This window comes from Pseudarthrobacter quantipunctorum, assembly GCF_045291495.1.
In the GTDB taxonomy this organism is placed as follows: domain Bacteria; phylum Actinomycetota; class Actinomycetes; order Actinomycetales; family Micrococcaceae; genus Arthrobacter; species Arthrobacter quantipunctorum.
This window is the reverse complement of the sequence record NZ_CP148033.1, coordinates 1654428-1711731: the sequence shown is the minus strand read 5'-3', so window position 1 is coordinate 1711731 and position 57304 is coordinate 1654428. Positions and strand designations below refer to the sequence as shown.

The window sequence follows — 57304 nt, the reverse complement described above, 5'->3', positions numbered from 1 at the left end:
CCGCCCGCGGTCATCACCCACACGAGCGTGAAAACGGCGAGGGTCTGCAGGGTGATCAGCATCAGGTTGGTGGTGATGCTCCCCCGGATCATCGGCAGCGTAATGAACACAAACCGCTGCCAGCCGTGGGCGCCATCCATCTGTGCCGCCTCGGTCACCTCGGCCGGAACCTCATTCAATGCCGCCCGGTACACCAGCATGGAAAAGGCCGTCCCCCGCCACACGTTGGCGAGCATCACGGCCACCATGGGAAAGGCGTACAGCCAGTCCTGCCGGACAAGTCCCAGGCTCCCCAGCAGCTGGTTCAGGGTCCCGTCCCCGCTGAAGTAGGCGTAGGCAGCGAAGGCGGCCACGATCTCCGGCAGCACCCAGGCGGCCACCACGGCGGTGCCCACGACGGCGGACACCAGCGGCCGTGCCCTGCGCATCAGCACGGCCAGGGCCAGGCCCAGCAGGTTCTGGCCCAGCACCGCCGAACCCACAACGAACACCACCGTGAGGAGGACGGACAGCGGAAACACCGGGTCCGCCAGCAGCCGCTGGTAGTTCTCCAGCCCCACCCACGAAGGATTCCGGGCACTGCGGCCGGTGAGGCCCGCGTCCGTGAGCGATGCATGGAAGGCCCAGAGCACAGGGCCGGCAAGGAAGACGAGCAGGAGCAGGACAGCGGGAAGGACCGGAAGGTAACGGAGCAGTTGCCGTGCCGCCGCGGGAGAGCCCACCCGCTACTTCCGGACGGTCTTGTCGGTACCCACGATGTCCGCCACTGCGGCATCGTAGTCCGCCGCTGCCTCCTGGGGTGACCTGGTCCCGGTGATGACGGCCTCGGTGGCTTCCTGGACCGCGGCCGAAATGCGGGGGTATTCGGCAGTTGCCGGGCGGTACCGGGTGACCGACACGAGCGCGGAAACATCCCTGACGAACGGGTTGGCGTCCAGGTAGCCGGGGTCCGCGGCCACGTCTTTCCGGACGGCAATCTGGGAGCTTTCCACGGTGAAGGCGAGGGAGTTCTTTTCGTTGAGCGCCGTGGTCAGGAAGCTGAACGCCAGGTCCGGCTCCTTGGTCTGCGCCCCAAGTGCCAGCGTCCATCCTCCGGACATGCTCACAGCTCCCGGAGCCTGGCCGTCCTGGGTGGGGAAGGGGGCAACACCGATGTCCTGTTCGTAGCCCGGCCACTCATAGCTTCCGCCGTCCTGCCAGAAGGACGGAGCGTAGGAGCCTTCCACGGTGGCGCCCATCTTTCCGTTGGGCAGCCATTCGCCGAACACTTTCTTCCACACGTTGGCGTCGAGGGCCTCGGCAGGAGAAACGGCCAGCTGTTCGCCATAAAGGGTTTTGAGGAAGTCCAGCGAGTCCTGAAAGCCGGCCGAGCCCACCACCCATTTCCCCGCCTCTTCGTCATAGAGCGAGGATCCCGTGCCGTACAGCAGCTCGTAGAAGCTTTGCATGACCGTCCCTTCGCCGGTTCCCTTGCCGGCGTACATGTTGAACGGGATGACCGTGGGGTCGCTGGCCTTGATTTTCCTAGCCGTGTCCAGGATGTCCTGCCAGCTGCGCGGCTCCCAGGGAAGGGCGACCCCGGCAGCTTCCAGGACCTTCCGGTTGTACCAGATGGCGCGGGTGTCGGTGCCCAGGGGCACGGCGTACGTCCCGCCGTCGTCCGCCCGCCCTGCGGCCTTGGCGCCGTCGTCGAACGTGTCCCATTCCTCCCAGCCCTCAAGGTGGCTGTCCAGCTTCAGGAGGTAGCCGGCGTCCACATCGGAGCGGACTTTGAAGGTGTCCTCGTAGAACACGTCCGGCGCGGTGGACGGCGAGCGCAGGGCAAGGGCCAGTTTGGTGCCGTAGTCGTCATCGTTGGCCTGGATGGGCTGCAGCTCAACGGTCACCCCCTGGTTCGCCGCCTCAAACTCCTGTTTGGCGGCCTGGAGCATGGTGTCCAGGGCGGTGAAGGAGTCCGTCTTCTGGTAGGCCACTTTCAGAGTTTTGGACGAACCGCCCGGATCGCCGGGGCTGCAGGCCGCCAGGGCTACCGTTGCCGCGGCAATCAGGGACATGGTCTTCAGGGCCCGGCGACGCATGGCGCTCCATTCGGTCGATGGCGGCGGCCCTGGTGTTGGCGGGCCCCAAACCGCACAGTATGCACATGCTAGATGGACGTCCTGCGGCAGGCAAGGTGCTGCGCGCTGCCGGTCCGGTCAGCTTTCGAGGAGCAGCCGCTGGGCCCGCGGCGCCAGCGTGTGTTCCAGGACCAGGGACGCTGCCCCGATCGCGCCGACGTCCTCCCCCACGCCCGTGCCCACAACCTCGATGGGATGGATGAGGCGGGTGTCGCTGTGGGCATCCAGCAGCGCCGGGACCTTCTCAAGGTACCGGTCCGCCAGGCGGCTCCAGAACGGCCCGCCGAACACCACCCGTTCAACGTCCAGCGTGTTGGTCACCACGGCCACGGCACGGGCCACCCGCACCGCCGACCTGTCGATGATGGCAAGGGCCTGTTCGTTACCCTGGTCCGCGAGGTCGCACAGCCGGGAGAAGCTCTGCTGGATTTCCGCCCCGCTGTTCCCTGAACGGGAGCCGTCCAGGATGCCGGCATCTTCCGCTTCCGCCACCAGCACCTGCGGGATACACGTGGATTTCACGCAGCCGCGCAGGCCGCAGTCGCAGGGTGCGCCGTCCGGGTCCACCACGATATGGCCGATCTCACCGGCATTTCCGGAGGTTCCCCGGACCACCTCATCATTGAGGACAATGCCGCAGCCTATGCCGGTGCCCATGTACATAAAGATGAAGCTGCCGGAACCGCTGGGGCCACCGGCCCAGGTTTCCGCCACGGCAGCGCTGGTGACGTCCTTGTCCACCAGGACCGAGTATCCGGTGGCCTCGGAAAGGGCGCTGCGCAATTCCACCCTGTCCCAGCCGGGAAGCAGCGGAGGATCCACCACCGTGCCGTTGTCCAGGTCGATGGGACCGGGCGCGGCGACTCCCAGGCCGGCAATCCTCTCCCGGTCCACGCCGGAAGCCTCCACCAACTGGTCGATCTCGTCCGCGATGGTGGTGATGACCGCAGAGGGGTCGTTGCCGCCGGGGGTCTTGATCCGCGAATGCCGCACCACCGAGCCCACGAGGTCCAGGACCACGAACGTGGTCACCGCAGGATCGAGATGGACTCCGAGGGCGAACACGCCGCCGGGGTTGAGCCGGAGGATGGTGCGCGGCTTACCCGGGCCGCTGCCTTCCTTGCCCGCCTCCACGATCAGGTTCTGGTCCAGGAGGCGCCGTGAAATGTTGGAGATGGTCTGCGGTGAGAGGCCCACAATCTGGGCAAGTTCCACCCGGCTCAGGCCGCCGGAGGACCTGCGGATCGCATCCAGGATCACCGTGAGGTTGAAGTCCCCCATCTTGGGCAGGTTGGTTCCGCGCCTCGGTGAGGATTGGCGGATCTCAGTCACAGCGTCCCCTAAACGTCTTCGGCCACGTACATATGGTGATGCTTGAATCGTACGTTACGCGTGGTCAGAGACCCATAGGACGGTACGACGGCGCGGCGCGGCGGCAGTGCAGCGGGCAGGCCGCGGGCGGGCCAGGGCCTACGCCCCTGCCGGGCCCGTGCTGCGGCGCGTGCTCAAGGTCACCGTGAACTTGGGGTTCCGGCCCTTCACCACGGTTGGCCCCACGTGCCGCTCCAGGGCCGGCAGGTAGGGCAGGTGGCGGTTGTAGACCGTCCACAGTTCCCCGTTGGGTGCGAGCACCCTGCCCGCGGCTTCAATCATTTTCAGTCCTGCTCCTGCATGGACGCCGGCCCCCACGTGGAAGGGCGGGTTGAGCAGCACCAGGTCCACGCTGCCGTCCGGCATTGTGCTCAGGGCGTCGTCCTGCAGGACGGTGATGCGCCCGGCCAGGCCGTTGGCCTGCGCCGTGGCCTGGGCGGAGGCCACGGCGGCGGCGGACTGGTCCGTGGCGGTCACCTGCGAACCGGGGTGCTGCCGCGCGTACATGGCCGCCAGGATTCCGGTGCCGCAGCCGAGGTCCACGGCGTGCCGCGCAGCTTTTATGTTGGGCAAGAACGTCAGTAGGAACCTGGTGCCGATGTCCAGTTTGGTGCCGGCGAAAACGGCACCGTGGGCGGCGACCCTGAGGTCCAGTTCGGTGAGGTGTTCGACGACGGGAAAGCGTTCCGGCTCCCCCGATCCTTGCGGCCCGTCCGCCAGGATGACCCGCGACTTCTGCTTGGCGAGCTGGGGCCGGACCGAGCGGAAGTGCCGTTCCAGCACAGCGTTCATGCTGAGCGACATGTGCTTGACCCGCCCGCCCGCGAGCAGCGTGGCGTCCGGGGCGGCATAGCGGGCCACAGCGGCAGCGATTTCGTCCAGTTCCGCCAGGGTCTTGGGCAGCTGCAGGAGCACTGCACCGGCGCCTGCCAGGAGCTCTGGGCCGAGCGGCACCTGCGTGAAGCCGGGCTCTTTCCCGGCGCCGCCGTCGGGCATTCCTGCTGTGGTGTCCGGCAGGAGGCCGGCGCTGCGGAGTGCGGCCGCGTTGAGCCGCAGGGCGCGTTCTCCGGTGACCAGGTCCTGGTGCACGCGCACCGCGCCCGGGCCGAGGGTGGCCAGGGCGCCGAGGGTCAGGGCGCCGTACCGGTCCCCGATAACGGCGATGGTGCTTCCGCCCGGCACGAGTTCCGCAGCTGTCTCCAGGAGGAGCCGGTCCGTGGCGTCCCACGCCTGGAGGTTGGGCGCTTCCACATCCGGCCTGCGCCGGAGTGCGCTGAAGACGTCCTCAAGAGTGTGTGGTGCCAATTGTTCCTGCCGCTTCCATTGTGGGCTTACTGTGTGCTTCTGCTTCCGGGCGTGGACCGGGGACGGGGCAATGGCCCCAGCCGTCAGCCCCAACTTACTGGTGTTGCCGCCGGACTGATCCCGGGGAGTTTCAGGATGGCCGCCACGGCGGCGCGTCCCGCCCGGTTGGCCCCGATAGTGGACGACGACGGTCCGTAACCTACCAGGTGGACGCGGGGTTCCGAGGCTACCTGGGTTCCTTCCATCACGATCCCGCCGCCGGATCCCCTCAGGTGCAGCGGCGCGAGATGCTCCAGCTCCGCACGGAAACCGGTGGCCCACAGGATCGCGTCTGCCGGCTGGAAACCTCCGTCAGCGAGCCTGACGCCGCCAGGCTCTATGGAGGAGAACATCGGCTGCCGGTCCAGGACGCCCCTGGCCGCTGCCGCTTTGAGTGCCGGCGTCCAGATCAGGCCGGTCACCGACACCACGCTCTGCGGGGGCAGGCCCCTGCGGACCCGTTCCTCCACCAGGGCCACCGCGTCGTGTCCTGCCTGGGCGTCGAACTCCTCGTTCCGCCACACAGGTTCCCGGCGGGTGAACCAGCTGGTGGTGGTGACGCGCGAGATCTCGTCAAGGAGGCCCACGGCCGAGATGCCGCCGCCCACCACTATCACGTGCTGCCCGATGAACTCGTCTGCGGAAACGTAGTCCGCCACGTGGAGCTGGCGTCCGCGGAAGGTGGACTGCCCGGGGTAGATGGGCCAGAACGGGCGGGTCCAGGTGCCGGTGGCGTTGATGACTGCCCTGGCTGTCCAGTCGCCGCCTGATGTGGAGATCCCCAGCAAGCCGGCGGGGTCTGCGTCCACCCGGCTGACCGACCGGACCTTCACGGGCCGCCGGACGGACAGCCCCAGCTCCTCTTCGTAGCCGCGGAAGTAGCGCGCCAGGAATACCGAGCTGGGTTCCCGCGGATCAACCGCAGGCTTGGCTATTCCGGGAAGATCACTGATGCCGTTGACCGTTTCCATCCGCAGGCTCTTCCACCGGTGCCGCCACGCACCTCCGGGACCGTCCTCGGCGTCGAGGATTATGTGGTCCACGCCGCGGCGTTGAAGGTGGTACGCGGCCGAAAGCCCCGCCTGGCCTGCGCCAATGACCACGACGTCGGCTCGGGCGGAATTCACTCCCCCATGATAGTCGCGGGGCCTGTCCCGGCCTTAGTCTTGGCCCATGGAGACGGGAGGACCACCATGACCACAAGCAAAGGACACGCAGCGCGCCTGGCCCAGGCCCTGTCAGTTGTGCTGGGTACCGAAGAGATACCGTTGCGCCTGCGGGCCTGGGACGGATCAGAGGCAGGGCCGGAGGGTGCACCTGTGCTGGAGTTCCATTCCCGCCGCGCCCTCCGCCGGATCCTGTGGTCCCCGGGCCAGCTTGGCTTGAGCCGGGCCTACGTGGCGGGAGATATCGACTCCCCCGGGGACATCTTCGCTGCCTTCACTGCCTTGAGTTCAGCGGGTAAGTTCGCGGAGCCCGGCCCATTCCGGCGGCCCACGGCCGGGGAAATGTGGACACTGCTGCGCGCGGCCGTCCGGCTGGGTGCGATAGGCCCCCAGCCGGCGCCGCCGCCCGAGGAGGCAAAGGTGGGGAAAGGCAGGCTCCATTCGCGCCCGCGCGACTCAGCAGCCATCTCCCACCACTACGATGTGGGCAACGATTTCTACGCCCTGGTGCTGGGGCAGTCCATGGTCTACTCATGCGCGGTCTGGCCGGACGGCACCAGCGGCGCGGAATCCGCGCAAACCGGCAACCGGCTCGCCGCCGGCCTCGACGAAGCCCAGCAGGAGAAACTCGACCTGGTATGCCGGAAGCTGGGACTGCGGCCGGGAATGCGGGTGCTGGACGTCGGCTGCGGCTGGGGAAGCTTCGCGCTCCATGCGGCCGGAAAATACGGCGCAACAGTTGTGGGCATCACCCTTTCCACCGAGCAGGCGAACCTTGCCCGCAAGCGGGCCGCCGAGGCCGGCCTCACGGAACGGGTGGACATCCGGGTCCAGGATTACCGCGATGTCGGGGACGGTCCTTTCGATGCCATCAGCTCAATCGGGATGTCCGAACATGTGGGCAGGGAGCAGACGCCGGCCTACACGGCCGCGCTGTTCGGCCTGCTCCGGCCTGGCGGACGGCTTTTGAACCATGCGATTTCATGGAACGCCGGGCCTACCAAGCCTGATCCCGATTCCTTCCTCCCCCGGTACGTGTTTCCGGACGGGGAGATGATCAGCCTTGGCGAGATGGTGACCGCCCTGGAAGGCACGGGATTCGAGGTCCTCGATGTGGAGGCCCTGCGGCGGCACTATGCGCTGACCCTGCGTGCCTGGGTCAGCAGGCTGGAGGCCAACTGGGACCACGCCGTGAAGCTGACAAGCATGGGCCGGGCACGGGTCTGGCGGCTGTACATGGCTTCGAGCGCCCTTGGCTTTGAAAACGGCCTGACGGGCGTCAACCAGGTCCTGGTCCAGCGGCCCGGCGGTAATGAACCCCCGCTGCGGCGGACAGCCTGGGTCTGATAAGCGGACGGATTAACGCGGAAGAGACGGTCCCGATTGGGGACCGTCCCTTCCGATGCTCCTGCGCCTTCCGGCTTGTTGCAGGATGTGTGCCGGTGGAGCTGAGGGGACTCGAACCCCTGACCCCCTGCATGCCATGCAGGTGCGCTACCAGCTGCGCCACAGCCCCGGACGTGCCGCTCCCGGAGTAATTCCGCGAAGCAACCTGATCAGCTTAATGCACTTTCGCCCCGCACGCCAATCGTGGTGGAGTGCCGTTTGGCCAGGGTGGCGTTCGGGTCCTCAGCGGCGGCCCAACCAAAAAAATCCGCCGGAATCATGTGATTCCGGCGGATCATTCGGTGGAGCTGAGGGGACTCGAACCCCTGACCCCCTGCATGCCATGCAGGTGCGCTACCAGCTGCGCCACAGCCCCGAACTATTGCTGCCCTTGCGAGCTTTTTCGGCTTTCCCCGAAGCAACTCAAATATCTTAGAACAGCAATTCCGAAAATTCCAAATCGGGCATATTCCGCCCGATTCCGCCGATTTATTCGGTCTCGGACCCTGCCGCGGCTTTGGCGGATGCGTCGTCCCCGAGCTGGAGATCCACCACAGGGCAGTCCTTCCAGAGGCGTTCCAGGGCGTAGAACACCCGGTCTTCCTCGTGCTGGACATGGATGACGATGTCCGAGTAGTCGAGCAGCACCCAGCGGCCACCGGAACGGCCCTCACGGCGGACGGGCCTGAGGTCCTGCTTGGCGAGCTCTTCCTCAATCCCGTCAACAATGGCGTTGACCTGGCGTTCGCTGGGTGCCGAGGCAATGAGGAAAACGTCGGCCAGGGCGAGCCGCTCGCTGACGTCCAGGGCAACAATATCCTGGGCAATCTTGTCCGCGGCTGCCTTGGCGGCAGCGCGGGCTATGGTGATGGACGATTCTGATGCAGTCACGTGACTCCTTGTTGGGTTAAAGATGCGGGGGCCGGACCTTGCCGGCGGGCTGTTGGTGATCAGCGGGACATGCCATTGATGATCAAGATGATGCCTGAGACCAGGGCCACGATGCCGAATGCCAGGATCAGGAACTGCAGGACCCTGGTCCTGTTCGCCCGGGCAAGTCCCGCCGTGGCCGCGTCCAGGGGATCCAGGCCATGTGCGGACGAGGCCGGGATCCGGGGCAGGTCTTCGAAGAGGTCGTCTCCGTGGTGCTCTTCAGCCACCGCCTGCTGCGGGCGCGCAGCGGCCCGGGCAGCAGCTTCGGCCCTCGCGATCACCTGCGAGCGGCCAGGGCCGGCATCCGCAGGGGCGGTGCGCTGGGATCCTTGGGAGCGCCGCTTCTTGGTGCCGGCCGGCGTCACCTTTGTTCCCGGACGTGTGGTGACCGGGACATGGGAGGTGGCGGGCGGTTTCATGACCGGCCGGTCGATGCCGGGCACCTGCACAAACTCCAGCGGCGTGACCATGGCCAGGTTGCTGGCAGTGGAGGGTGCCGGACGCTGGCCGGGACCCGCCGGCTTCACGGCCTTGTCCTTCTTGCCTGCGTCCCCTGCAGGTTTTGCGGGGTCCCGCGGAGCTCCTTGGACGGCATTCTTTGGCGGGGCTGCGGGAGCCGCCGGGGCCCCGGCCTGCTCGGCAAGCTTCTGCTTGGCCATGGCGCGGCGGTTCATGACAGCCGCGCGTTCCGCCAGGGCGATCTGCTCCGCCAGGATTTCCGGGTCAACCGCCTCAGGGTCCAAGGAGGCGATGTGCTCCATTTTGGCGATCTGGTTCTTGGCCTGCTCCGCAAGCAGGGCCCGGGCCGCCAGCGCCTGTTCCACGGTCATGCCCTGCGGGGCCGGGGAGCCGGGTGTCACGCCAGGATTGGATTTCCCGCCCTCAACGGACTGCTCCCCCGCACCTGCGTTTTTAACGCCGGCAGACGGACCGCTGCCCTGGCTGATACCGCTTTGGCTCTTGTCCTGTTTGCTTCCGACGTCCTTTTGGATGCCAACGTTCCGGGAACCCTCCGTTGGGCCCTGCGGAGCGCGGGCAGGCGGCACGATGGGGTTGGCCGCCGTCAGCGCCTGTTCCTTGAGCTGCTGGAGGCGGAGCTGGCGCCGGGTGGGAGGACCACCGGCGGCGAGCTGGCCTTCTTTTTCCTCCAGCTCCTTGATGGCACGCAGGGTTGCACGGTCCCGCGCCCGGATCTGGGATGACCTCTGGGCAGGTGCGTGCCCAGCTGCAGTTTCGGCGGCATCGGGTCCCGAGGGGGCAGCAGCACCCTTCTCTGGGGCAGGCGGGAGCTGCTCCGTGCCCTTTGAAGCAGCTTGCTGCTGGGCGTCCCTGGCCTTCCGGAGTTCCCGGCGGCTGCGAATGGGGGGCTGTTCCTGACTCATTGAGAACTCATTCAGTACTGGCTGGTTCACGTGCTAGGGACGGTGGGGCATCGGCTTCCGCGGCTTCTTCGTACAGGCCGTACTTGGCGATGTACTGGACCACGCCGTCGGGCACCAGGTACCAGACCGGATGGTTCGCAGCCACGCGCGCGCGGCAGTCCGTCGAGGAGATGGCCATAGCCGGCACCTCAAGGAGGCTGACGTCGTCGCGTCCCATGCCGTCCAGGACATGCCCAGGCCTGGTGACCCCGACGAAATGGGCCAGTGACCACAGTTCGTCGATGTCCTTCCAGGAGAGGATCTGCGCCAGCGCGTCCGCGCCGGTGATGAAGAAGAGGTCGGCGTCGGGCCGCTGGGCCCGGAGGTCGCGGAGGGTGTCGATGGTGTAGGTGGGACCTGGCCGGTCGACGTCCACCCTGCTGACCGTAAAGCGCGGGTTCGATGCCGTGGCAATCACGGTCATGAGGTAGCGGTGCTCGGGTTCGCTGACGTGCTTGTGCGATTTTTGCCAGGGCTGGCCGGTGGGGACGAAAACCACCTCGTCCAAATCGAATTCCGCCGCCACCTCGCTGGCAGCCACCAGGTGGCCGTGGTGGATGGGATCGAATGTCCCGCCCATCACGCCCAGCCGCAGCCTGCCGCTGGCACCCGAGCGGTGCAAAACGCGGGAAATGTTAGTGGCCCTGCCCGTGATCGTGCTTGTTCGGGTGCTGGCGGTGGGGATCCGCGTGCTCCTCCGTGGCTGTGTGGCGGTTGCCCAGGTTGGAGTAGGACAGCGTGATGAACATCATGACCAGCAGGATGGCGAAGATCACCACACCGAAGACCCACGGCTCAGCCCACAGCGGCGCGAGTTCGTGTTCTTCGCCTTCGGCGATGGACGTGGCAATCTGCTGGTACAGCATGTTCTCCCCTTGGGCTCAAACGATTGTGGCAGCGGAAAGATCCGCCGTTTCTGGCTTCTGGTCTATGTTACCGTGCGCTACCCGCGGACCTGGCCCTCGCCCTGCACGATCCATTTCGTGGTGGTGAGTTCGGTCAGCCCCATGGGCCCGCGCGCGTGGAGTTTCTGCGTGGAAATGCCCACCTCGGCACCAAGCCCGAGCTCGCCGCCGTCGGTAAACCGGGTGGAGGCGTTGACAATGACAGCCGCGGAATCCACTTCGGCGATGAAACGCTCGGCGTTGGAAAGGTCGTTGGTGAGGATCGCCTCGGTGTGGCCGGTGGACCAGGTGCGGATGTGCTGGACGGCTTCGTCGAGGCTGTCCACCGTGGCAACGGCAAGGTCGAGGTCCATGTACTCGGTTCCCCAGTCCTCGTCCGTAGCCGGTTCCGACTCGATGGAGTCAGGCAGGGCGGCGCGGGTGCGCGCATCAGTGTGCAGCCGGACGCCGGCCTTGCGCAGGGCGGCCGCCACGGCCGGGAGCACGCTTGAGCCGGAGTGGACCAGGAGGGTCTCCACCGTGTTGCAGACGCTGGGCCGCTGCGTCTTGGCGTTCAGGAGGATCTCCACCGCCATGTCCTCGCTGGCGGACTCGTCGATGAAGATGTGCACGTTCCCTTCACCGGTTTCGATGACGGGAACGGCCGAGTTGGTGACTACGGTCTGGATCAGCTCGCGGCCGCCGCGGGGAATCAGCACGTCCACCCTGCCGCGCGCCTTCATCAGGACGTTGGCGCCGGCGCGGCCGTACTGGTCCACCGTTTGGACGGCGTCAGCGGGCAGGCCCACGGATTCGAGAGCTTCGCGCAGAACCCGCACCAGCACCTCGTTGGTTGCCTGGGCGGCGCTGCCGCCGCGCAGGATCACGGCGTTGCCGCTCTTGAGGGCCAGCCCGGCGATGTCCACAGTGACATTGGGCCGGGCCTCGTAGATGGCCGCCACCACACCCATGGGAACGTTGACCTGGCGGAGACGCAGGCCGTTGGGGAGCGTCTGTCCGCGCACAACGTTGCCTACGGGATCGGGCAGGTTGGCCAGGTTTTCCAGCGCCGCCACGAGGCCCGCGATGCGGGTTTCCGTGAGGGTAAGGCGATCCAGCATGGCAGCGGATGTGCCGTTGGCCCTTCCTGCTGCCACGTCCATGGCGTTGGCGGTGAGGATGGACTCCGTGTTTTCCTGCAGGGCGGTGCCTACTGCGCGGAGGGCACGGTCCTTCCAGGCACGGTTGGCCATGGCCATCCGCCGCGCCGCGTGGCGGGAACGGTCGGCGATGGCGTGCACTGCTGCCTCAACATCGCCGGAAGACAGGGGGACGTCAGCCGGGACCGGTGCTGTCGATGAACCAAGGGGCTGCGTGGCAGCAGCAGTGTCTTCGGAATATGCAGCAGTCGTGTGGGTCAGGGCCTCAGTCATGTTCCAAGTTTAGGCGAGCCGGGAGCTCAGACCAGCACCAGGTCGTCAACATGAACAACTTCACGGTCATAGCCGGTTCCCAATGCTTCGCCCAGGTCCCTGGTGGACCGGCCCAGCATCTGGGGCAGTTCCGCGGACGAGTAGTTGACCAGTCCCCGTGCGACCACCGTTCCGTCCGCACCTGCTATTTCCACGGCGTCGCCCGCTTCAAAATCGCCCTGGACGGCGGAGATACCGGCCGGCAGGAGTGACGTGCGGTGGTGGCGGACAGCCTTCACGGCGCCGTCGTCCAGCACGAGCCGGCCCTGCACGGAAGCGACGTGCGCCAGCCACAGGAGGCGGACAGGCTTCCGGGCACCGTTGACCGTGAACCAGGTGCCCACGTCCTCGCCGTTAAGGGCAGCGGCGGCGTTGGGGGTGGACGTGACCAGGGCATGGATGCCGGACCCGGCCGCCATGGACGCTGCCTCCACTTTGGTGAGCATCCCGCCGGTGCCGACGCCGGCCTTGCCGGTCTTGCCGATGGAGACCCCGTCGAGGTCGTGTGGCCCCTCCACAAGAGGGATCCGCTTCGCGCCAAGCGACGGCGGGCCGTCGTAAAGGGAGTCGACGTCGGACAGCAGGACCAGCGCATCGGCGCGGACCAGGTGGGCCACCAGGGCAGCGAGCCGGTCGTTGTCGCCGAAGCGGATTTCGTGGGTGGCCACGGTGTCGTTTTCGTTGACGACGGGAACCACGCCAAGGCTGAGCAGCCGGTTGAGGGCACGGAACGCGTTGGTGTGCTGGCTGCGGCGCATCAGGTCTTCAGCGGTGAGCAGCACCTGGCTGACCGTTACGCCGTGGGCCCCGAAGGCCTGCGTGTACCGGGCCATCAGCAGGCCCTGCCCCACGCTGGCTGCCGCCTGCTGGGTGGCCAGGTCGCGTGGGCGCTTGGCCAGGCCCAGCGGTGCGAGGCCCGCAGCGATGGCGCCGGAGGACACGAGGATAATCTCGGCCCCGCTGTTGCGCTTGGCGGCCAGCGCGTCGGCAAGGGCGGTCAGCGCCTCTTCGGAAATCCCGCCCTTGATGCTGGTGAGGGAGGACGAGCCCACCTTCACCACGATCCGGTGGGCGTTCGCCAGCACGCTCCTGTCCACGGACCCGGCCAGCGGCTCCGCGGATGCAGCCTTAGAAGTCATCGTCTGCGCCCAGTCCACTCTCCTTGAGAGGCTTGGCAATCCTGCGGCTGCTCACGGATTCGGTCCAGATGCCTGCCTTGCGCTCCGCTTCCAGTTCGGCGCGGGCAGCGGCCTTGGCGTCCTTGCGTTCCTGCTGCTCCTCGCGTTTCTGTCCACGGGTGGGGCGGTCGCCGATGTCCGCAAAACGGACGTCGGTGCCGCGCGGCGAGGCCAGCAGCTCGGCGCCCGCCATCATGGTGGGCTCCCAGTCGAAGACGACGCCGTCATCCTCGCCGATAACAACGGTGTCGCCGGGCTTGGCGCCCTGCTTGAACAGTTCCGTTTCCACCCCGAGCTTGGCCAGGCGGTCGGCCAGGTAGCCGATGGCTTCCTCGTTGGTGAAGTCGGTCTGCTTGACCCAGCGCACCGGCTTTTCGCCGAGCACGCGGAACAGCGGCTCAAGGCCCTTTTCCTCGCGGCGGATCCGGAAGCCGGTTTCGTTGACAGCACGGGGCTTGATGACAACCGGCTGGACCTTGGGCGGTGCGGCGGCCACTGCGTCCCGGGCCGCCTGGACAATTTCGGCCATCGCGAAGCCCAGCTGGCGCAGGCCCTCGTGGCTGGTTGCGGAGATTTCGAACACCCGGTAGCCGCGGGACTCGAGTTCCGGGCGGACGAATTCGGCCATGTCCTTGCCGTCGGGCAGGTCCACCTTGTTCAGGGCAACCAGGCGGGGACGGTGGTTCAGCGGAACCACCTCGCCGTCCTGGCCGGCGTAGCTCATGTCCACGGCGTACTTTTCCAGCTCGGCCTCGATGACGGCCAGGTCCGAAAGCGGATCGCGGTCGGCCTCGAGGGTGCCGCAGTCCAGGACGTGAACCAGGGCCGCGCAGCGCTCCACGTGGCGCAGGAAGTGGTGGCCCAGGCCCTTGCCTTCGCTGGCGCCTTCAATCAGCCCGGGCACATCGGCGATGGTGAAGCGGACGTCGCCGGCCTGGACCACGCCGAGGTTGGGAACCAGCGTGGTGAACGGGTAGTCGGCGATCTTGGGCCGGGCTGCGGACATGGCAGCGATGAGGCTCGATTTTCCGGCGGACGGGAAGCCGACCAGGGCGATGTCTGCGATGGACTTCAGTTCCAGGACGATGTCGCTGGATTCGCCTTCGATGCCGAGCAGGGCAAAACCGGGCGCGCGGCGCTTCTGTGAGGAAAGCGCGGCGTTGCCCAGGCCGCCAATGCCGCCGGCCGCGGCCACGTATTCGGTGCCTTCGCCGACGAGGTCCGCCAGGACAGTGCCGTCCTTGGACTTGACCACGGTGCCGTCCGGGACGGGGAGGATGAGGGTCTCGCCGTTCTTGCCGCCGCGCCAGTCGCCCATGCCGGGGCCGCCGTTGGTGGCATGGCGGTGGGGTGCGTGGTGGTAGTCCAGGAGCGTGGTGGTCTGGTGGTCCACGCGAAGGATCACGTCGCCGCCGTTGCCGCCGTTGCCGCCGTCGGGCCCTCCCAGCGGCTTGAATTTCTCGCGGTGGACGGAGACGCACCCGTGGCCGCCGGTACCGCCGGATACGTGCAGTACTACCCGGTCTACAAAGCTGGCCACGTGGATCTCCTCAGTGCTGTTTCCTGGACGCCCAAAAGCGCCAAGACGATTGTAATGCGGTTAAAAGAACAGTGGAGCGGACCATATGGCCCGCTCCACCGCTTCAGAACTGGTTGTTACTCTGCAGCTGCAGCAGCAACGATGTTGACGACGCGACGACCGCGGCGGGTACCGAATTCAACGGCGCCCGGGGTCAGTGCGAACAGGGTGTCGTCGCCGCCACGGCCAACGCCGGCGCCCGGGTGGAAGTGGGTGCCACGCTGGCGGACGATGATCTCGCCGGCGGAAACTACCTGGCCGCCGAAGCGCTTGACGCCGAGGTACTGTGCGTTGGAGTCACGACCGTTGCGAGTGGAGCTCGCGCCCTTTTTATGTGCCATCTGAAATGCCTGCCTCTAAATTCTGGGGAATCTGCTGAAAAACCTGAACAGTAACGGAAGGTTACTTGATACCAGTGATCTTGACCTTGGTCAGTTCCTGGCGGTGACCCTGGCGCTTCTTGTAACCGGTCTTGTTCTTGAACTTCTGGATCACAATCTTAGGACCACGGAGGTCCTGGAGGATCTCAGCCGTAACAGTTACCTTGGCCAGGTCAGCAGCGGCAGAGGTGACCTTGTCACCGTCAACCAGGAGCAGTGCGGGCAGCTGAATGGTGCTGCCAGCTCCACCGGCGACGCGGTTCAGGGTAACGAAGTCTCCAACGGAAACCTTCTCTTGGCGGCCGCCTGCGCGGACAATCGCGTACACCACTTGGGAACTCACTTCTCTCGACGTTTATTACAAATTTGCGTGCGGAACCCGGTTCCGTAATTGGGTGGGCTCTCGCTGTGCCTCAACGCCGTGGGGTCATAACCCAAGTGTTGGCGTAAGCACCGAAGATCTAGAATACGCTAGTTTTGGCTTCGGCCGCAAATGAGGCTGGTTCCGGCGCGTTGTCTGTGATAGGAACCACAGCCCAGTCCGCACCCTTACCCGTGCCCCACCATAGTACCGGCGGGACGCCCCGTCCTGCGTCAGGAATGGAGGCGCGGCGCGTCGAAAAAGTCCACTTCGAGGCGGCAGGACTGCCTGAACGCCGTCACCATGGCGTCCCGGTCCGCCGCCGAAGCGCTGCGGCCGGCTCCGTCCACAATGGCGACCGCCCTGCGGGTGGCCGCCGCGAAGTCCTCGTCAGCGTACGTGCGCAGCCACTCGGCGTAGGGGTGGCCTGCGGGTTCCCCGGCGGCCAAGAATTCGGCGTGCAGCGTTGCGCCCACCTCGGCGTACAGCCAGAAGCAGGGCAGGACGGCTGCGGCCAGGACGGCGTAACTGCCGGAGGCCGACGCAGCGGCCAGATGGTCCACGTAGGACTTGGTGACAGGTCCCAGCTGCGGCTCAACGGTCCGCGTACTGAGCCATGACCGGTGCAGCTCAGACTCGACCTCCAGGCATTGCGCCGCGGAACGTGCCCAGAAGAGCTGCTCTGCCTCGGTGGGTGCCAGGGCACTGGTCCGCGCGAGCACCCGCGAGTAGCCGTTGAGGTAGATGGCATCCTGGGCGAGGTAGTAGGCAAAATCCTTCTCCGGCAGGCTGCCCGAAACCAGTCCGCGGATGAAGTCCAGCGCGTAGATGTCCGCCAGGTCCTTCCTGGCGTCCGCCCACAGCTGTGCAGCGAAGCTGCCCTCCCCGCGCACCGCCGGCACGTGGTGGAAGTGGTGCACAGGTCCGTTGCCCGTCCCCACCTCCAGGGTTTCCGAGGCCTCCAGCGCCCCGGCCAGCCAGGGCTTGACCTCGCGGAGGGTGGCCTCCCAGTCGCCCAGCCGTGCCTGGACTGTGGCCATCGCTGCCGAGAGTGAACAGCCGGTGCCGTGGCTGTTGCGCGTTGCCACGCGCTGTCCCGGAACCACCACCACGTCCTGGTTCAGCCTGCCGCCGGCATCGACCAGCGCATCGGGGCACTGATCCCCCGCCAGGTGCCCTCCCTTAACGAGCACCGTTGCCCCGGTGGCTGCCGAGAGCCGGTGTCCCTGCTCCAGGGCACCTTCCCAGGTCTCCTGCACCTCGCCGCCTACCAGCATGGCGAGTTCAGCCAGGTTGGGCGTGATGAGGTCCGCCAGCGGCAGCAGGCCGCGAAGCGCGGCCTCGGCGGATTCCTGGAGCAGCCGGTCACCGCTGGTGGCCACCATGACCGGGTCCAGCACCACGACGCCGGGACGCACCTTTTCGAGCCAGGCCCGGACAGCTTCGATCACCGCGGCGTCGCCCAGCATCCCGATTTTTACGGCGTCGATGCTGATGTCGTCACTGACGGCATCGAGCTGCTGGGTGAGGAAGGCTGCGGGGGGAACATGGACGCCGCGCACGCCGCGGGTGTTCTGCGCTGTGAGTGCGGTGATGGCGGCCATTCCGTAGCCGCCGTGGGCTGCGATGCTTTTCAGGTCCGCCTGGATGCCGGCCCCGCCGGAGGGGTCGGAACCGGCGATGGCCAGGACCCGGGGCACGTCGCGGTACTGGCCGGCCTGCGCTCCAGGGGCAGAAGCAGCAGCAAATGGAGAAGAAAGCGCAGGTGTGCCCTGGAAGAAGGCAGTGGGCATTGCGAGAGTGGAAGACAAGAGACATCCCTTCGCCGGTGCTAGCCGGACAGGTTCAACGGGTCTGGATCTCAGCCGGCTCTCTGCGCGGCACCCCGTGTCGGTTCCCTAGCGTAGCTTTTTTGCGGTCCGCGGGCTGAAGGTGACACAGTGCGACCGGCGCTGGGTGGAACGCGCAGTTTGAACGGCGGATTGAACGCGCGCCCTTAAGCAACGGATGCCCGGCCGGCCACTTCCTGTGGCTGGCCGGGCATCCGGTCAATGACTACTCCCGCTGCTGGAGATCCGGTTGCTGGATCTCCAGTTGCTACAGCTCTGAGGCAGGAACCCCGACACCGAGGATAATCGGTGCATCCGACGGCTTGCTGCTGGCCGGCTTGGAAGCACCCGCCTGGCCTGTTGCCGGTGCCTTGGCTGCATGGGAATGCCCGGCCGCGGCGGCAGGAACATTGTCATGCTGCTGGACCGAGGTCTCGTTGGCGGCTCCCTGCGCGCGGCTGGCACTGCGGTTGCGGCGTGCCCTGCGCGGGCGCGACTGCTCCAGCGTGTGGTCCGAGTAGTCCTTCTCCGCTGCAGCAGGCGCCGGCCGCTGCTGCCGGCCAGTTTCAGCTTCCCGCGGCTCCCTGTCCCGTTCGGGCTGGAGGGCCTGGCGCGCAGCCTCTTCGGCCTCGCGCCGGGCCGGCTGCCCTGCCGGCATTTCAGCCGGCGTTTCCACTGCCGTTTCGGCCGGCGTTTCCGCCGCTGGAGCGGCCTCGCCCAGGTGGGCGAAGGCCGCGGCAAGGCGGTCCAGGGTAAGGGCAGGCTTCGCCTGCTGCTCCTCTGCGTGCTCCACGAAGGGCAGGACTACCTTCTCCCCGCCAAAGGTCAGGACGGCAGCGGGCCTGGACGCATCGCCGTCGTGCTTCTCCGTTTCTGCAGGCGCTGGAGGCTGGGCCTGCGTTGCCTGCCTGGCGGCAGCCAACTCATCGTCATGCAGGTGGGCAGCGTGCGCAGCCGCGGCGATGTTGGCAAGGGCCAGCCTGGTGGCCTCCGCTTTCGCGTGCCGCTCGGCGTCCGTCGGATCGGGGTGGACCGTGTGGACGTGGACGGCGGCTGCCGGAGCGGCCTCCGGCTGCTGGCCGCCACGGCCGCGGCGGCGCTTCCGGTCAGGGCGGACACCGGGCTGGCTGCTGTCCGTGCGCTGGACCTCGGGGCGGTTGCCCTCGGCGCGCGCCTCCGGCCGGTGCTCGGAACGCTGCACGTGATGCTCAGCGGCCACAATGTTGGCGCGGCGGTGCTCCACGGGGTCGTCATGGGTGACCACGCCACGGCCGGCGCAGGCCTCGCACTGCTCGCCAAAGACCTCCAGGAGCCCCGTGCCCATGCGCTTGCGGGTCATCTGCACCAGGCCCAGTGAAGTGACCTCGGCAACCTGGTGCTTGGTCCGGTCACGGCCCAAGCACTCCACCATCCGCCGCAGGACAAGATCGCGGTTGGACTCGAGGACCATGTCGATGAAGTCGATGACGATGATGCCGCCGATGTCGCGGAGGCGGAGCTGGCGTACAACTTCCTCTGCGGCTTCCAGGTTGTTCTTGGTGACTGTCTCTTCCAGGTTGCCGCCGCTGCCGGTGAACTTGCCGGTGTTGACGTCCACCACGGTCATGGCTTCGGTCCGGTCAATCACCAGTGAGCCGCCTGAGGGCAGGAAGACCTTCCGCTCCAGGGCCTTGTGGATCTGCTCATCGATCCGCCAGGCACTGAAGATGTCCTGGTCCTTGGTCCACTTCTCGAGCCGGCCCACCAAGTCCGGGGCGACATAGGTGACGTACGCCTCGATGGTGTCCCAGGCTTCCTCGCCGGAGACGATCAGCTTGGAGAAGTCCTCGTTGAAGACGTCGCGGACCACCTTGATGGTGAGGTCCGGTTCGCCGTAGAGCAGCTCCGGGGCGAGGATCTTGGTGGACTTCGACTGGCTTTCGATGCCCTCCCACTGGGCACGGAGCCGGTTGATGTCGTGCGTCAGCTCTTCCTCGGACGCACCCTCCGCGGCTGTCCGCACAATCACGCCGGCGTGCTCCGGGAGGCGGTCCTTGAGGATCCGCTTCAGGCGGTTGCGTTCGACGTCGGGCAGCTTCCGCGAGATGCCGGTCATGGAGCCGCCGGGCACGTAGACGAGGTAGCGGCCGGGCAGGGAGATCTGGCTGGTCAGGCGTGCGCCCTTGTGGCCCACCGGGTCCTTGGTCACCTGGACCAGGACGGTGTCGCCGGACTTCAGTGCGTTCTCGATGCGGCGTTGCTTGCCCTCAAGGTTAACGGCTTCCCAGTTCACCTCGCCGGCGTACAGGACGGCGTTGCGGCCGCGGCCGATGTCCACGAACGCAGCTTCCATGGACGGCAGGACGTTCTGGACCTTGCCCAGGTACACGTTGCCGATCAGGGAGTCCTGCTGGGTCTTGGACACGAAGTGCTCGGCCAGGACGCCGTCTTCGAGGACGGCGATCTGGATTCTGTCGTCGCGCTGGCGGACGATCATCTGCCGGTCCACCGATTCCCGGCGCGCCAGGAACTCGGCTTCGGTGATGACGGTACGGCGGCGGCCGGTATCGCGTGATTCGCGGCGGCGCTGCTTCTTGGCTTCCAGGCGGGTGGAACCCTTGACGGACGTGACGCGGTTGTTCACTGCGGGTTCGCTCACGGCCCGCGGGGCGCGGACCCGGGTGACCGTGTTGGGCGGGTCGTCGTCTCCCCCGCCCGTCAGTTCAAGGTCCTGGTCGCCACGGCGGCGGCGGCGACGACGGCGGGACGTCACGCCTTCATCGGCCGGGCCGGCGGACTCCTCATCAGCGTCGTCGGCCTCGTCGCCGTCTGCGGCGGCGTCGGCATCTTCACCGTCACGCTCGCCCGTCCTGCTGCGGCCGCGGCGGCCGCGCCCGCGGCGCCTCCGGCGGCTGCCGGCGTCGTCTGAATCATCCTCGGCGTCGTCAGCTTCAGCTTCTTCGGCTGCTGCCGGTGCGGGCCGGACTACGGTACTCAGGTCCGGAGCCTGGAAGAGTACCGACGTGGCGGACCCTGGTTCCATGAACAGCGACCCAAACGGGCTGTTCGTGGCGGAAGCTGCGGTGGGCTCAGCCCCGGCTTCGGTGGAAGCATTGGCCGCGGCTTCGCTGGACGGCTCCACGGCGGAGGGGGCCTGCGCGGAATCGTCGGCGGCTGTACCGGCTGAGGGCGCCTGGGCGGCTGCCTCAACTGCAGGTTCAGTGCCGGTGGGCGCACCGGCGGGGGCCGTACTGCTCCCTGCATCGGGTGCAGTCACTGCGGATGCAGGTTCGGCGGATGCCGTCCCGGCTGAAACGGACTCACCCTGCGCAGCCGTCCCTGCCTGCGGTTCCCCTGCCTCGACGACGGCGGGGGCGGAGGTCTTGCGCGTGGCCACCCGGCGGCGCCGGACAGGCTTCGATTCCTCCGCGGCGGCCTCGGCAGGCGCAGCGGCAGGCGCCTGCAGCACGCCGTCGTCGTCGGTGGCGTTGGTGGTTGCCGCGGTTGCGCCGGCCTCCGCGGCAAAGACAGGAAGCGGTTCGGGGGTCTCCACCTTCTTCCGCGAACGGCTCCGCCGGGCGGGCGCCTTTGCCTCGGCCGCTTCAGCCTCTGCGCTTGGTGCCTCGGCGGCTTCTGCAGTTACGGCACCAGGGGCGGCTTCGGCGGCCACAGCCTCGCCGGCTTTTGGAGCGGCCTTCCGCCGCGTCCTCGTGGCCTTCTTCGGCACGGAGTCGGCCTCCGCGGCCGCTGCTTCATCGTTAACGGCTAAAACTTGTTCATTATCCATATGTGGCAACACTCCTGCCCCTGACGTACCGCCACATCCGGCACCCATTGGGGCACATATTGTCAAAACCCGCGGGCGTTGACAGAAGTCAAGTGGATACCCCCAGGTTCGCACCGGCAGGGGGGTGCGGCAGCCCGTGGGGGCCGGCAGGATGTTCAAGAACCCGTTGTTCCACATGCCACAACCAGGTGCCGCCCAATGGAGTTGCGGGAGTCCGGATCGAAGAATCCAAAGCCTGCGCTGCTCATCATTGGCGGTCTTGCGAACAAGCTGCCGGACCGGAGTCCGAATGTGGATCGGGTTCCAGCCACGTTCATTCTCTCATACCCCGGCTATTCCACGGCGGAAGCCGCAGCACTTGTTCCCGTCCCTGGAACCTCTTCCCAGCGTCCGGCGTTACAATCGGGCAAGGACCACCCGACGAAAAGGACGCCTTGCCAATGCCCAGCATCTCCCCCTTGAGCGGCACCCACGCGCCCGAACGGACCGAGGATCCGGACAGCAGTGCAGCCGGAGCCCGTCCGCCGATGACCCGCAACCGGCCGCTCGGCTGGCTGATGGTCATTACCGGGATCATCGGCTGGCTCGCCTCCGGAACGCTGGTCCTGGAGAAACTGGAGGTCCTCAAGGACCCCAACCACACCACCGTGTGTGACGTGAACCCGTGGATCTCCTGCGGCCAGGTAATGCAGACCTGGCAAAGCTCCCTGTTTGGCTTCCCGAATATGTTCATCGGAATCGTGGCATTCGCCATCACCATCACCGTGGGCATGTCACTGCTGGCCGGCGCCAATTTTGCCCGGTGGTACTGGCTGGGCCTGCAGGCCGGCGTTACGCTCGGCTTTGCGTTCGTGGTGTGGCTGTGGTCCCAGGCCCTCTACGTCATCCACATCCTGTGCCCGTTCTGCATGGTTGTCTGGGCGGCCATGATCCCGCTGTTTGTCTGGGTGACCATCCGGAACATCAGTGCCGGGGTCATCCCCGTTCCCGCACATGCCGCCCGCATCCTGGGTGACTCGGGCTGGATCATCACCGCCCTGCTGTATGTGGCGGTCATCGCCACCATCTTCTTCGCCTTTATCCAGGTGTTCGCCGGAACCTCGGGCTTTTAGGCCGGCTGGCAGCAAAAAGCCCCTGGCTCCTAAGAACCAGGGGCTTTCTGCTGTCCTGGGGCTGTTAGCCCTGGAACCAGATCTTGATCTCGCGCTCGGCGGATTCGGTGGAATCGGAGCCGTGGACCAGGTTCTGCTGGACCTTCAGGCCCCAGTCGCGGCCAAAGTCGCCGCGGATGGTGCCGGGGGCTGCCGTGGTGGGGTCGGTGGTTCCGGCCAGCGAACGGAAGCCCTCGATGACGCGGTGGCCCTCGAAGATGGCCGCCACCACGGGTCCGGAAAGCATGAACTCGACCAGGGGCTCGTAGAAGGGCTTGCCTGCGTGCTCCTCGTAGTGCTGCTCCAGGAGCTCGCGGGAGGCGTCAACCTTCTTCAGCTCGGCCAGGGTGTAGCCCTTGGCTTCGATCCGGGCCAGGATGGCGCCCGTAAGGTTGCGGGCGACGCCGTCGGGCTTGATCAGGACGAGGGTGCGCTCAGTGGTCACAACTGCTCCAATGCGTTGGTAAGGGGTTTCGGGTCAAGTCTACGGGGACTGCGGCTGCTGGCCTGGCCCGGACCCATCCGGGTGGGCCGCTTCCCAGGCGGCCTGTTCGCGGGCCCGTTCCCCTGCTTCCCGGTCCAGCCGGATCCCCGTGCGGATCCCGTACCACCACGCCGCTGCAAACAGGGCGCCCACCAGGAACATGGCCGGCTCGAAAATGCCGGTGAGGATCAGGACAAGCTGCAGGATCCAGCCCAGCCCGATACCCCAGGGCCTGGTAAGGAAGGCGCACGCGACGATCATCACCACGCACAGCGCAATCCCCACCCCCAGGATGACCGCCGGCGGGAACTCCCCCCGCCGCAGGCCGAACACCGCCAGGGTGGCGAAGAACATCACGAAGGCTTCCAGCAGCAGGACCGTGGAAGCGAACATCACCTTGGTGGAACGGCGCTTTTTGGGCATGCCCGGCCGCCACTCGCGCTGCGCTTTGGTCAACTTGGCCATGGAATCAGGCCTCCGTCTTGCCGAGCAGGATCCGTGCCTCTGCCACCAGAGTGATGGAGCCTGTCACCAGGACCCCGCCGGACAGATCATCGTTGGCTTCGGCGCGTTCCACAGCCCATTCCAGGGCGTCGTCGAGCTTCTCGGCGATGTGCACGTTGTCCTCGCCAAAGCCAAGCTCAACCGCCAGTTCCGCCAGCTCAGCGGCCGGCACGGCCCGCGGGGAGTTCGACTGCGTGAAGCAGAACTCCTCCGCCATCCCGCCCAGGGACTCCTTGAGCTGGCGGAGGATCTCCTCGGCGTCCTTCTCCTTAAGCACGCCGACCACCGGGACCAGCCTGGTGAAGGTGAAGGCTTCCTGCAGGGCGGCGGCGGAGGCCCTGATGCCGTCCGGGTTGTGGGCAGCGTCCACCACGATGGTGGGAGCTGTCCGCACCACCTCAAGGCGGCCCGGTGAGGTGACATTCGAGAAGCCTTCCTGGAGCACCTCGAAGTCGAGTTCCTTTTCTCCCCCGAAGAAGGCTTCGAGGGCCGCCACTGCCACCGCAGCGTTCTGCGCCTGGTGGGCGCCGTGCAGCGGGACCAACAGTTCCGGGTAGCGGCCGGCGATGCCCTGGATGTTCACCACCTGCCCGCCCACGGCCACGGTGCGGGATTCGACGCCGAATTCCACGCCTTCGAAGCGGAACGGCACCCCCACGTCCTTGGCCTTGTCCAGCAGGACCTGGGCGGCGTCCAGCGGCTGGGCGGCACTGATGAGGTAGCCGCCGGGCTTGATGATGCCGGCTTTCTCGTAGGCGATGTCCTCCGTGGTGTCACCCAGCAGGTCCGTGTGGTCCAGCGAGATGGGGGTGATGACGGACACCTGCCCGTCCCCCACGTTGGTGGCGTCCGTGATGCCGCCGAGGCCAACCTCGATGACGGCCACATTGACCGGCTGGTCCGCGAAAATAGCGAAACCCAGGATGGTCAGGCATTCGAAGTAGGTGAGCCGGGGCTCGCCTGCAGCCTCCAGTTCGGAGTCGACAATCTGCAGGTAGGGGCGGATTTCGTCCCAGATGCGCACGAAGGTCTCATCGGGAACCGGGTGCCCGTCGATGCTGATCCGCTCCGTGACCCTGGACAGGTGCGGGCTGGTGTAGCGGCCGGTGCTCAGTCCATGCGCCCGCAGGACGGATTCGATCATGCGCGCTGTGGAGGTCTTGCCGTTGGTCCCGGTGACGTGGATGATCGGGAACGCCTTGTTGGGCTCGCCCAGCACGTCCATCGCCCGGAACAGCGGGGCCAGCCGCGGCTCCATCTTGTTTTCCGGCGCCCGGCCCAGCAGCTCGGCGTAGACGCTCTCTACGGAAAATTCGTCTGCCATGGCTCAGGCCCCTACTTTTTCGACGGCGACGGCCGGCTCTGCGGCGTCCCCGGGTTCTGCCGTGAGTTCCACGGACAGGGTCTCGCCCTTCACCAGGGCGGCATTGGCGAGCAGGGCGTCGACGACGTTCTGCTGCGCGGTGACGGTGGTCCGGATCCGGTCGCTGACATTGAGTCCGGCGTCCTTGCGCGCCTGCTGGATGGCGCGGACCATGTCGCGGGCCAGGCCTTCCGCCTCGAGCTCAGGAGTGACCTCGGTGTTGAGGACCACGAACCCGCCGCCGGGCAGTACTGCGACAGCTTTGGCGGACGCGGCACCGCCCTCGGACTCAGCCACCACGGTTTCCAGCGTGTACTCCTGCGGCTCCAGTTCCAGGCCGCCGGCGGTGACCACGCCTGCCTCGGAAACGGACCAGTCACCGGACTTGGAGCCCTTGATGGCCTGCTGGACGTTCTTGCCCAGGCGCGGGCCCGCAGCGCGGGCGTTGACTACCAGCTTCTGCTGGATCCCAAACTCTTCCGGCGAGGCCGTGGCAGCATCCAGCAGCCGGACGGAGCGGAGGTTCAGCTCATCTGCGACGACGGCGGCAAAGCCTTCCAGCGCATCGGCACCGGGTGCCACCACAGTGAGTTCCTGCAGCGGCAGGCGGACGCGGAGGTTTGCGGCCTTGCGGAGCGAGGAGCCCGTGGAGCAGATCTGCTGGACCTTGTCCATGGCCTGGACCAGGTCAGGGTTCGCGGGGAACAGTGCAGCGTCCGGCCAGTCTGCCAGGTGCACGGAGCGTCCGCCGGTCAGCCCGCGCCAGATTTCCTCGGACACCAGCGGCAGCAGGGACGCCGCCGCGCGGGAAACCGTCTCCAGCGCGGTGTACAGCGCATCGAAGGCGTCCTGGTCCTCGTCGAAGAAGCGCTGGCGGCTCCTGCGGACGTACCAGTTGGTGAGCATGTCCAGGTAGCTGCGCAAAGCATCGCAGGCACCCGAGATGTCGTACTCGTCCAGCCGTTCGGTCATGGTGCCCACCAGCTCGCCGGTGTTGGCCAGCAGGTACTGGTCCAGCGTGTCGGCGTAGCCGTCGTAGCGGAGCTTCGCGTCATACCCGTTGCCGCCATCAGCAGCGTTCGTGTAGAGCGTGAAGAAGCTGTACACATTCCACAGCGGCAGGATGACCTGCCGGACGCCGTCGCGGATTCCCTGCTCGGTGACCACCAGGTTGCCGCCGCGGAGGATGGGGCTGGACATCAGGAACCACCGCATGGCATCCGAGCCGTCGCGGTCCAGCACCTCGGAGACGTCCGGGTAGTTGCGCAGGCTCTTGGACATCTTCTGCCCGTCGGAACCCAGCACAATGCCGTGGCTGATGACGTTGCGGAAAGCCGGCCGGTCGAACAGTGCCGTGGAGAGGATGTGGAGCATGTAGAACCAGCCGCGGGTCTGGCCGATGTACTCCACGATGAAGTCTGCCGGATTGTGGGTGTCGAACCAGGCTTCGTTCTGGAACGGGTAGTGCACCTGGCCGTAGGGCATGGAGCCGGAATCGAACCAGACGTCCAGCACGTCCTCCACGCGCCGCATGACGGACTGGCCCTCTTCGGGCGTGCGGGGGTCGTCCGGGTTGGGCCGGGTCAGCTCGTCGATGAACGGCCGGTGCAGGTCAACCTGGCCGTCCTTGTTCAGCGGCAGGCGCCCGAAGTCCGCCTCGATCTCCGCGAGGGAGCCGTAGACGTCGGTGCGGGGGTATTCGGGGTCGCTGGACTGCCACACCGGGATGGGGCTGCCCCAGTACCTGTTGCGGCTGATGGACCAGTCGCGGGCGTTTTCAAGCCACTTGCCGAACTGGCCGTCCTTGACGTTGCCGGGGATCCAGTTGATCTCCTGGTTCAGCTCGGACATCCGGTCCTTGAACTTGGTGACCTCCACGTACCAGGAGGACACGGCGCGGTAGATCAGCGGGTTGCGGCAGCGCCAGCAGTGCGGGTAGCTGTGCTCGTAGCTGGCCTGCTTGACCAGCCGGCCCTGGGCGCGCAGCACCTGGGTGATGGGCTTGTTGGCCTCGAAGACCTGCAGGCCCACGATGTCGTGCAGGTCCCCGTGCTTGAAGAGCGGGAGGAATTTGGCGCCCTCGTCCACGGAGAGGACCACCGGGATGCCGGCTTCCTCGCAGACTTTCTGGTCGTCCTCACCGTAGGCCGGAGCCTGGTGCACGATGCCCGTGCCGTCGGTGGTGGTGACGTAATCGGCAACCAGGAAGCGCCAGGCGTTCTCCATGCCGTACTTTTCGTTGTCCGCGAAATCGCTCCACAGCGGCTGGTACGCCAGGCCTTCCAGCTCGGCGCCGGTGTGCGTGGAAACCACCGCGGCCTGGGCGGCCTCGAAATCGTCGTACCCCAGGTCCTTGGCGTAATTGCCCACCAGGTCCGCGGCCAGCAGGAAGCTGCCCGTGACGGGCGCATCCGCGGCGGCGGCCTTGATGCCGTTGGGGCCTGCCGGCAGCACGGCGTAGGTGATGGAAGGGCCGACGGCGAGCGCGGCGTTGGTGGGCAGCGTCCAGGGCGTCGTGGTCCAGGCGAGGGCCTGGACACCGGCGAGCTGCCGGGACAGGTCCGACTCCCCTGCCGTGATGGGGAAGGTCACCGTGACCGTCTGGTCCTGGCGGTTCTTGTACACGTCGTCGTCCATGCGCAGCTCATGGTTGGACAGCGGCGTCTCGTCCTTCCAGCAGTACGGCAGGACCCGGTAGCCGTTGTAGGTCAGCCCTTTCTCGTGCAGCTGCTTGAACGCCCAGAGGACGGACTCCATGTACTCCACGTTGAGGGTCTTGTAGTCGTTGTCGAAGTCCACCCACCGCGCCTGGCGGGTCACGTAGTTCCGCCACTCGTCGGCGTACTTCATCACCGAGGCACGGCAGGCGTCGTTGAACTTGTCGATGCCCATGGCTTCGATCTGGGTCTTGTCCGTCATCCCCAGCTGCTTCATGGCTTCGAGCTCGGCAGGCAGGCCATGGGTGTCCCACCCGAAACGGCGCTCCACGCGCTTCCCGCGCTGGGTCTGGTACCGGCCCACCAGGTCCTTGGCATAACCGGTCAGCAGGTGCCCGTAGTGGGGCAGCCCATTGGCGAAGGGCGGGCCGTCGTAGAACACGAACTCGTTGCTGCCGGGCTCACCGCCCGGCGCATCGGCGCTCCGCTGGTCGATACTGGCCTGGAACGTGCCGTCCTGGTCCCAGTACTTCAGGATGCGTTCTTCGATCTCCGGAAACTTCACGGAGGCGGAAACGGTGGCACCGCCGCTGGAGGAAGGGTCGGCGGAGGCTGAGGCCTTGGGGTAATACGACATGTCGACATCCTGGGTTGAGCTTGGCGAACTGCCGGCTTGCGCCTTCTGTTCCGTTCAGGATGCGAGGACGGCTGGTGTGGTGTCCGTCCGGACTCCACGCTCACCGCGGTACCACCTCACTTACCGGCGTTGCACGCGTCCCCGGGGGAACATGTGCCGCGACGGCCACTCATTACTGCTGTAACGGGCTTACCCGTCCGGTTCTACTTGCGCGTACCCACCTATTGGTTCGCCTCTACTGGCTCGACCAAGGCGGTTCGCGTGTTCTTCCGGAAGCTCGCCGGTGATTGCCGGGTCATAGCCTTTTTGAGTCTACTATTTCCGGGGCCGGGCCACCAATAATTGAACCTATGCAGGAGCACGGGGGCGGAGGGCGGGGCGGTGGGTCGCGCCGGCGTGTGTCCCGCTGGTCCGTAGCAGCCGCCGTCCTGGCCCTGCCGGGTGCTGCGCTGGTGTTCCTGCGCTTGGTTCCCTGGGATCTCGGCACCCCCTGGATCCAGCTTCTGGCCCTGTTTCCGGCAGTGCTGTCAACGACGACGGCGGCACTCGCGGCCGCCGTCGTCGCCCTTTGCCTCCGTACCGAACCCCGCAGGGCTGTGTCCGCCGCCCTCGTGGCCATGCTGCTCGTCATCCAACTTGCCTGGGTACTGGACCGCGTTCTGCCTCCCGGCACCCCGGGCCCGGTGGCGTCCGGAAACATACAGCCGGCAAACGTCCAGTCCCCTGCCCCGTCCGCGGATCAGGCCCGGGGGCCGGTGCTGACAGTGATGGCGCTGAACGTGGGGTACACCGGAGTGGACCCCGGGGCCCTGCTGGCGGAGATCAGGAGCCGCAACGTGGACGTTTTGGCCCTGCCGGAGCTTGCGCCCGCAGGCCTGAAGGCGCTCGATAGAGCGGCGCTGTCATCCCTGCTGCCGTTCCGGGCCACGGATGTGGGCTGGGACAAGATTGGAAGCGCCCTTTTCTCGCGGTTCCCCCTCCAGCAGGTGGATCGTGTGCCCGGTTCGGCGTTCCACCAGAGCCGCGCCGTGGCCAGCCTTCCCACCGCTGCCGGGCCCGTGCACCTGACCGCCGTCCACGTCGATTCCCCGCGCCGGGGCCACATAGCATCGTGGCGGGCCGAGCTGCGGCAGCTCGGCGAACTGTGGCAGGCGCTGCCGGACAGCCGGTATGCCATCCTGCTCGGCGATTTCAACGCGAGCGCGGACCACGATGAGTTTCGTGACCTCCTGGCAACGGGGCTTTCCGATGCCGCGGAGGTGACCGGGAAGGGCCTGGCCCCCACCTGGCCGGTGAATTCCCCGGCACCGGCCTTCGTGGCCATCGACCATGTCCTGGTAAGCCCGGGGATTGCGGTGCTGGACTTTGATGTGGTGACGCTCCCGGGAACGGACCATGCCGCGGTGGCGGCGCGCCTGGTGCTGCCGTAGGTGCTAGCCCTTGCGGATGAGCTTGTAGTTTGAGGCCTGCGCCACCGGCCGGATGACGATCTGGTCCAGGTTTACGTGGTGCGGAGCGGTGACGGCGTAGCGGACAACATCAGCCACGTCACCGGCCGTCAGCGGCTTCTCTACCCCCTGGTAGACCTTGTCCGCTGCCTGCCGGTCACCGAGCCGGTTCAGGGCGAACTCCTCGGTCTGGACCAGCCCGGGCGCCACCTCGATCACGCGGACGTTGTGCTCGGCTTCCTCCAGCCGCAGTGCCTCCGTCAGGGCCCGCTGGGCGAACTTTGCCGCGTTGTAGCCGCCACCGCCCTCGTACGCGGCCAGCCCCGCGGTGGAGGTCAGGTTCAGGACCGTCCCCTCGCCGTTGGCCCGCAGCATCGGCAGGAACGCCTTGATGAGTTTCATGGTGCCCAGCACGTTCACCCGGTACATCCATTCCCAGTCCCCGGTGCTGGCAGAGCTGATGGCGTCCGCGCCCCTGGCGCCGCCGGCGATGTTGACCAGCGTGTCTATTCCCCCCGCACCGGTCACCTGCGAGACCAGCCGGGACACGTCGTCGTCCTCGGAAATGTCGGCGGGGAGCGCGACGGCGCCGGTTTCCTTTTCCAGTTCGGCCAGGCGGTCCGCGCGGCGCGCCACGGCGAACACCTTCCAGCCTTCCGCCGTAAGGGCGCGGACTGTGGCCTCACCGATCCCGCTGCTCGCGCCGGTCACCAAAGCTGCCTTTTTCTGCGAAACATCAGTCATGGCACCACCCTAGCCGGGTGGCCGCCTTGGTGCCGTTGCCCGGCCCGCCCGCACGATCGGTGCGGCAGGGGCCACCTGCGGGCAGGCGGACATGCCCGGACATGAAACAATTGGCAAATGGCTGAAGACACTCAGGGTACAGACACGCCCACCACCGCCCCTATCAACGTTCCGGACAAGCCGGCCCTCGAAGGCCTCGAAGCTGCCCTCACGCAGCGGTGGCTGGCGGAGGGGACCTACAAGTTCGACCGCGAGACCACCCGGGACCGGGTCTACTCCATCGACACTCCCCCTCCCACCGCGTCCGGATCACTCCACGTGGGGCACATGTTCTCCTACACGCAGACCGACGTGCTGGCACGCTACCAGCGGATGACCGGCAAGAACGTCTTTTATCCCATGGGCTGGGACGACAACGGCCTGCCCACCGAACGGCGGGTGCAGAACTTCTATGGCGTCCGCTGCGACCCCTCCATCCCGTACAACCCCGACTACCAGCCGCCGGCGCAGCCCGCGAAGAACCAGCGGGACTTCGACGTCGTCTCCCGCCGGAACTTCATCGAGCTGTGCGAAGAGCTCGCGGTAGAGGACGAGAAGGTCTTCGAAAACCTTTTCCAGACGCTTGGCCTGTCGGTGGACTGGGAACTCACCTACCGCACCATCGATGACAACTCGCGGGCGGTCTCGCAGCGCGCCTTCCTGGCCAACCTGTCCGCAGGCGACGCGTACATGGCAGAGGCGCCCACGCTCTGGGACGTCACGTTCCGGACCGCCGTGGCTCAGGCGGAACTCGAGGACCGCGAGATGCCCGGCGCCTACTACCGCTACCCGTTCTTCACCGAGGACGGGGAGAAGATCTACATCGAGACCACCCGCCCGGAACTGCTGGCGGCCTGCGCCGCCCTGGTGGCGAATCCCGACGACGAACGCTACCAGCCGCTGTTCGGCAAGAAGGTCACGTCCCCCCTGTTCGGCGTGGAGGTGGAAGTCAAGGCGCATCCTCTCGCCAAGGCGGACAAGGGTTCCGGCATCGCCATGGTGTGCACGTTCGGTGACCTGACCGACGTCACCTGGTGGCGCGAACTGCAGCTGCCCACCCGGGCCATCGTGGGCCGCGACGGACGCATTGTCAGCGAGGCTCCCGAATGGATCACCACCGACATCGGCCGCGAAGCCTTCGCCGCGATTGCGGGCAAGACCGTCTTCAGCGCCAAGGAAGAGGTGGTGAAGCTCCTCACCGCCGCGGAACTGCTCGACGGCGAGCCCAAGAAGATCATGCACCCCGTGAACTTCTACGAAAAGGGTGACAAGCCCCTTGAAGTAGTCACCTCCCGCCAGTGGTACATCGGCAACGGCGGCCGGGACGAGGACCGCCGCGAACGCCTGATCGCACGCGGGCATGAGATCGACTTCCACCCGGCCTTCATGCGCTCACGGTACGAGAACTGGATTGCCGGCCTGAACGGCGACTGGCTGGTGTCCCGCCAGCGCTTCTTCGGCGTGCCCATCCCGGTCTGGTACCCGCTGGATGCCGACGGCAACCCGGACTACGACTCCCCCATTGTCCCGTCCGACGCGCAGCTGCCCGTGGACCCGGCCGCCGACGCCGCTCCCGGCTTCGACGAATCCCAGCGCGACGTTCCCGGAGGCTTCACGGGCGACGCCGACATCCTGGACACGTGGGCAACGTCCTCCCTGACGCCCAAGATCGTGGGCGGCTGGAAGCGCGACGAGGACCTCTTTGCCAAGGTGTTCCCCTTTGATGTCCGGCCCCAGGGGCACGACATCATCCGGACCTGGCTCTTCTCCTCCGTGGTGCGCGCGGACGCCCTGGAGAACAGCGCACCGTGGAAGCACGCGGCCATCTCCGGCTGGATCCTGGACCCCGACCGCAAGAAGATGTCAAAGTCCAAGGGCAACGTGGTGGTACCCACCGACGTCCTGGAGGAGTACGGCTCCGATGCTGTGCGCTACTGGGCAGCTTCGGCAAAGCTCGGGGCCGATACGGCCTATGAGATTGCGCAGATGAAGATCGGCCGGCGCCTGGCCATCAAGCTCCTGAACGCGTCCAAGTTCGTCCTGAACCTGGGCGCCACGGAAGACTCCGTGCTGTCCACCGACCTTTCCGTCCTGACCAACCCGTTGGACCGGGCTGTCCTGGCGCAGCTTTCGGAGGTGGTGGCCCAGTCCACCAAGGCCTTCGAGAACTACGACTACGCCCGGGCGCTGCAGATCACGGAAAGCTTCTTCTGGCAGTTCACCGACGACTACGTGGAGCTGATCAAGGACCGGGCGTACGGTGCCGCCGGTGAGGCCGAACAGGCTTCCGTGCTGGCAGCCCTGGCCACCACCCTGGACACCCTGCTGCGGCTCTTTGCGCCCTTCCTGCCCTTCGCCACCGAAGAGGTGTGGAGCTGGTGGCGCAAGGGCTCCGTCCACCGCGCCCAGTGGCCCGCGCCGCTGGATGTCCCGGGCGGCGACACCTCCATGCTCGCAACGGTCGGGGTGGCCCTCAGCGGTGTCCGGAAAGCCAAGTCCGAAGCGAAGGTCAAGCAGCGCACCGAGGTTCTGACCGCGACCATCACGGCGCCGGAAGCCTTGACCGCGCAGCTGCAGGCCGGCCTGGCCGACCTGAAGGCAGCCTCCAACGCCCGCGAGATCATCCTTGTGGTCGGTGAGGGCGAGCTGAGCGTCAGCGACGTGGCACTTGCTGCGACGGAAGAGCCGGCGAAGGCGTAGCCACACTTCGGGCCTCGTTTCAGGCCGGCCCTGTTTCAGGGCAAAGGGGAAGCCCCATCAGCGTTTTGCCGTTGGTGGGGCTTCGACTTTTCGGCCATCCGGTGACGTCTTGATGGTCTGGCAGGATCCGCTGATCTTCAGGTCTTCCTACCACGTCACTGGTAGCTTGCATCTGACTTTGCCGATGGCTGCGTCGGATGACATATCACTGAATCTTTGGTTCCTGCGTCCCGCTTCTTTCGAAGTGGGTAAGAACCATTGTTGTCCTGCCTACCGGCAAGCGCAAGAGCCCCGGCAGAACTACAACAGGGTAGTTCTGCCGGGGCTCCTGAAGCCGATAGGGCCGGCCGGTATCACTGCCAGCTGAGTCCGGGCCTAGCTGAATTCGGGCCGCTCGGTCCGGCTGCGCTTGAGCTCGAAGAAGTGCGGGTATGCAGCAATCGCGGTGGTGGCGTCCCACAGCTTGCCGGCCTCCTCGCCCCGGGGAATCCGGGTGAGCACGGGACCAAAGAAAGCGGTGCCGTTGAAGGCCACCACGGGAGTCCCGACGTCCTGGCCCACCAGCGAGATACCCTCCTGGTGGCTTGCCCGGAGCTGGTCATCGAAGGCGTCCGTGGAGGCGGCCGCGGCAAGCGTGGCGGGAAGCCCGCAGTCCGCAAGCGCTTTGGTGATGACCAGGTCACGGTCCTGCTCGCCGGATTCGTGAATCAGGGAGCCCATGGCGTCGTAGAGCGCCTTGACTGCTGCATCACCATGCTGTTGCTGGGCTGCAATGATCACGCGGACCATCCCCCAGGCGTTGTCCATGGATTCGCGGTAGGCAGGTTCAAGGTCGCGCCCCTCGTTGAGGACGGCCAGGCTCATGACGTGCCAGACCGTTTCGATGTCGCGGACGCCTTCGACTTCGCCGATCCAGCGGGAGGTGATCCAGGCGAAGGGGCACAGCGGATCGAACCAAAAATCGGCTCTGTTCTTTACGGCTTCAGTCATGGGATATTCCTTCGCTGGTCTCCGTGGCGCAGCATAGCCACGGTGTGGTCAGGTCTATTGCGGGCGGGGCGGTGACAGGCCCATGAGCTGTGCCGGAGTCGCCCGGCGGGGAATCAGGCCGACTTACGGCGTTTGGTGACGTGCGGAACGATGGTTGGTTCTGCGCCCTTCAGGACGACGTCCTCCGTGATGACCACGCTGGCCACGTCCTCGCGGCTGGGGAGATCGAACATCACGGGCAGCAGTACTTCCTCCATGATCGCGCGCAGCCCGCGGGCGCCCGTTCCGCGCTCCAGTGCCTGCTCGGCGATGGCGTCAAGGGCGGTGTCGTCAAACACCAGTTCCACGCCGTCGATCTGGAACATCTTCTGGTACTGCTTCACCAGGGCGTTCTTGGGTGTGGAAAGGATCTGGATCAAAGCATCGCGGTCCAGGTTGGATACGGTGGTGATCACGGGCAGCCGCCCGATGAATTCGGGAATGAGGCCGAACTTCAGCAGGTCCTCCGGCATCACCTCTCCGTAGGAGTCCACCTTCTTGCTGGCCTCGTTGAGGGGCGCTCCGAAGCCGATGCCCTTCCGCCCGGACCGGGATCCGATGATTTCCTCGAGACCCGCGAAGGCGCCGGCCACGATGAACAGCACGTTGGTGGTGTCAATCTGGATGAATTCCTGGTGCGGGTGCTTCCTGCCGCCCTGGGGAGGAACGGAAGCAACGGTTCCCTCCAGGATCTTCAGCAGCGCCTGCTGGACGCCCTCGCCCGAGACGTCCCGGGTGATGGAGGGGTTTTCGCTCTTGCGTGAAATCTTGTCGATCTCATCGATGTAGATGATGCCCTGCTCGGCCTTTTTGACGTCGTAGTCAGCGGCCTGGATGAGCTTGAGGAGGATGTTCTCCACGTCCTCGCCCACGTAGCCGGCTTCGGTCAGTGCAGTGGCATCGGCAACGGCGAAGGGGACGTTCAGCCGGCGTGCCAGGGTCTGTGCCAGGTACGTCTTGCCACATCCTGTGGGCCCGATCAGGAGGATGTTCGACTTGGCGATTTCGACGTCGTCATGGTGCCCGCCGTCAGCGAGGCTTCCGGACTTGGGGGCATGGCCGGCCTGGATGCGCTTGTAGTGGTTGTAGACGGCGACGGCGAGCGAACGCTTCGCGGGTTCCTGCCCGATGACATATTCCTGCAGGAAATCGAAGATCTCGCGGGGCTTGGGGAGTTCGAAGCTCCCCAGATCGGCAACTTCCGCCAGTTCCTCTTCGATGATCTCGTTGCAAAGCTCAATGCATTCATCGCAGATGTAGACACCGGGCCCGGCAATGAGCTTGCGCACCTGCTTCTGGCTCTTTCCGCAGAAAGAGCACTTCAGCAGATCCGTGCTCTCGCCAATCCGAGCCATATGTGAACCCCTTAGTATCTTGCTGCCAGGCAGCCTTGCACCGTTGCTGGAATCTCCACCAGCCTGCATGAACCGGTTGTGACAACATCCACTCTAGGTCACATTCGCTTCCCAGGGTGGAAGGAAAAGGCCGGTGGGGCCAAATGATTGGCTCCACCGGCCCATTACTTTACCGTGTGATTGCTTGCGGTTTGATCTTGCGCGAGTCCAGGACCTGGTCGATCAGGCCGTAGGACTGGGCTTCCGCAGCCGTGAGGATCTTGTCGCGCTCGATGTCGTTGTTGACCTGCTCCGACGTCCGGCCCGAGTGGTGGGCAAGCGTGTCCTCCAGCCAGGAACGCATCCGCATGACCTCAGCGGCCTGGATTTCGAGGTCTGATGCCTGGCCGCCCTGGCCGCCGGACAGCGCCGGCTGGTGGATCAGGACGCGGGCGTTGGGCAGGGCAAGGCGCTTGCCGGGAGTACCGGCCGCCAGCAGGACCGCCGCGGCGCTTGCGGCCTGGCCAAGGCAGACCGTCTGGATCTCCGGGCGGATGTACTGCATGGTGTCGTAGATGGCCGTCATGGCGGTGAAGGAACCGCCCGGGGAGTTGATGTAAAGGGTGATATCCCGGTCCGGATCCGTGGACTCAAGGACCAGAAGCTGGGCCATGACGTCATCGGCGGACGCGTCATCCACCTGGACACCGAGGAAGATGATGCGGTCCTCGAAGAGCTTGGTGTAGGGGTCCTGGCGCTTGAAGCCGTATGGCGTGCGCTCTTCGAACTGGGGCAGGACGTAGCGGCTGGTCGGAAGGTTACCGGCAGTCGATCCGAAGTTGTAGTTCATTTTTGGTGCTCCTGATCTAAGTGTTCTAAATGCCGGGTTACTTCTCGGATGACGACTCGCCGGAGGAGGCATTCGCGGTTCCGCCGCCACCGGACACCGAACCGGCGTGGGCGGCGATCTTGTCGAAGAAGCCGTACTCGAGCGCTTCGGTCGCCGTGAACCACTTGTCACGGTCGTTGTCCTTGAGGATGGTTTCTACGGTCTGCCCGGTCTGCTCTGCGGTCAGCTCGGCCATGACCTTCTTCATGTGCAGGATGAGTTCCGCCTGGATCTTGATGTCCGAGGCGGTGCCGCCGATGCCGCCCGAGGGCTGGTGCATCAGGACGCGGGCGTTCGGGGTGGCGTAGCGCTTGCCCTTGGTGCCGGACGAGAGCAGGAACTGCCCCATGGATGCGGCCAGGCCGGTAGCAACCGTCACGACGTCGTTCGGGATGAACTGCATGGTGTCGTAGATGGCCATGCCGGCTGTCACGGAGCCGCCCGGGGAGTTGATGTAAAGGTAGATGTCCTTGTCCGGGTTCTCAGCGGACAGGAGCAGCAGCTGCGAGCAGATGGCATTGGCGTTGTCGTCACGCACCTCTGAGCCGAGCCAGATGATCCGCTCCTTGAGGAGCCGGTTGTAGATGTAGTTGTCCTGGGCTGCAGGATCGACAGTCGCCATCCGGGGGGACTCTGGGTGCTGTGACATGTGTACTAACCTCTCGCTGGTGACGGTGACATCACTGAAAATCACTACTTGGACACTAACCGGTTTCACCGGCGTTTTGTTCGCACACCCGCGGCTGTTCGCTGACGGCGCACGATCGGCCGGGCCGGGCGGGCAGTGGCCGGATATTAACGCAAAGGGCCCCCGGATCAGGTGATCCGGGAGCCCTTTGGCGGCGCGTCCTGAAGCCTAGGCCTTGGCCTCTGCCTTGTCTTCGTCAGCGGCGGCCTCCGCGGTTTCAGCTTCCACAGCCTCGGCTACGGGAGCTTCCTCTTCACCGCCGGGGCGTACGAAGTCGCTGAGGTCAACGGCCTTGCCCTCGGTGTCGGTGACCTCGGCCTGGCCAAGGACAACGGCCAGCGCCTTGCGGCGGCGGACCTCGGAGACCATCATGGGCACCTGGCCGCTCTGGTCGATGATCTGGGCGAACTGGTTCGGGTCCATGCCGTACTGGCTGGCCGTCGTGACGATGTAGTCGATCAGCTCGTTCTGGCTGACGTTGACTTCTTCCTTCTCGGCAATGGCGTCGAGGATGATTTCGTTCTGGAAGGCACGGGCCGTGTTGGCGCGGACCTCTTCGCGGTGCTCCTCGGTGTCGTGCTCGCCTTCACCGTGTCCGTTGCCCTCCTTGAAGTGGGCCTCGAGCTGCTCCTCGACCACGGAGTCCGGGACGGGAACCTCAACGAGCTCAACGAGCTTGTCCAGGACCTTGTCGCGGGCCTCAACGCCCTGCTCCACTACCTTGGAGTCGGCGGCCTGCTTGGCGAGGTCTTCACGGAGTTCGGCCAGGGTGTCGAACTCGGAAGCCAGCTGGGCGAAGTCGTCGTTGGCCTCGGGGAGCTCGCGCTCCTTGACGGCCTTCACAACAACCTTGACCTGGGCCTCTTCGCCGGCGTGGTCGCCGCCCACCAGAGTGGTGTTGAAGATGGCGTCTTCATCGGCGCTGAGGCCGGTGACGGCTTCATCGAGCCCGTCGAGCATGGTGCCGGCACCAACCTGGTAGGACAGGCCCGCGGCGGAATCCACCTCTTCGCCGTCGATGGTGGCCGTGATGTCGATGGTGAGGAAGTCGCCGTCGGCAGCGGGGCGCTCGACCGACTTGAGCGTGCCGAAGCGGCCGCGCAGTTCGTCAAGGGCCTTGTCCACGTCTTCTTCGGACGACTCGGCGGCTGCAACCTCAACCTTGATGCCGGCGTAGTCCGGGAGTTCGATCTCGGGACGGACATCGACCTCGGCAGCGAACTTCAGGCCGCCGTCGGTAGCCGACGGGTCCGGAACCTCGGTGATCTCAACCTCGGGACGGCTCAGGGGGCGGATGCCGGATTCCTGCACGGCAGCCTGGTACCAGCCGTTGAGGCCCTCGTTGATGGCAGTCTCCAGAACGTAGCCGCGGCCAACGCGCTGGTCGATGAGCTTTGCCGGTACCTTGCCCTTACGGAAACCAGGGACCTGGATCTGCGAAGCAACGGTCTTGTAGGCCGAGTCGATGCTGGGCTTCAATTCCTCAAAGGGGACCTCAACATTGAGCTTGACCCGCGTGGGGGTGAGGTTCTCGACAGCGCTCTTCACGGTCTAAGTACTCCTGGGTTTGTGGGATGGGTTTCTGCAAACGCAATGTTTTGTCCAGGCCAACAGGTCCGGGCCGCAGAGTCGGGGTGACAGGATTTGAACCTGCGACTTCCTGCTCCCAAAGCAGGCGCTCTAGCCAAGCTGAGCTACACCCCGTAAGTGCACAGGCAAGTCTACGGTCATACGCGCCGAGTTTGCACATTTGACACGTAGGCCATGGATTAGGTTTAGTTGTATCCGGCTTGAACAGCCAGCCCGAAGTCGCAGGCCTGCTAATGTTGCAGATGCAGCTTCTTCGGGGACGTAGCTTAATGGTAAAGCCTCAGTCTTCCAAACTGATTACGCGGGTTCGATTCCCGTCGTCCCCTCCAGACACGAAAAAGGCCCCTCATCCGAGGGGCCTTTTTTTGTGAATCGCCAGGACGCCGTGCCGGCAGGCCATCGCGGGGCACTTTGACGGCGCCGGGGCCCCAACCAGCGTCTGTGGCCGGAGTGTCCGTGTCGAAGTGCCCCGATTCGGTCTGCCGTAAGCCGGCGGTGCCCTGTTCAGGACTGCTGGCAGTAGGGGCACCAGTAGAGCTTGCGGCCCACCAGTTCTGCGGCCAGCACCGTGGTGCCGCAGACCCGGCAGGGCAATCCGTCACGCTTGTACACAAAATGGGCGTTGTCCCGGGCGGGGAAGGTTCCGCTTTTCATCGCGGCGGCTTCGGCCGCGGGTTTGGCCGCCCTGCCGTTTCCCGTCCAGTACCTGGGCGTCGTGGTAATGATCCTGCCGTCGGCGACGCCATCGTTCATAACGGAGACGACGTCGCGCCACAGCTTCCGTGCCTCACCGTCCTGGAGATTGTTGCCGGGCAGCCAAGGGTCCAGCCGACGCCGGAACAGGACTTCCGCGCGGTAGACGTTCCCCACGCCGGCAATGATCTTCTGGTCCATCAGCAGCGCAGCCACGGGTGCCTTGCGGCTTTGGAGGTTGGCGGCGAAGCGGCCGGCATCACCCCTGCGGTTGACCAGCGGGTCAGGCCCCAGCCGTGCCCGCACCACGTCAGTCTCGGCCAGGGTGATGGCCTCACACGTGGTGGCACCCCGCAGGTCGGCCCAGCCGTTGCTGCTGGACAGCCTGACCCGGACGGCGCCCACCGGAGCCGGCGGTCCGGCGTAGGCGCCGTCTCCGTCGCTGCCGGGGCCTCCGCCGTCGTCGCTTCCTTCCGCAAAAGTTTCCCGCTCCCCCACGCGGCGCGGCGCTCCGATGCTGGATGAACCGGCGAAAGTGCTGTCACCGCCGAAGCTCCAGGCCCCGTACAGCCCCAAATGCACATGCAGCACCAGCGCGTTGTCGAAGTGCAGGAACAGGTGCTTGCCGTGCGCGTCGGCCGCGAGGAGGGTGTGCCCGTCCAGCAGCGCGGCGCCTGCGCTGAACCTGCCCTGCGGACTGGACACACTGAGCCGGCGGCCGCCGAAGACGTCCCCGAACTGGCGCGCGAGCCGACGGACGGAATGCCCTTCAGGCACTACTCGATGACCTCGCCGGTTGTTTCATAGGCGGCAATCTTGCCGATGCGGCGCACATGGCGTTCGTCGTTGCTGAAGGGCTCCGACAGGAAGGCCTCGATGAGCCCGGTTGCTTCCTCAACGGTGTGCTGGCGGCCCCCCACGGCAACAACATTGGCGTCGTTGTGCTCTCGGGCCAGGACGGCTGTGGAGTGGTTCCAGGCCAGTGCCGCACGAACGCCCTTGACCTTGTTGGCGGCAATCTGCTCCCCGTTGCCCGAGCCGCCGAGGACGATGCCCAGTGCGTGGACGCCTGCCTGCTGGTCCGCAACCACCGCAAGGGCGGCATTAATGCAGAACGACGGGTAGTCATCCTGCGCGTCGTAGGCCTTGGGACCGTGGTCCACCACCTCATATCCCTTGGCGGACAGGTGCTGCACCAGGTGGGCGCTGAGCTCCATGCCTGCATGGTCGGTGGCGATGTGGACCCGCGGGAAGGCAGGGGAAGAAGTCACGAGCAGAATCCGTTCGGTTGGGGCGCCGGCAGCCGGCCGGGACGGCGCAGGCCAGGGTCAGGACAACAGGGTCAAGGATACTAGGACTCCGGCGGGGCGGCTGGTGGCTGGCCGCCGCCTCCGCCGCGCGCCCTTGCGGCCACACGGGTGAGGACCTCGGCCAGCCTGGCAGCGGAAGCGGGGCTGCCGCCGCTCACCGCGAGGCGCTGGCCGTCAGTCTTGCTGACGACGACGGCGGGACCGCTGCTGACGAGCATGGCTGAGGTTCCGCCGTGGTGCCGGTAGCCCCACCCACCATAGTCTGCCGCCTTCACATCCGCCGCTGTGGCGCCGGAGATGGCTCCCGCCGGCACGTTCATGACCGGCACGATGCCGGCCAGGAGGACCTTCAGGCCCTTGCGGTCCGCTTTGACCCGTGCGAACAGGAAGGCGGCGCCCACCACCGCAAGGAGCACAAGGAGCATCCCGAGCCAGGGCACGGCGACGGTAATGAGCGCCGAGGGAAACAGCGACGCTATGGCGATCATGATGAAGACCGAGCTGCGGGCGTGCACCCAGAAGCGGATGCTGTCCCGTGCCAGGTCCGGGTCGGCTTCCTTGGCCAGGGCCAGCTGGAGCGCGCGGTCATCGTCGAGCGACCACTGCTGGTCGGCCTTGAAAACGAAGGCAATGATGACGCCAAGCGATACGGCCGCACCGCTGCCGAGGGCGAGGACAATCATGTCCACGTGGGACTCACGGGCGTCGGCCAGTCCTGCCTGCCCCACCAGGCCTGCAGCGAGGGCGCTGGTGACGAAAAGGCTGAGGAACATTCCGGCGCCCATCATGATCCGGCGCATGATTGCAGGCCGGTTAAGAGTCACGGCCTGGGAGAGGACCAGCCAGCCCGCCACCACGATCGCCGCCGCGCCCACGCCCACATAGGTGCCGAAGGGCGCAAAGGCCGCGCCGCCGTCGTCCGTCCACCGGATGGCAAGCGGCTCCGGAAGGTCCGGCCGGAGCAGGAAAGCGCATATGACAAAACCGGCGGCCAGGAGCACCGGAAACCCTGCGGCGAAACGCAGCGCCCTGGTGTCCACCGAATCCATAAGCTTGCCCATGGTCCAACGCTACTCCGGCAGCAGGCACCTGGCGTCCTGCCCCCTTTCCCCATCCGCTGTGAGCCGCGCTACGTGCCCAGGGGCCAGGGAATGCAAGAATGAGCAGTGCCGCCGCTGGGCACCGCCAGCTGCGCAGACGCAATCTTTCTGGAGGGCCCACTGTGCCAGGTATGAATCTCACGCGCGTTGAAGCCAAGGAACGTGCCCAACTGATCTCCGTCGAGTCCTACGATGTCAGCCTGGACCTGACCCGGGGCGGAGACGTGTTCGGCAGCAGCACCACCGTGAAGTTCAGCGCCAGGCCCGGATCCACCACTTTCATCGATGCCGTCACCTCCGCAGTCCACAGCATCACCCTGAACGGCAGGAGCCTGGATCCCGCCACCGTGGCGGACGGCGTCAGGATCCAGCTGCCGGACCTCGGTGAGCAGAACGAGCTCACGGTCGTGGCCGATGCGCCGTACATGAACACCGGTGAAGGGCTGCACCGCTTCGTGGACCCGGTGGATAACGAGGTCTACTTGTACACACAGTTCGAAGTTCCGGATTCCCGCCGGATGTTCGCCGTGTTCGAACAGCCCGACCTGAAGGCGACGTTTACCTTCACGGTGACGGCACCCTCGCATTGGGACGTCATCTCCAACTCGCCCACGCCGGCACCGGTGGAAACCACGCCCGGGGATGACGGCGGCGCCCGCTCTGTCTGGTCCTTCTCCCCCACGCCCAGGCTGTCCTCCTATGTCACGGCCCTGATCGCCGGCCCCTACCAGTCCGTCCGCAGCAAAGTGGTGAGCTCTGACGGGCGGACCATTCCGCTGGGCGTCTTCGCCCGGAAGTCGCTGATGCAGTACCTCGACGCGGACAACATTTTTGAGCTCACCCGGCAGGGCTTCGCCTTCTTCGAGGCGCAGTTCGGCTGCCCCTACCCGTTCGAGAAGTACGACCAGCTGTTTGTTCCGGAGTTCAACGCCGGCGCCATGGAAAATGCCGGCGCGGTGACCATCCTGGAAGGCTACGTTTTCCGCAGCAAGGTCACGGACGCCCAGGTTGAGCGCCGTGCCATCACGGTGCTCCACGAGCTCGCCCACATGTGGTTCGGGGACCTGGTGACCATGCGCTGGTGGAACGACCTGTGGCTGAACGAGTCCTTTGCCGAGTACATGTCCCACCTCGCGGCGGTGGAGGCGACGTCCTTCACCAGCGCGTGGACCACCTTCGCCTCCGTGGAAAAGTCCTGGGCCAACCGCCAGGACCAGCTGCCCACCACGCACCCGATATTCGCCGAGATCAATGATCTCCAGGACGTGGAAGTCAACTTCGACGGCATCACCTACGCCAAGGGCGCCTCCGTCCTCCGCCAGCTGGTGGCGTGGGTTGGGCCGGAACAGTTCATGGCCGGCGTGCGTGAGTACTTTGCCAAGCATTCCTGGCAGAACACCGAACTGGGCGACCTCCTGGTGGAACTGGAGAAGGCAAGCGGCCGCGACCTTGACGACTGGGGACGGCAGTGGCTGGAAACCGCCGGTGTGAACACCCTGAAGCCGGAGCTTGAGGTGGACGGCGAGGGTCGCCTCACGTCCTTTGCGATTGTGCAGTCGGCCGTGGACGAATGGCCCACCATCCGCCCGCACCGCCTGGCGGTGGGCTTTTACAACCTCAGTGGCTCCGGCAAGCTTGAGCGGGTGCACCGCGAGGAGCTGGATGTCGACGGCGGACGCACCGAGGTGCCCGGCCTGGTGGGGCTCGCGCGTCCGGACCTGATCCTGGTCAACGATGACGACCTCGCCTATGCCAAGGTCCGGCTCGACGAAAAATCCCTGCTGACGGCTACGGCGCACCTGAAGGACTTCAGCCAGAGCCTGCCGCGGACCCTGGTCTGGAACTCGGCCTGGGACGCGGCCCGCGACGGCGAGACCCCGGCACGTCGGTACGTTGACCTGGTCCTCTCCAATGTGGCGGCGGAGTCGGATTCCTCTGTGATCCTGGTCCAGCTCCGCCAGCTGGCCACCACCCTGAATTTCTATGTGGCGGAGAAGCACCGGGAAGCTACTACGGTGGCGGCCGCGGACCGGCTGTGGGACCTGGCGTCCGGGGTTGCCGGTGGATCCGATGCGCAGCTGCAGTTCGTCAAGTCCTTTGCGCTGCTGGCACGCAGCGGGTCCCAACTGGACCGGGTGGCGGGACTCCTGGACGGTTCGGCCACGCTGGAGGGGCTGGCCGTGGACCAGGACCTGCGCTGGGAGCTGGTGGCGTCCCTGGTGGCCGGCGGTCGCCTCGGCCAGGAGGGCATCGACGCTGAACTCCAGCGCGACAACACCTCCAGCGGCCAAAATGCCGCGGCCCTGGCCAAGGCAGCCATCCCCACTCCCGAAGCCAAGGCAGCAGCCTGGGACTCCATCGTGGTCAAGGGCGAGCTGTCCAACGCGCTCCAGGGCTCGGCGGTCACCGGCTTCATGCGGGTACTGGACCGCTCCCTGCTGGAGCCGTACGCCGAAAAATACTTCGAGGCCGTGCCGGGCATCGTTGACACCCGCACCCACGCACTGGCCCAGCAGATCGTCGTCGGCCTCTACCCGGCGCTGCTGACCACCCAGGCGACCATCGACCGCACCGACGGTTTCCTGGCGGCGCTTCCGCCGGCCAGCTCCGCGCTGCGGCGAATGATGCTGGAGAACCGCGACGGCGTTGCCCGGGCCCTGCGCGCCCGTGCGGCTGATGTCCTCCCGGGCGAAGCGTAGGAGCGCGGGATGGGACTCAGCGAACACCGGTACGGGCTGACCGTCCAATGGACCGGCAACACCGGTGGGGGGACGGCGTCCTACCGGGGCTACTCCAGGGACCACGACATCCTTATTCCCGGGCTGCCGGTCCTAAAGGGCTCGGCGGACCCCACGTTCCATGGGGACAGGGAGCGCTACAACCCGGAGCAGCTGCTCCTTGCGGCCCTGGCCCAGTGCCACATGCTCTCCTACCTGCACGTGGCCGTGAAGCACGGCGTGGTGGTCACGGACTACCGCGACGAGGCGTCCGGGATGCTGAAGCTGAACCGGGACAGCAGCGGCCAGTTTGAGAGTGTCATGCTGCGCCCGACGGTTACGGTGGCGGATCCGGCGCATGTGGAGCTGGCCGGCCGGCTGCACCATGAAGCGAACCAGGTGTGCTTCATTGCCCGAAGCGTGAACTTTCCGGTGGGTCATGAACCGGTGACGCTAACGGCCTGATGGGCCAACCAGGTAGCGCTAAGTGTCGTTTTCAGGGCTCAGAACGACACTTACTGCTACTTAGTTGGGCGGGCGGACTCAAAGGCTCCGCGGCAGCTTCTTGGCCAGCCGTGCCTCGGTCCCCGGGGACAGGCCTGCTTTCCGGGGCCGATCGAGTCCGCGCGTGCGTTCGTCCATTAACGTCCCGGCCAGCGTTTCCTGCCAGGGCCGGAGCTGCAGGCCGGCGTTGAGCGCTGCACTGTTGCTCCGGGCCATGAATCCATCATGCCCGGGCGGGAGCCAGAGCGGCAGTGAATCCGGGCCTGCCCAGTAGTTGACGCCCTGGCGGGCCAGCCAGGCCTCCGCTGCAGGGATTACCCGGCCGCGGTGGTCCGCGGCGTCCCTGAAAGCCGCAATGAACGTCCCGAAAGGCACCTGGCCTCCCACGGCGTTAAGCGGCCCGGTTACGCCCTTCTCTGCCGCGCGCAGGATCCAGGCTGCGAGGTCGCGGACGTCGATGACCTGGGTGGGGCTGGTGTCAATGGCGGGAACGAGGACCGGCCTGCTGTCCCGGGCGAACCGGGCGGGCCAGTAGCCATAACGGTCTGAGCTGTCTCCCGGGCCACCTATCAGGCCGGCACGGCACAGATGGACTTTCCCGCCCGCGGCCTGCAGGGTTGCCTCCTCGATGGCCGCTTTGGATTCGCCGTACGTGTCCGCCGTGGACGGTGTGCCCGCCGGGAGCGCAGGCAGGAGGGGAGTGGCCTCGTCCGCGCCGGGAACCGAAGCATCCGCATAAACGGAGCAACTGGACACGAACGTCCAGTGCGCTGCACGGCCTGCGAGTGCCTCGAGGGCCTCGGTGGCAGCCACAGGGTCGCGGGCGACGTCGACCACCGCGTCCCATTCCCCCTCTGCATCGGCGTAGGCGTTCGCGCCCAGTGAACGATCCGCCCTCAGCCAGGATGCGCCCGGGGGCGGAACAGCCGCGGAGCCGCGGGCCAGGCAGGTGACATCGTGCCCGGCCGCCACCGCGCTGCGGACGATTTCTGCGGAGAGGAAGGCCGTTCCGCCGAGGACAAGGATGCGCATGTTGAGAGGCTACGGCGATAGTGTTGAAGGAGAACAGAGCCGTCCGCGCCGGGCGTAACCGGCAGCACGGCCCCCCTTCCCGGCACAGCCGGACAACAGCAGGAGTACTCCCCCCTTATGGTCAGCACGTTGTCCATCCTTCCTTCCGCCGCCAGCGAGCCGGACGGCATCAGCGTCACCGGCATCGTGATCAGTCTCGGCGTCGGCGTTGCCGTCTGGTTGGTGGCCACCTTCGTCATTTCCCGCATCACCAAACGCGTGGCGGCAGGCAGCAACTTCTTCAAGAAACCTACGTTCCGGTGGGCCGCCCCCGCCTTCCGGGCGCTGGACCATGAACGGCGCGTCCAGCGTGCGGAGACCATCGGTTCACTGCTGAACAGCATCGTGGGAGTGCTGGTGGTGGTCATCACCGGCATGTACGTGCTGCAGAACCTGGACATCAATATCGCGCCCCTGCTCACCAGCGTCGGCATCCTTGGTGTGGCCATCGGCTTCGGCGCCCAGCAGCTGATCCGCGACTTCCTGGCAGGTATCTTCATTACGATTGAAGACCAGTTCGGCATTGGCGACGTGATCGAGACCAGCGAGGTTGTGGGCGTGGTGGAATCCATGGGGCTGCGGATCACCCGGGTCCGGTCCGACGACGGCGCCATCTGGTACCTGCGCAACGGTGAGATCCTCCGTGTCGGCAACCGTTCCCAGGGCAACTACGTGCCGCTGCACGAGTCGCCGGACGGCACCACGGACCAGGGCTCTGACCACGGTGCCGAGAATACGAAGACCGAGCAGAAAGCCGGAGAATAGCGATGACGATCCCCATCGAACCGCAGCGGCCGCAGCTGATGCAGAACGATCCGTTCAGCAAGCCCGGCTACACGGACAACTTCTACGATGCCGTGGGCGGGCACGAAACGTTCGTGAAGCTGATCGACGTCTTCTACGACGGCGTGGCGACAGATCCCCTGCTGCGGCCGATGTACCCCGAGGAAGACCTTGCGCCGGCGAAGCGCCGCTTCCTGATGTTCCTTGAACAGTACTGGGGCGGGCCCACCACCTACGGCGAGGAACGCGGCCATCCCCGGCTCCGCATGCGGCACATGCCGTTCAAGGTGACCCCTGAGGCCAAGGACCGCTGGCTTTTCCACATGCGGACCGCCGTGGACGCCCTGGAACTTCCGCCGCTGTACGAGGGCACCCTGTGGGACTACATGGAGCGGGCTGCACTGTCCATGGTGAACAGCCCCTCGGCATCCTGACTGATAACGCCGTAACCGGCGGTTAAAGAAGTCCGCTTCCGGTCCGCGCCAGGACGTGGCCGCGGCTGCCCGTGAGGCGGAACCAGCGGCCGGCCCGGTAAAGCTTCTGGTCACCGTCGGCGAGGAATCCCAGGGCCAGTGCTGCGAAGGCGGCTCCGGCGGGCAGCCCTGACGCATCGAGTTCCCGGCCCCACACCGCAGCGCGGGCGTTGTTAACGATCAGTGCGCCGGGCCTGTCCGGCACGATTCCAGCCACTTCGGCAATGCCTGCTTCGGCCGCCGCCCGCAGTTCCGCATCGGGCCGGGAGCCGATCAGCTCCCACCCGCTCCGCGGAGCGCCCACGCCCGTCCAGGACTCGCTGACGGTGGACGGCGGCACGGGAAGTTCGACGTCGTCCTGGCCGGCGCGGGCCAAACGGTCCAGGACAGCGGACAATGCCACGGTCACATCCGTCGCCGAGGCTTCCGCCAGGGCCATGGTGCGCAGCCCCAGGATCGTCGGGGTCGATTCGCCCAAAAGCCTCGGCCGGAGCACGCACACATACGCGGCGAGGACGGAACCTGCCGCCTGAAGCCGGATGGCGCCGTCGTCAATGGCCTTGGCGCGCGTGGCGAAGGTCTTCAGGTCGGCGAGGTCCTGGGAGTCGGCGAAACGGAAGGACGAGGTGAGGAGATCAGACACACCAAGAACACTACCGGCTGGGGCTTTGTTGAGCAGTGCCGGGGTGCCGTCTAGAGTCGAACCATGACTGAAGCCGACGCCGGACTGCTGGCGCTCCCCAGCGAAGATCCCACCTCATCGCTCATCTCCCTCCTTGACCTTGGTGAGCTGGAGGGGGCACGGACGGATGAGGACATCTTCCTGGGACCTTCCCAGCAGCAGCCCCACCACCGGGTGTTTGGCGGCCAGGTGCTGGCGCAGTCACTCATCGCATCCATCAGGACTGTTGCTCCCGACCGTTTTGTGCACTCCATGCACGGCTATTTCCTGCGCCCTGGTGACGCCAACAAGCCCATCACCTTCGGCGTCCAGCGGCTCCGGGACGGCCGGTCCTTCTCGGCACGCCGGGTCCACGCCTACCAGGAAGGCACGCCCATCCTGTCGATGATTGCCTCCTTCCAGGGCGAGGACGAAGGGATTGAGCACCAGTCCACGATGCCAAGCGGCATCCCGGACCCCGAGTCCCTGCCCAGTACCGCCGACCTGCTGGGCAAATTCGACCACCCCGTGGCGCGGCACTGGGCTTATGAGCGTCCTTTCGACATCAGGCATGTGGATCCGCCGCTGTACGTCTCCGCCAAGGGCCAGCGGGAAGCCCGCAATGCGGTCTGGATGAAGACTTTCGGGCCGATGCCGGACAACCCCAACCTGCACCGGGCGGCCCTGGCGTACGCCAGCGACTACACCCTTCTTGAGTCCATCCTGCGGCGCCACGGCCTGAGCTGGATTACCCCCGGAATGAACGTGGCCAGCCTCGACCATGCGATGTGGTGGCACCGCCCCGCGCGCGTGGACGAGTGGCTGCTGTATGTCCAGGAGTCACCGAGCGCGCAGGGTGCCCGCGGGCTGGCGACGGGGAAGATCTTCAACCAGGCGGGGCAGCACGTGGCATCCGTGGCGCAGGAGGGCATGGTCCGGGTGCCCACCGACTTGAAGAACAAGGTGGTGGGCGCCTTCCAGTCCAAGGTGATGGAGCATCAGATCCGCAAAGCCGGACGGGACTGACCGGGAATCCCGCCTCCAGGGCGTTAAACGCAGAACAGGCCGGCACCCAGTGGGTGCCGGCCTGTTCCGTACTGTCTTTAACTGCGCTGCCTTATGAGCGCTGGCCCTGTTCGGCCGCTGCCTGTCAGTCTCGGGTGAGGCGGCGGTGCGTGACGCGGTGCGGCTTGGCGGCGTCCGGGCCGAGGCGTTCCACCTTGTTCTCCTCGTAGGATTCGAAGTTGCCCTCGAACCAGTACCACTTGGAGGGGTTCTCCTCGTCGCCTTCGTAGGCCAGGATGTGTGTGGCCACCCGGTCCAGGAACCAGCGGTCGTGCGAAACCACCACGGCGCAGCCGGGGAACTCGAGCAGTGCATTTTCCAGGCTGCTGAGGGTTTCGACGTCGAGGTCGTTGGTGGGCTCATCGAGGAGCAGCAGGTTGCCGCCCTGTTTGAGGGTCAGCGCCAGGTTCAGGCGGTTGCGCTCACCACCGGAGAGCACGCCGGCCTTCTTCTGCTGGTCCGGGCCCTTGAAGCCGAAGGCGGCCACGTAGGCGCGGGACGGCATTTCGACCTGGCCCACCTGGATGAAGTCGAGTCCGTCGGAGACAACCTCCCACAGGGTCTTGTTGGGGTCGATGCCGCCGCGGCTCTGGTCCGCGTAGGAGATCTTGACCGAGTCGCCGATCTTGAGGTCTCCGCCGTCGAGAGGTTCCAGCCCCACGATGGTCTTGAAGAGCGTTGTCTTGCCGACGCCGTTGGGGCCGATGACGCCCACAATGCCGTTGCGGGGCAGGCTGAAGGACAGCCCGTCGATCAGGGTGCGGTCCTCGAAACCCTTCTGGAGGTTCTTGGCTTCCAGCACCAGGCCGCCCAGGCGGGGTCCCGGCGGGATCTGGATCTCCTCGAAGTCCAGCTTGCGGGTGCGGTCCGCTTCTGCGGCCATTTCCTCGTAGCGGGCCAGGCGGGCCTTGGACTTGGTCTGGCGGCCCTTGGCGTTGGAGCGGACCCACTCAAGTTCTTCGCTCAGGCGCTTGGCCTGCTTGGCGTCCTTCTTGCCCTGGATTTCCAGGCGGGCACGCTTCTTCTCCAGGTACGTGGAGTAGTTGCCTTCGTACGGGTACAGGTGGCCGCGGTCCACCTCGGCGATCCATTCGGCCACGTGGTCCAGGAAGTACCGGTCGTGGGTGACGGCCAGGACGGCGCCCGCGTAGGAGGACAGGTGCTGCTCGAGCCACAGCACGCTCTCTGCGTCAAGGTGGTTGGTGGGCTCGTCCAGCAGCAGCAGGTCGGGCTTCTGCAGCAGCAGTTTGCACAGGGCAACCCGGCGGCGTTCGCCACCCGAGAGGTTGGTGACGTCAGCATCCGCCGGCGGGCAGCGGAGGGCATCCATTGCCTGCTCCAGCTGGGAATCCAGGTCCCAGGCATCTGCGGCGTCAATGGCTTCCTGCAGCTGTCCCATTTCCTCGAGGAGGGTGTCATAGTCAGCATCGGGGCTGGCCATTTCCTCGGAGATTTCGTTGAAGCGCTGGATCTTGCCGTAGATCTCGCCCACGCCTTCCTGGACATTGCCCAGGACGGTTTTTTCTTCGTTGAGCGGGGGCTCCTGCAGCAGGATGCCCACAGTGTAGCCGGGGCTCAGCCGGGCCTCACCGTTGGAAGGGGTGTCCAGTCCAGCCATGATCTTGAGGATGGTGGACTTACCGGCACCGTTCGGGCCCACGACGCCGATCTTGGCGCCCGGGAAGAAGGACATGCTTACGTCGTCAAGAATAAGTTTTTCGCCAACGGCTTTGCGGGCCTTGGTCATTGTGTAGATAAATTCCGCCATGGTTCCAAATCTAGTGGGTTGGCAGGCATATCTCACATTCCGCGCGACTTGCTTAGGTGCCTACAAAGCACTTGCCGCTGGCCAGGACAGGCAGCACGGTCACCGCCACGGCTCCGTCGCGGACTTGGCCGATCACGCAGTCGCCTCCTTGGAGCACTGCCGCCTCGATGGCATCTGCTTCCAGACCGGTGGGGGTCCGGCTCTGCGAGACTTCAAGCACCCCGGCTGCGATGCCCGCTCCGGTCAGCGCCTCGCTCACCTGGGCAGTGGCAGGTTTGGGTGTTCCCGCCGCCAGCCGGCCCAGGGCGTCAGTGACGGTCTGGCGGACGGTTTCCGTGGCGGCAGCTTCAGCGCTGGCATTCGGGGTCCCCGCGGAGGTATCGGCCAGGGGTCCGGAGGCCTGGGGCCCGGGCGTGCCGGGGCCGGCCTCTGAATCTGCAGCGGCTGGGCCGCTAGCCTCTGGCGCTGCGACTCCCGGACCTGTTGATCCGGGTTGATTGACCGACGGCGTCCCGCCCACGCAGCCTGACAGTGATCCGGCCAGGACAGCGACGGACAGCACAACCAGCAGACGGCGGGCCTGCCGCTGCGTTGACAACAGTGCAGTTTTCCCTGAGGTGGGGCGTTCAACCCGGGAGGCCCCGGCCGTGACAATCTGCCGGTGGTCGAGGGGAGGCTGCATGCAGTCATTCTGCCACGAGCCGGTGAATCTCCTTCACAACCTGGACGGGCAGGACACGGCCGGGGGGTGCCTGGGTCCTGCCCGCCAAGGCGGCCATGAGAGCGACGACAACAGCTCTTCTACACTCCTGATCCGGCGAGTTCCCCCGTTTCCAGGTCCAAGGGGACCATTTCGCCATTTGTGTCCTCGATGAAGGCAACCGCCGGATCTCCGCCGCCGTCCGGGTCTTCATCGCTGTCTTCGGGTTCGTCGAACGGTCCGTCCGCAGCAGGGTGTTCGCCCTCGGCGAGGGGAGGCTCCTGGTCCACGAGCGAGAGGACCGGCTTGGCAGAGGACCGGATGAAGTTGGCCGTGCCCCACGTGAGGTCGTGGCCCACGGCCTCGGCATCAATGGTGTGTGAGTAGTAGACCCGGCCGTCCCGTTCCCAACTGCGGATCTTCAGCCTGCCGACCACTATGACGGGTTGTCCCTTCCTGATGCTGCAGCCGATGCTTCCCGCCAGGTGGCGATAGCCCTGGACCAGGAACCAGTTTGTGTGGCCATCGGACCAGGTACCCGTTTCCCTGTCACGCCGCCGCGAGGTTGACCCAATCCGGAAAGAAGCGGTGGCCACTCCCCCTGGTGTTGTGGAGCTCTTGACCTCGGTGGCAACGAAGCCCCGGATCGTTATGGTTTCGCTCATCTCTACGTCCTGTCTTCAATGGTGGTGCCTTTAGCAGGCAGAACCAGCATCGCCGTCGCCCTCTTCAGGTTCGAGGGCGTGGCCCGTATATGTGGACAACCCGGCCTGAGCCCTGCCTGTGGAGGAAAAGTCGGCAGGCCGGCGGCGGATGACTGTGCCGGCACTCCGGGCAATGTAAACTTTTTGAGGCGCCGGAGATCAGCTCCGGAAGGCCATGCCTCAGTAGCTCAGGGGATAGAGCAGCGGCCTTCTAATCCGCCGGTCGGGGGTTCGATTCCCTCCTGGGGCACCAAACTGAAACACCCCGGTCCACGGACCGGGGTGTTTCGCTTTTCCCGCTGCCCTACCTTTTATGGCCCCTTTATGTGGCGGCGGCAAAGCGGCAATGAGTAACGCGCACCAGGGCGTGTGCGTTTCACGCCTGCAGCCGGTGCGGCGCCTCCACCAGCGCCCTGACCACGCTGCCGGCCGCCCCCAGGAGTGCCCCGGCCTCCCCCACCGTGGACGTGATGACGTGCTCAGGGGAAAGCGCTCCGGGTGCGTACTTCGCCAGGCTTTCCAAAAGTGGCCCGTGGAGCCATTGGTCAAGGACGGCGAAGTGCCCTCCGAGCACCACCGCCCGGACGTTGACCACCCGGGACGCCGATGCCACAGCAACCCCCAGCGCCGTACCCGCCCGTTGAACAGCTGTCAGCGCGGCAGGACTGCCGGCAGCCAGGGCGCCCAGCAGGTCCGCCATGCTTTCCGACCTTGACCGGCCCTTTACGCTGATTCCTGCCGCAGAGAATATCGCGTCCTGGCCGGCCACGGTCTCCAGGCACCCTGTCCCGCCGCAGGAGCAGGTGATGCCCCCAGGGTCCACCACAATATGGCCCACCTCGCCCGCGTTGCCTTCAGGACCAGTGAAAAGCTCGGAATTCAGGACCAGCCCGCCACCGACGCCTACTTCGCCCGAAACGAACAGGAAGTCCCTCCTTTGGGGGCCGCGGGCAAGTTCTGCGAGCGCGGCAGCATTGGCCTCGTTGAAGAGGGAGACCCCCAACGGCACTCCGGGAAGCAGCCGGGCCACATCCAGTCTGGTGTCCACCCAGCCCAGGTTGGGGGCAACGGTGACAGTCGAACTGCCGGCTTCAACAAGGCCGGGAACGGCAAGTCCGCCACCCAGGACGTCGACCCCCTTGGCGGCAGCCGCCTCCCGCACCTCCGATGCCAGCAGGACGAGGGCGGACATCACGGCTTCGCCCGGGCTGTCACGGTTGTCCCGCTCCCGGATCTCTTTCACCACGAGTTCCCCGGACAGGCTTGTCACGCCCGCGGCAATGTAGTCGACGTTGATTTCCATGCCCATGACGCCCCGCGAAGGGTTCAGTTCCAGCCCCACCCCCGGCCGGCCCCGCTCCCCCTGCCTGCTCAGGCCCACCTCGCGGAGGATGCCGGCCTCGAGCAGCTCCAGGACGATGCTCGAAACGGATGCCTTGGTCAGCCCCGTGGCCGCGGCAAGCTGCGCCCGGGTGAGGTGGAATCCGGACGGTGACTGCGCCACCCTGGCCAGGACCAGGGCGAGGTTGTTCCGCCGCACGTCCGCCATGTTTCCCGGTGACCCGGCGTCGGACGGGGCAGTAGCAGGTGCCGTACTCGCCATGGCCGCTCTCCTTGGATTCGATGCGGGTCCGTCTCCGGTCCCTATTGACCCTAGCGTAATCACGCTTATATAGTTCAAGCGATAAACTAACTTGCCGAACCGGCGGCAAACTGACTGCAAGGACGCATCATGACACTCACTCCGACGCCCGCTGACAAGTTCACTTTCGGCCTCTGGACCGTTGGCTGGACCGGCGCCGATCCGTTCGGCGTCGCCACGCGCGCAGCCCTGGATCCCGTTGAGGCCGTGCACCGCCTGGCCGAACTCGGCGCCTACGGCATTACCTTCCATGACAATGACCTGGTGCCCTTCGATGCCACGGTTTCTGAGCGTGAGCTGATCCTCAAGAACTTCAAGGCGGCCCTTGCCGAGACAGGGCTGAAGGTTCCCATGGTGACCACCAACCTGTTCAGCCACCCGGTGTTCAAGGACGGCGGCTTTACCTCCAACGACCGCTCCATCCGCCGCTTCGCCCTGTCCAAGGTGCTGCGCAACATCGACTCCGCGGCCGAGTTCGGCGCCGAGACCTTCGTAATGTGGGGCGGGCGTGAAGGCAGCGAGTACGACGGGTCCAAGGACCTCTCCGCAGCCCTGGACCGGATGAAGGAAGGCGTGGACACCGCCGCCGCCTACATCAAGGACAAGGGCTACAACCTGCGCATCGCCCTCGAACCCAAGCCCAATGAGCCCCGCGGCGACATCTTCCTTCCCACCGTCGGCCACGGACTGGCCTTCATTGCCCAGCTCGAACACGGCGACATTGTGGGCCTGAACCCCGAAACCGGACACGAGCAGATGGCCGGGCTGAATTTCACCCACGGCATCGCCCAGGCCCTGTGGGCCGGCAAGCTCTTCCACATCGACCTCAACGGCCAGCGCGGCATCAAATACGACCAGGACCTCGTGTTCGGCCACGGCGACCTCACCAGCGCCTTCTTCACCGTGGACCTGCTCGAGAACGGCTTCCCGGGCGGCGGTCCCCGCTACGAAGGTCCGCGCCACTTCGACTACAAGCCTTCCCGGACCGATGGCTACGACGGCGTCTGGGAATCCGCGAAGTCCAACATGAACATGTACCTGCTCCTGAAGGAACGCGCACTGGCCTTCCGCGCCGACCCCCAGGTCCAGGAAGCCCTCACCACCTCCGGCGTCTTCGAGCTCGGCGAGCCCACCCTCGCCGCCGGCGAAACCACCGCCGACCTGCTGGGCGACACCACCGCCTTTGAGGACTTCGACGCCGACAAGGCCGCCGAACGCTCCTTCGCGTTCGTCCGGCTCAACCAGCTCGCCATCGAGCACCTCATGGGCGCCCGCTAAAGCTATGGCACTCGTAGCGGGCATCGACAGTTCCACCCAGTCATGCAAAGTGGTGATCCGTGATGCGGACACCGGAGCACTGGTCCGCCAGGGCCGTGCCAGCCACCCTGATGGCACCGAAGTCCACCCCGACCACTGGTGGACTGCCCTGCAGGAGGCAGTGGCAGCGGCTGGCGGACTGGACGACGTGGCAGCAGTGTCCGTTGGCGGCCAGCAGCATGGCATGGTCTGCCTGGACAGCGAAGGTGGAGTAGTCAGGCCTGCGCTGCTGTGGAATGACACGCGCAGTGCCGGTGCGGCTGCGGACCTGATCAAAGAAGCGGGCGACGGCGATGCTGCCGCTGGCGCCCGCTACTGGGCTCAGGCTACAGGCACTGTCCCGGTAGCGTCGCTGACACTCACCAAGCTGCACTGGCTGGCCGCCAACGAGCCGGAGAACGCGGCACGGATCGCGGCGGTGTGCCTACCCCATGACTGGCTGTCGTGGCGGCTTCTGGGCTACGGCGAGGGCAGCGGCCAGGAAGGCCTGGCGGCCCTGAGGACTGACCGCTCCGATGCTTCGGGAACGGGTTACTTCTCGACGGCGACAGGTGAGTATCTGCCGGAGGTCCTGAAGTCCTCGCTGGGGCACGTTCCGCTGCTTCCCAAGGTGCTGGGCCCGCTGGATGTCGCAGGCAAGACTCCCGCCGGCGCCCTCGTGGCCCCAGGGGCCGGGGACAATGCCGCTGCAGGGCTGGGAGTGGGTGCAGGCCTGGGCGACGTGGTCATGTCGCTTGGCACCTCGGGAACAGTGTTCGCCGTGTCGGCTACCCCGGCCGCCGATGCGTCCGGGCTGGTGGCCGGGTTCGCCGACGCCGCAGGGCACTACCTCCCCCTGGTGTGCACGCTGAACGCCACCCGCGTTTTCGATGCCACCGCTGCGCTGCTGGACGTCAGTATCGGGGAGTTCAACGACCTGGCGCTGTCCGCCGAAAGCGGCGCCGGCGGCCTGACCCTGGTGCCCTATTTCGACGGCGAGCGCACGCCCAACCTGCCGGATGCCACCGGCTCACTGCACGGCATTACGCGCGCGAACTACACGCCTGCCAACCTGGCGCGCGCCGCCGTCGAAGGCGTTGTTTGCTCGCTGGCAGACGGCCTGGCGGCCCTGCAGGCACAGGGTGTTGAAGCCCGCCGCATCATCCTGGTGGGCGGCGGGGCACAATCGGCTGCGGTGCAGGAGGTGGCGGCACAGCTGCTGGGGATCAACATCACCGTGCCGCGTCCCGGCGAGTACGTGGCCGACGGCGCCGCCCGCCAGGCCGCAGGGGTACTCACCGGGCACTTCCCGCAGTGGGCGCTTGACGCCGTCGACCTCCCCGCAGGCAAGGACGACGCCGGCGTGCTGGCCCGCTACCGCCGGTACGCCTCGCTGTACGCCTAAGTACCAGTCGCAGGAAAGAACCCGGACCGCACATGCGGTCCGGGTTCTTTTGGTGGGGCGCAGGCTCCTGCCGTGACGTTAGCAGGAGCCCGCGGTCTGGTCAGGACATCCAGAGTGGGTCAGGCGTACGGGAGGACAAGCTCCGCGTAGCGCTCCTTCACCGTGGACAGGACCGTGTTGCCGTCCGTGTCCCAGATGTCCTGGTTGAAGATTTCCACTTCGATGTCACCGGTGTAGCCGGCGTCGCGCACCCAGGTGCCGATGGTGGCGAAGTCCACTACGCCGTCGCCCATGTATCCACGGGACAGCAGCGGATCGGCAGCGATGGGCATGTTGAAATCGCAGACCTGGTAGGAAGCGATACGGCCTTCCCGGCCGGCGCGTTCGATCTGCGCCTTCAGTTCGGGGTCCCACCAGACATGGAAAGTGTCGACGGCGACGCCCACCGTGGCGGCGTCGAACGGCGCCGCAAGGTCCAGGGCCTGGCCCAGGGTGGAGATCAGGGCGCGGTCCGCGGCGTACATCGGGTGCAGCGGCTCCAGGACCAGGCGGACCCCGTTCTCTTCTGCGAAGGGAACCAGGTCGGCCAGGCGGTCGGCGACCCGGCGGCGTGCAGCCACCACGTCTTTCTCCCCCGGAGCCAGCCCTCCGACCACCAGGAACAGTTCCCGGGTGTCCAGCGCGACGGCTTCGAGGATGGCCGCGCGGTTGTCAGCAAGCGCTGCAGCCTGCCCCTCTGCGTCAGGTGCGGTGAGGAATCCGCCGCGGCACAGGGAGGAAACCCGAAGGCCGGCGTCCTTGATCAGGCGGGCAGCCTTGTCCAGGCCGGCTTCCTCCACCCGGTCCCGCCAGGGACCGATGGCGGGGATCCCGGCGTCGACGCAGCCGTCTACCACCTGGGCGAGGGTCCACTTCTTGGTGGTGGCGCTGTTGATGGACAGGCGTGAGAAGTCGCTCATACTCCCACT

The 57304-nt window shown here is 66.3% G+C and carries 48 protein-coding genes, 5 tRNA genes and 1 riboswitch (2 of these 54 only partly in view); of the genes, 13 read left to right on the top strand and 40 right to left on the bottom strand.

Annotation, left to right across the window (positions count from 1 at the left end; translation table 11 throughout):
- From WHH00_RS07870 to WHH00_RS07850, 5 genes are all read right to left on the bottom strand, one after another.
- On the bottom strand, positions 1-722 hold the 5' portion of the coding sequence (locus WHH00_RS07870) for a carbohydrate ABC transporter permease (RefSeq protein WP_406637866.1). It extends 160 nt beyond the left edge of the window; only the first 722 of its 882 coding nucleotides appear in the window; its start codon is at positions 720-722; its stop codon lies off the left edge, out of view.
- Positions 723-725: 3 nt separating this feature from the next.
- The gene (locus WHH00_RS07865) at positions 726-2078 is read right to left on the bottom strand and encodes an extracellular solute-binding protein (protein WP_406637864.1); all 1353 of its coding nucleotides are present in this window, start codon (positions 2076-2078) and stop codon (positions 726-728) included.
- Positions 2079-2195: 117 nt separating this feature from the next.
- Positions 2196-3398, bottom strand: coding sequence for an ROK family transcriptional regulator (locus WHH00_RS07860; RefSeq protein WP_231456000.1), 1203 nt, complete (start codon positions 3396-3398; stop codon positions 2196-2198).
- Between the two features lie 189 nt (positions 3399-3587).
- The gene (locus WHH00_RS07855; protein ID WP_406637862.1) at positions 3588-4793 is read right to left on the bottom strand and encodes a class I SAM-dependent methyltransferase; all 1206 of its coding nucleotides are present in this window, start codon (positions 4791-4793) and stop codon (positions 3588-3590) included.
- Between the two features lie 83 nt (positions 4794-4876).
- Positions 4877-5959: an FAD-dependent oxidoreductase gene (locus WHH00_RS07850; protein ID WP_406637860.1), complete on the bottom strand. Its 1083-nt coding sequence runs from the start codon at positions 5957-5959 to the stop codon at positions 4877-4879.
- A 66-nt stretch (positions 5960-6025) separates the two neighbouring features.
- Between WHH00_RS07850 and WHH00_RS07845 the strand changes: the two genes are divergently transcribed.
- Complete coding sequence (locus tag WHH00_RS07845) at positions 6026-7345, top strand: class I SAM-dependent methyltransferase (protein WP_406637858.1); 1320 nt, start codon at positions 6026-6028, stop codon at positions 7343-7345.
- 96 nt (positions 7346-7441) lie between these two features.
- Here WHH00_RS07845 and WHH00_RS07840 read toward each other — a convergent pair.
- The 13 genes from WHH00_RS07840 to WHH00_RS07780 all read right to left on the bottom strand — a co-directional run bounded on the left by WHH00_RS07840 (position 7442) and on the right by WHH00_RS07780 (position 21187).
- Positions 7442-7514 (bottom strand) — tRNA-Ala (locus WHH00_RS07840).
- A gap of 173 nt (positions 7515-7687) precedes the next feature.
- Positions 7688-7760: transfer RNA gene (locus WHH00_RS07835), tRNA-Ala, on the bottom strand.
- A gap of 113 nt (positions 7761-7873) precedes the next feature.
- On the bottom strand, positions 7874-8275 hold the full coding sequence (rsfS, locus tag WHH00_RS07830; protein WP_231455944.1) for a ribosome silencing factor: 402 nt from the start codon (positions 8273-8275) through the stop codon (positions 7874-7876).
- Between the two features lie 59 nt (positions 8276-8334).
- Positions 8335-9699, bottom strand: a complete 1365-nt coding sequence (locus tag WHH00_RS07825) for a hypothetical protein (protein ID WP_406637855.1) — start codon at positions 9697-9699, stop codon at positions 8335-8337.
- Between the two features lie 7 nt (positions 9700-9706).
- Positions 9707-10360: a nicotinate-nucleotide adenylyltransferase gene (gene nadD, locus WHH00_RS07820; protein WP_286132754.1), complete on the bottom strand. Its 654-nt coding sequence runs from the start codon at positions 10358-10360 to the stop codon at positions 9707-9709.
- Positions 10361-10373: 13 nt separating this feature from the next.
- Positions 10374-10604 carry a hypothetical protein gene (locus WHH00_RS07815; RefSeq protein ID WP_406637853.1) on the bottom strand — a complete coding sequence of 77 codons (231 nt, stop codon included), beginning with the start codon at positions 10602-10604 and terminating at the stop codon, positions 10374-10376.
- 77 nt (positions 10605-10681) lie between these two features.
- A complete protein-coding gene (locus WHH00_RS07810) occupies positions 10682-12055 on the bottom strand; it encodes a glutamate-5-semialdehyde dehydrogenase (protein WP_406637850.1) in 1374 nt (457 codons plus the stop codon).
- A 26-nt stretch (positions 12056-12081) separates the two neighbouring features.
- A complete protein-coding gene (gene proB / locus WHH00_RS07805; protein WP_406637848.1) occupies positions 12082-13233 on the bottom strand; it encodes a glutamate 5-kinase in 1152 nt (383 codons plus the stop codon).
- On the bottom strand, positions 13223-14812 hold the full coding sequence (obgE, locus tag WHH00_RS07800) for a GTPase ObgE (RefSeq protein ID WP_406637846.1): 1590 nt from the start codon (positions 14810-14812) through the stop codon (positions 13223-13225). The genes proB and obgE overlap by 11 nt, the downstream gene beginning before the upstream one ends.
- Positions 14813-14928: 116 nt before the next feature.
- A complete protein-coding gene (rpmA, locus tag WHH00_RS07795; protein WP_009372867.1) occupies positions 14929-15192 on the bottom strand; it encodes a 50S ribosomal protein L27 in 264 nt (87 codons plus the stop codon).
- 61 nt (positions 15193-15253) lie between these two features.
- Positions 15254-15562, bottom strand: coding sequence for a 50S ribosomal protein L21 (gene rplU, locus WHH00_RS07790; RefSeq protein ID WP_066276623.1), 309 nt, complete (start codon positions 15560-15562; stop codon positions 15254-15256).
- A gap of 263 nt (positions 15563-15825) precedes the next feature.
- Entirely contained in the window at positions 15826-17385 is a 1560-nt protein-coding gene (gene thiD, locus WHH00_RS07785; RefSeq protein WP_406638530.1) for a bifunctional hydroxymethylpyrimidine kinase/phosphomethylpyrimidine kinase, read from the bottom strand.
- Positions 17386-17392: 7 nt separating this feature from the next.
- A riboswitch (TPP riboswitch) is annotated at positions 17393-17490 on the bottom strand.
- Positions 17491-17689: 199 nt separating this feature from the next.
- Positions 17690-21187: an Rne/Rng family ribonuclease gene (locus WHH00_RS07780; RefSeq protein WP_406637843.1), complete on the bottom strand. Its 3498-nt coding sequence runs from the start codon at positions 21185-21187 to the stop codon at positions 17690-17692.
- 440 nt (positions 21188-21627) lie between these two features.
- Between WHH00_RS07780 and WHH00_RS07775 the strand changes: the two genes are divergently transcribed.
- A complete protein-coding gene (locus tag WHH00_RS07775; protein ID WP_406637841.1) occupies positions 21628-22299 on the top strand; it encodes a vitamin K epoxide reductase family protein in 672 nt (223 codons plus the stop codon).
- Positions 22300-22363: 64 nt separating this feature from the next.
- Here the strand turns inward: WHH00_RS07775 and ndk are convergent, their stop codons facing one another.
- Genes ndk through ileS form a run of 4 tightly spaced genes read right to left on the bottom strand, consistent with a single transcriptional unit; the run spans position 22364 to position 27983 of the window.
- A complete protein-coding gene (gene ndk / locus WHH00_RS07770; RefSeq protein ID WP_350002499.1) occupies positions 22364-22783 on the bottom strand; it encodes a nucleoside-diphosphate kinase in 420 nt (139 codons plus the stop codon).
- 39 nt (positions 22784-22822) lie between these two features.
- The gene (locus WHH00_RS07765; RefSeq protein ID WP_406637839.1) at positions 22823-23287 is read right to left on the bottom strand and encodes a DUF4233 domain-containing protein; all 465 of its coding nucleotides are present in this window, start codon (positions 23285-23287) and stop codon (positions 22823-22825) included.
- Between the two features lie 4 nt (positions 23288-23291).
- A complete protein-coding gene (locus WHH00_RS07760; RefSeq protein ID WP_406637837.1) occupies positions 23292-24650 on the bottom strand; it encodes a bifunctional folylpolyglutamate synthase/dihydrofolate synthase in 1359 nt (452 codons plus the stop codon).
- A gap of 3 nt (positions 24651-24653) precedes the next feature.
- Positions 24654-27983 (bottom strand): isoleucine--tRNA ligase, encoded by a 3330-nt coding sequence (gene ileS / locus WHH00_RS07755; RefSeq protein ID WP_406637835.1) that lies wholly within the window; start codon positions 27981-27983, stop codon positions 24654-24656.
- A gap of 350 nt (positions 27984-28333) precedes the next feature.
- Between ileS and WHH00_RS07750 the strand changes: the two genes are divergently transcribed.
- Positions 28334-29413 carry an endonuclease/exonuclease/phosphatase family protein gene (locus tag WHH00_RS07750; protein ID WP_406637833.1) on the top strand — a complete coding sequence of 360 codons (1080 nt, stop codon included), beginning with the start codon at positions 28334-28336 and terminating at the stop codon, positions 29411-29413.
- 3 nt (positions 29414-29416) lie between these two features.
- Here the strand turns inward: WHH00_RS07750 and WHH00_RS07745 are convergent, their stop codons facing one another.
- On the bottom strand, positions 29417-30175 hold the full coding sequence (locus tag WHH00_RS07745) for an SDR family oxidoreductase (RefSeq protein WP_406637831.1): 759 nt from the start codon (positions 30173-30175) through the stop codon (positions 29417-29419).
- Positions 30176-30292: 117 nt separating this feature from the next.
- On the opposite strand from WHH00_RS07745, the gene valS reads away from it, so the two are divergent.
- Complete coding sequence (valS, locus tag WHH00_RS07740) at positions 30293-32914, top strand: valine--tRNA ligase (RefSeq protein ID WP_406637829.1); 2622 nt, start codon at positions 30293-30295, stop codon at positions 32912-32914.
- A gap of 375 nt (positions 32915-33289) precedes the next feature.
- Here the strand turns inward: valS and WHH00_RS07735 are convergent, their stop codons facing one another.
- The 6 genes from WHH00_RS07735 to WHH00_RS07710 all read right to left on the bottom strand — a co-directional run bounded on the left by WHH00_RS07735 (position 33290) and on the right by WHH00_RS07710 (position 38558).
- On the bottom strand, positions 33290-33904 hold the full coding sequence (locus tag WHH00_RS07735) for a DsbA family protein (RefSeq protein ID WP_406637827.1): 615 nt from the start codon (positions 33902-33904) through the stop codon (positions 33290-33292).
- 113 nt (positions 33905-34017) lie between these two features.
- Positions 34018-35298: an ATP-dependent Clp protease ATP-binding subunit ClpX gene (gene clpX, locus WHH00_RS07730; protein ID WP_188729320.1), complete on the bottom strand. Its 1281-nt coding sequence runs from the start codon at positions 35296-35298 to the stop codon at positions 34018-34020.
- Positions 35299-35467: 169 nt separating this feature from the next.
- Entirely contained in the window at positions 35468-36127 is a 660-nt protein-coding gene (locus WHH00_RS07725) for an ATP-dependent Clp protease proteolytic subunit (protein ID WP_231455973.1), read from the bottom strand.
- 37 nt (positions 36128-36164) lie between these two features.
- Positions 36165-36788, bottom strand: a complete 624-nt coding sequence (locus WHH00_RS07720) for an ATP-dependent Clp protease proteolytic subunit (RefSeq protein WP_406638528.1) — start codon at positions 36786-36788, stop codon at positions 36165-36167.
- A gap of 234 nt (positions 36789-37022) precedes the next feature.
- On the bottom strand, positions 37023-38402 hold the full coding sequence (tig, locus tag WHH00_RS07715) for a trigger factor (RefSeq protein WP_406637824.1): 1380 nt from the start codon (positions 38400-38402) through the stop codon (positions 37023-37025).
- Positions 38403-38483: 81 nt separating this feature from the next.
- Positions 38484-38558 (bottom strand) — tRNA-Pro (locus WHH00_RS07710).
- Positions 38559-38699: 141 nt separating this feature from the next.
- On the opposite strand from WHH00_RS07710, the gene WHH00_RS07705 reads away from it, so the two are divergent.
- Positions 38700-38773 (top strand) — tRNA-Gly (locus WHH00_RS07705).
- Positions 38774-38948: 175 nt separating this feature from the next.
- On the opposite strand, the gene WHH00_RS07700 is transcribed toward WHH00_RS07705, so the two are convergent.
- From WHH00_RS07700 to WHH00_RS07690, 3 genes are all read right to left on the bottom strand, one after another.
- Positions 38949-39914, bottom strand: coding sequence for an Fpg/Nei family DNA glycosylase (locus WHH00_RS07700; protein WP_406637822.1), 966 nt, complete (start codon positions 39912-39914; stop codon positions 38949-38951).
- Positions 39914-40408, bottom strand: a complete 495-nt coding sequence (locus WHH00_RS07695; protein WP_406637820.1) for a ribose-5-phosphate isomerase — start codon at positions 40406-40408, stop codon at positions 39914-39916. The genes WHH00_RS07700 and WHH00_RS07695 overlap by 1 nt, the downstream gene beginning before the upstream one ends.
- Before the next feature lie 80 nt (positions 40409-40488).
- The gene (locus WHH00_RS07690; RefSeq protein ID WP_406637818.1) at positions 40489-41508 is read right to left on the bottom strand and encodes a hypothetical protein; all 1020 of its coding nucleotides are present in this window, start codon (positions 41506-41508) and stop codon (positions 40489-40491) included.
- A gap of 170 nt (positions 41509-41678) precedes the next feature.
- Here WHH00_RS07690 and pepN point away from each other — a divergent pair, with 170 nt between their 5' ends.
- Positions 41679-44246 (top strand): aminopeptidase N, encoded by a 2568-nt coding sequence (gene pepN, locus WHH00_RS07685; RefSeq protein WP_406637816.1) that lies wholly within the window; start codon positions 41679-41681, stop codon positions 44244-44246.
- A gap of 9 nt (positions 44247-44255) precedes the next feature.
- Positions 44256-44729 carry an OsmC family protein gene (locus WHH00_RS07680; RefSeq protein ID WP_406637814.1) on the top strand — a complete coding sequence of 158 codons (474 nt, stop codon included), beginning with the start codon at positions 44256-44258 and terminating at the stop codon, positions 44727-44729.
- Between the two features lie 78 nt (positions 44730-44807).
- On the opposite strand, the gene WHH00_RS07675 is transcribed toward WHH00_RS07680, so the two are convergent.
- The gene (locus WHH00_RS07675) at positions 44808-45800 is read right to left on the bottom strand and encodes an NAD-dependent epimerase/dehydratase family protein (RefSeq protein WP_406637812.1); all 993 of its coding nucleotides are present in this window, start codon (positions 45798-45800) and stop codon (positions 44808-44810) included.
- A 117-nt stretch (positions 45801-45917) separates the two neighbouring features.
- On the opposite strand from WHH00_RS07675, the gene WHH00_RS07670 reads away from it, so the two are divergent.
- Positions 45918-46604 carry a mechanosensitive ion channel family protein gene (locus tag WHH00_RS07670; protein WP_406637810.1) on the top strand — a complete coding sequence of 229 codons (687 nt, stop codon included), beginning with the start codon at positions 45918-45920 and terminating at the stop codon, positions 46602-46604.
- Between the two features lie 2 nt (positions 46605-46606).
- Entirely contained in the window at positions 46607-47056 is a 450-nt protein-coding gene (locus WHH00_RS07665) for a globin (RefSeq protein WP_406637808.1), read from the top strand.
- Between the two features lie 22 nt (positions 47057-47078).
- Here the strand turns inward: WHH00_RS07665 and WHH00_RS07660 are convergent, their stop codons facing one another.
- Positions 47079-47738 carry a hypothetical protein gene (locus tag WHH00_RS07660; protein ID WP_406637806.1) on the bottom strand — a complete coding sequence of 220 codons (660 nt, stop codon included), beginning with the start codon at positions 47736-47738 and terminating at the stop codon, positions 47079-47081.
- Between the two features lie 63 nt (positions 47739-47801).
- Between WHH00_RS07660 and WHH00_RS07655 the strand changes: the two genes are divergently transcribed.
- Positions 47802-48782 carry an acyl-CoA thioesterase II gene (locus tag WHH00_RS07655; protein ID WP_231455990.1) on the top strand — a complete coding sequence of 327 codons (981 nt, stop codon included), beginning with the start codon at positions 47802-47804 and terminating at the stop codon, positions 48780-48782.
- Between the two features lie 124 nt (positions 48783-48906).
- Here WHH00_RS07655 and ettA read toward each other — a convergent pair whose 3' ends face one another.
- The 3 genes from ettA to WHH00_RS07640 all read right to left on the bottom strand — a co-directional run bounded on the left by ettA (position 48907) and on the right by WHH00_RS07640 (position 51954).
- Positions 48907-50589, bottom strand: coding sequence for an energy-dependent translational throttle protein EttA (ettA, locus tag WHH00_RS07650; RefSeq protein ID WP_231455992.1), 1683 nt, complete (start codon positions 50587-50589; stop codon positions 48907-48909).
- A 52-nt stretch (positions 50590-50641) separates the two neighbouring features.
- Complete coding sequence (locus tag WHH00_RS07645) at positions 50642-51271, bottom strand: DUF6993 domain-containing protein (RefSeq protein WP_406637804.1); 630 nt, start codon at positions 51269-51271, stop codon at positions 50642-50644.
- Positions 51272-51390: 119 nt separating this feature from the next.
- A complete protein-coding gene (locus WHH00_RS07640; protein WP_406637802.1) occupies positions 51391-51954 on the bottom strand; it encodes a single-stranded DNA-binding protein in 564 nt (187 codons plus the stop codon).
- 216 nt (positions 51955-52170) lie between these two features.
- On the opposite strand from WHH00_RS07640, the gene WHH00_RS07635 reads away from it, so the two are divergent.
- Positions 52171-52246, top strand: a tRNA-Arg gene (locus WHH00_RS07635).
- 123 nt (positions 52247-52369) lie between these two features.
- On the opposite strand, the gene WHH00_RS07630 is transcribed toward WHH00_RS07635, so the two are convergent.
- Complete coding sequence (locus WHH00_RS07630; protein WP_406637800.1) at positions 52370-53596, bottom strand: ROK family protein; 1227 nt, start codon at positions 53594-53596, stop codon at positions 52370-52372.
- Positions 53597-53725: 129 nt separating this feature from the next.
- Here WHH00_RS07630 and xylA point away from each other — a divergent pair, with 129 nt between their 5' ends.
- Both xylA and WHH00_RS07620 read left to right on the top strand, forming a co-directional pair.
- Positions 53726-54913: a xylose isomerase gene (gene xylA, locus WHH00_RS07625; RefSeq protein ID WP_231457813.1), complete on the top strand. Its 1188-nt coding sequence runs from the start codon at positions 53726-53728 to the stop codon at positions 54911-54913.
- A 4-nt stretch (positions 54914-54917) separates the two neighbouring features.
- The gene (locus WHH00_RS07620) at positions 54918-56336 is read left to right on the top strand and encodes a xylulokinase (RefSeq protein ID WP_406637798.1); all 1419 of its coding nucleotides are present in this window, start codon (positions 54918-54920) and stop codon (positions 56334-56336) included.
- Between the two features lie 119 nt (positions 56337-56455).
- On the opposite strand, the gene WHH00_RS07615 is transcribed toward WHH00_RS07620, so the two are convergent.
- Together WHH00_RS07615 and WHH00_RS07610 are read right to left on the bottom strand one after the other, a co-directional pair.
- Positions 56456-57295 carry a sugar phosphate isomerase/epimerase family protein gene (locus WHH00_RS07615; RefSeq protein WP_406637796.1) on the bottom strand — a complete coding sequence of 280 codons (840 nt, stop codon included), beginning with the start codon at positions 57293-57295 and terminating at the stop codon, positions 56456-56458.
- Positions 57292-57304, bottom strand: partial view of a dihydrodipicolinate synthase family protein gene (locus WHH00_RS07610; RefSeq protein ID WP_406637794.1) — the end only. The gene runs 1202 nt beyond the window's last position; only the last 13 of its 1215 coding nucleotides appear in the window; its start codon lies beyond the right edge, outside the window — the gene reads right to left on this strand; the stop codon is at positions 57292-57294. The genes WHH00_RS07615 and WHH00_RS07610 overlap by 4 nt, the downstream gene beginning before the upstream one ends.

Excerpts from the sequence above, each read along its gene's own strand:
- WHH00_RS07865 (WP_406637864.1), bottom strand. The coding sequence starts at position 2,078 with ATGCGTCGCCGGGCCCTGAAGACCATGTCCCTGATTGCCGCGGCAACG.
- WHH00_RS07860 (WP_231456000.1), bottom strand. The coding sequence starts at position 3,398 with ATGGGGGACTTCAACCTCACGGTGATCCTGGATGCGATCCGCAGGTCC.
- WHH00_RS07845 (WP_406637858.1), top strand. The coding sequence starts at position 6,026 with ATGACCACAAGCAAAGGACACGCAGCGCGCCTGGCCCAGGCCCTGTCA.
- WHH00_RS07825 (WP_406637855.1), bottom strand. The coding sequence starts at position 9,699 with ATGAGTCAGGAACAGCCCCCCATTCGCAGCCGCCGGGAACTCCGGAAG.
- WHH00_RS07815 (WP_406637853.1), bottom strand. The coding sequence starts at position 10,604 with ATGCTGTACCAGCAGATTGCCACGTCCATCGCCGAAGGCGAAGAACAC.
- WHH00_RS07810 (WP_406637850.1), bottom strand. The coding sequence starts at position 12,055 with ATGACTGAGGCCCTGACCCACACGACTGCTGCATATTCCGAAGACACT.
- proB (WP_406637848.1), bottom strand. The coding sequence starts at position 13,233 with ATGACTTCTAAGGCTGCATCCGCGGAGCCGCTGGCCGGGTCCGTGGAC.
- rpmA (WP_009372867.1), bottom strand. The coding sequence starts at position 15,192 with ATGGCACATAAAAAGGGCGCGAGCTCCACTCGCAACGGTCGTGACTCC.
- thiD (WP_406638530.1), bottom strand. The coding sequence starts at position 17,385 with ATGCCCACTGCCTTCTTCCAGGGCACACCTGCGCTTTCTTCTCCATTT.
- WHH00_RS07780 (WP_406637843.1), bottom strand. The coding sequence starts at position 21,187 with ATGGATAATGAACAAGTTTTAGCCGTTAACGATGAAGCAGCGGCCGCG.
- WHH00_RS07775 (WP_406637841.1), top strand. The coding sequence starts at position 21,628 with ATGCCCAGCATCTCCCCCTTGAGCGGCACCCACGCGCCCGAACGGACC.
- WHH00_RS07765 (WP_406637839.1), bottom strand. The coding sequence starts at position 23,287 with ATGGCCAAGTTGACCAAAGCGCAGCGCGAGTGGCGGCCGGGCATGCCC.
- WHH00_RS07760 (WP_406637837.1), bottom strand. The coding sequence starts at position 24,650 with ATGGCAGACGAATTTTCCGTAGAGAGCGTCTACGCCGAGCTGCTGGGC.
- ileS (WP_406637835.1), bottom strand. The coding sequence starts at position 27,983 with ATGTCGTATTACCCCAAGGCCTCAGCCTCCGCCGACCCTTCCTCCAGC.
- WHH00_RS07750 (WP_406637833.1), top strand. The coding sequence starts at position 28,334 with ATGCAGGAGCACGGGGGCGGAGGGCGGGGCGGTGGGTCGCGCCGGCGT.
- WHH00_RS07745 (WP_406637831.1), bottom strand. The coding sequence starts at position 30,175 with ATGACTGATGTTTCGCAGAAAAAGGCAGCTTTGGTGACCGGCGCGAGC.
- valS (WP_406637829.1), top strand. The coding sequence starts at position 30,293 with ATGGCTGAAGACACTCAGGGTACAGACACGCCCACCACCGCCCCTATC.
- WHH00_RS07735 (WP_406637827.1), bottom strand. The coding sequence starts at position 33,904 with ATGACTGAAGCCGTAAAGAACAGAGCCGATTTTTGGTTCGATCCGCTG.
- clpX (WP_188729320.1), bottom strand. The coding sequence starts at position 35,298 with ATGGCTCGGATTGGCGAGAGCACGGATCTGCTGAAGTGCTCTTTCTGC.
- WHH00_RS07725 (WP_231455973.1), bottom strand. The coding sequence starts at position 36,127 with ATGAACTACAACTTCGGATCGACTGCCGGTAACCTTCCGACCAGCCGC.
- WHH00_RS07720 (WP_406638528.1), bottom strand. The coding sequence starts at position 36,788 with ATGGCGACTGTCGATCCTGCAGCCCAGGACAACTACATCTACAACCGG.
- WHH00_RS07690 (WP_406637818.1), bottom strand. The coding sequence starts at position 41,508 with ATGGGCAAGCTTATGGATTCGGTGGACACCAGGGCGCTGCGTTTCGCC.
- pepN (WP_406637816.1), top strand. The coding sequence starts at position 41,679 with ATGAATCTCACGCGCGTTGAAGCCAAGGAACGTGCCCAACTGATCTCC.
- WHH00_RS07680 (WP_406637814.1), top strand. The coding sequence starts at position 44,256 with ATGGGACTCAGCGAACACCGGTACGGGCTGACCGTCCAATGGACCGGC.
- WHH00_RS07675 (WP_406637812.1), bottom strand. The coding sequence starts at position 45,800 with ATGCGCATCCTTGTCCTCGGCGGAACGGCCTTCCTCTCCGCAGAAATC.
- WHH00_RS07670 (WP_406637810.1), top strand. The coding sequence starts at position 45,918 with ATGGTCAGCACGTTGTCCATCCTTCCTTCCGCCGCCAGCGAGCCGGAC.
- WHH00_RS07665 (WP_406637808.1), top strand. The coding sequence starts at position 46,607 with ATGACGATCCCCATCGAACCGCAGCGGCCGCAGCTGATGCAGAACGAT.
- WHH00_RS07655 (WP_231455990.1), top strand. The coding sequence starts at position 47,802 with ATGACTGAAGCCGACGCCGGACTGCTGGCGCTCCCCAGCGAAGATCCC.
- ettA (WP_231455992.1), bottom strand. The coding sequence starts at position 50,589 with ATGGCGGAATTTATCTACACAATGACCAAGGCCCGCAAAGCCGTTGGC.
- WHH00_RS07645 (WP_406637804.1), bottom strand. The coding sequence starts at position 51,271 with ATGCAGCCTCCCCTCGACCACCGGCAGATTGTCACGGCCGGGGCCTCC.
- WHH00_RS07640 (WP_406637802.1), bottom strand. The coding sequence starts at position 51,954 with ATGAGCGAAACCATAACGATCCGGGGCTTCGTTGCCACCGAGGTCAAG.
- WHH00_RS07630 (WP_406637800.1), bottom strand. The coding sequence starts at position 53,596 with ATGGCGAGTACGGCACCTGCTACTGCCCCGTCCGACGCCGGGTCACCG.
- xylA (WP_231457813.1), top strand. The coding sequence starts at position 53,726 with ATGACACTCACTCCGACGCCCGCTGACAAGTTCACTTTCGGCCTCTGG.
- WHH00_RS07620 (WP_406637798.1), top strand. The coding sequence starts at position 54,918 with ATGGCACTCGTAGCGGGCATCGACAGTTCCACCCAGTCATGCAAAGTG.
- WHH00_RS07615 (WP_406637796.1), bottom strand. The coding sequence starts at position 57,295 with ATGAGCGACTTCTCACGCCTGTCCATCAACAGCGCCACCACCAAGAAG.